This is a genomic window from Caulobacter sp. CCG-8, assembly GCF_037402475.1.
Classification (GTDB): Bacteria; Pseudomonadota; Alphaproteobacteria; order Caulobacterales; family Caulobacteraceae; genus Caulobacter.
Genome location: NZ_JBBEUD010000014.1, coordinates 57,672 through 115,342 on the forward strand (window position 1 = coordinate 57,672; position 57,671 = coordinate 115,342).

Annotated in this window: 35 protein-coding genes (2 of these 35 cut by a window edge); 21 read left to right on the forward strand and 14 right to left on the reverse strand. The window is 69.6% G+C overall.

What is annotated here, in order from left to right:
* A protein-coding gene (locus WAE60_RS14905) for a serine hydrolase domain-containing protein (protein ID WP_337687359.1) crosses the window boundary here: on the reverse strand, nt 1-1,497 show its 5' portion. 540 nt of this gene lie to the left of the window's left edge; only the first 1,497 of its 2,037 coding nucleotides appear in the window; the start codon lies at nt 1,495-1,497; its stop codon lies beyond the left edge, outside the window.
* Nucleotides 1,498-1,632: 135 nt separating this feature from the next.
* Here WAE60_RS14905 and WAE60_RS14910 point away from each other — a divergent pair, with 135 nt between their 5' ends.
* Nucleotides 1,633-2,274 carry an XRE family transcriptional regulator gene (locus WAE60_RS14910; RefSeq protein ID WP_029912794.1) on the forward strand — a complete coding sequence of 214 codons (642 nt, stop codon included), beginning with the start codon at nt 1,633-1,635 and terminating at the stop codon, nt 2,272-2,274.
* 28 nt (nt 2,275-2,302) lie between these two features.
* Here the strand turns inward: WAE60_RS14910 and WAE60_RS14915 are convergent, their stop codons facing one another.
* Complete coding sequence (locus WAE60_RS14915) at nt 2,303-3,304, reverse strand: alpha/beta hydrolase fold domain-containing protein (protein ID WP_337687361.1); 1,002 nt, start codon at nt 3,302-3,304, stop codon at nt 2,303-2,305.
* A 106-nt stretch (nt 3,305-3,410) separates the two neighbouring features.
* Between WAE60_RS14915 and WAE60_RS14920 the strand changes: the two genes are divergently transcribed.
* Nucleotides 3,411-3,800 carry a hypothetical protein gene (locus WAE60_RS14920; RefSeq protein WP_035018432.1) on the forward strand — a complete coding sequence of 130 codons (390 nt, stop codon included), beginning with the start codon at nt 3,411-3,413 and terminating at the stop codon, nt 3,798-3,800.
* Between the two features lie 58 nt (nt 3,801-3,858).
* Here the strand turns inward: WAE60_RS14920 and WAE60_RS14925 are convergent, their stop codons facing one another.
* Both WAE60_RS14925 and WAE60_RS14930 read right to left on the reverse strand, forming a co-directional pair.
* Nucleotides 3,859-10,296 carry an autotransporter domain-containing protein gene (locus tag WAE60_RS14925; protein WP_337687365.1) on the reverse strand — a complete coding sequence of 2,146 codons (6,438 nt, stop codon included), beginning with the start codon at nt 10,294-10,296 and terminating at the stop codon, nt 3,859-3,861.
* A 193-nt stretch (nt 10,297-10,489) separates the two neighbouring features.
* Entirely contained in the window at nt 10,490-10,726 is a 237-nt protein-coding gene (locus tag WAE60_RS14930; RefSeq protein ID WP_029912787.1) for a hypothetical protein, read from the reverse strand.
* 401 nt (nt 10,727-11,127) lie between these two features.
* Here WAE60_RS14930 and WAE60_RS14935 point away from each other — a divergent pair, with 401 nt between their 5' ends.
* Both WAE60_RS14935 and tpiA read left to right on the forward strand, forming a co-directional pair.
* The gene (locus tag WAE60_RS14935; protein ID WP_337687367.1) at nt 11,128-12,978 is read left to right on the forward strand and encodes a phosphoenolpyruvate carboxykinase (GTP); all 1,851 of its coding nucleotides are present in this window, start codon (nt 11,128-11,130) and stop codon (nt 12,976-12,978) included.
* 61 nt (nt 12,979-13,039) lie between these two features.
* Nucleotides 13,040-13,795 carry a triose-phosphate isomerase gene (gene tpiA, locus WAE60_RS14940; protein ID WP_197026702.1) on the forward strand — a complete coding sequence of 252 codons (756 nt, stop codon included), beginning with the start codon at nt 13,040-13,042 and terminating at the stop codon, nt 13,793-13,795.
* Between the two features lie 9 nt (nt 13,796-13,804).
* Here the strand turns inward: tpiA and WAE60_RS14945 are convergent, their stop codons facing one another.
* The 4 genes from WAE60_RS14945 to WAE60_RS14960 form a co-directional block, all read right to left on the reverse strand.
* The gene (locus tag WAE60_RS14945; protein ID WP_337687369.1) at nt 13,805-14,815 is read right to left on the reverse strand and encodes a cupin-like domain-containing protein; all 1,011 of its coding nucleotides are present in this window, start codon (nt 14,813-14,815) and stop codon (nt 13,805-13,807) included.
* Between the two features lie 31 nt (nt 14,816-14,846).
* Nucleotides 14,847-16,190, reverse strand: a complete 1,344-nt coding sequence (locus tag WAE60_RS14950; RefSeq protein WP_337687371.1) for an acetylxylan esterase — start codon at nt 16,188-16,190, stop codon at nt 14,847-14,849.
* Entirely contained in the window at nt 16,187-17,320 is a 1,134-nt protein-coding gene (locus WAE60_RS14955; RefSeq protein WP_337687372.1) for an endo-1,4-beta-xylanase, read from the reverse strand. The genes WAE60_RS14950 and WAE60_RS14955 overlap by 4 nt, the downstream gene beginning before the upstream one ends.
* A 186-nt stretch (nt 17,321-17,506) precedes the next feature.
* Nucleotides 17,507-20,749, reverse strand: coding sequence for a TonB-dependent receptor (locus WAE60_RS14960; RefSeq protein WP_029912775.1), 3,243 nt, complete (start codon nt 20,747-20,749; stop codon nt 17,507-17,509).
* A 343-nt stretch (nt 20,750-21,092) separates the two neighbouring features.
* On the opposite strand from WAE60_RS14960, the gene WAE60_RS14965 reads away from it, so the two are divergent.
* The 6 genes from WAE60_RS14965 (at nt 21,093) to WAE60_RS14990 (ending at nt 31,250) form a co-directional block, all read left to right on the forward strand.
* Nucleotides 21,093-22,610: a tryptophan halogenase family protein gene (locus WAE60_RS14965; RefSeq protein ID WP_029912772.1), complete on the forward strand. Its 1,518-nt coding sequence runs from the start codon at nt 21,093-21,095 to the stop codon at nt 22,608-22,610.
* Nucleotides 22,607-24,055 carry a tryptophan halogenase family protein gene (locus tag WAE60_RS14970; RefSeq protein WP_337687377.1) on the forward strand — a complete coding sequence of 483 codons (1,449 nt, stop codon included), beginning with the start codon at nt 22,607-22,609 and terminating at the stop codon, nt 24,053-24,055. The genes WAE60_RS14965 and WAE60_RS14970 overlap by 4 nt, the downstream gene beginning before the upstream one ends.
* Entirely contained in the window at nt 24,052-25,572 is a 1,521-nt protein-coding gene (locus tag WAE60_RS14975; protein WP_337687379.1) for a tryptophan halogenase family protein, read from the forward strand. Before WAE60_RS14970 ends, WAE60_RS14975 begins: the two co-directional genes overlap by 4 nt.
* 8 nt (nt 25,573-25,580) lie before the next feature.
* A complete protein-coding gene (locus WAE60_RS14980) occupies nt 25,581-27,086 on the forward strand; it encodes a tryptophan halogenase family protein (protein WP_337687380.1) in 1,506 nt (501 codons plus the stop codon).
* A gap of 397 nt (nt 27,087-27,483) precedes the next feature.
* Nucleotides 27,484-30,423 carry a TonB-dependent receptor gene (locus WAE60_RS14985; RefSeq protein ID WP_337687382.1) on the forward strand — a complete coding sequence of 980 codons (2,940 nt, stop codon included), beginning with the start codon at nt 27,484-27,486 and terminating at the stop codon, nt 30,421-30,423.
* Nucleotides 30,424-30,575: 152 nt separating this feature from the next.
* Nucleotides 30,576-31,250, forward strand: a complete 675-nt coding sequence (locus tag WAE60_RS14990) for a DJ-1/PfpI family protein (RefSeq protein ID WP_337687384.1) — start codon at nt 30,576-30,578, stop codon at nt 31,248-31,250.
* 19 nt (nt 31,251-31,269) lie between these two features.
* On the opposite strand, the gene WAE60_RS14995 is transcribed toward WAE60_RS14990, so the two are convergent.
* Nucleotides 31,270-33,402 carry an alpha-glucuronidase family glycosyl hydrolase gene (locus WAE60_RS14995; protein ID WP_337687387.1) on the reverse strand — a complete coding sequence of 711 codons (2,133 nt, stop codon included), beginning with the start codon at nt 33,400-33,402 and terminating at the stop codon, nt 31,270-31,272.
* Nucleotides 33,403-33,610: 208 nt separating this feature from the next.
* Here WAE60_RS14995 and manD point away from each other — a divergent pair, with 208 nt between their 5' ends.
* The 3 genes from manD (at nt 33,611) to WAE60_RS15010 (ending at nt 36,231) form a co-directional block, all read left to right on the forward strand.
* Nucleotides 33,611-34,822 carry a D-mannonate dehydratase ManD gene (manD, locus tag WAE60_RS15000; protein WP_337687388.1) on the forward strand — a complete coding sequence of 404 codons (1,212 nt, stop codon included), beginning with the start codon at nt 33,611-33,613 and terminating at the stop codon, nt 34,820-34,822.
* Between the two features lie 152 nt (nt 34,823-34,974).
* Complete coding sequence (locus WAE60_RS15005; RefSeq protein ID WP_029912751.1) at nt 34,975-35,727, forward strand: FadR/GntR family transcriptional regulator; 753 nt, start codon at nt 34,975-34,977, stop codon at nt 35,725-35,727.
* Between the two features lie 24 nt (nt 35,728-35,751).
* Nucleotides 35,752-36,231, forward strand: a complete 480-nt coding sequence (locus WAE60_RS15010) for a surface-adhesin E family protein (protein WP_337687389.1) — start codon at nt 35,752-35,754, stop codon at nt 36,229-36,231.
* Between the two features lie 6 nt (nt 36,232-36,237).
* On the opposite strand, the gene WAE60_RS15015 is transcribed toward WAE60_RS15010, so the two are convergent.
* The 4 genes from WAE60_RS15015 to WAE60_RS15030 all read right to left on the reverse strand — a co-directional run bounded on the left by WAE60_RS15015 (nt 36,238) and on the right by WAE60_RS15030 (nt 43,898).
* Nucleotides 36,238-37,926 carry a SulP family inorganic anion transporter gene (locus tag WAE60_RS15015; RefSeq protein ID WP_337687390.1) on the reverse strand — a complete coding sequence of 563 codons (1,689 nt, stop codon included), beginning with the start codon at nt 37,924-37,926 and terminating at the stop codon, nt 36,238-36,240.
* A 45-nt stretch (nt 37,927-37,971) separates the two neighbouring features.
* Complete coding sequence (locus tag WAE60_RS15020) at nt 37,972-38,445, reverse strand: hypothetical protein (protein WP_337687392.1); 474 nt, start codon at nt 38,443-38,445, stop codon at nt 37,972-37,974.
* A 56-nt stretch (nt 38,446-38,501) separates the two neighbouring features.
* On the reverse strand, nt 38,502-41,345 hold the full coding sequence (locus tag WAE60_RS15025; protein ID WP_337687394.1) for a glycosyl hydrolase 115 family protein: 2,844 nt from the start codon (nt 41,343-41,345) through the stop codon (nt 38,502-38,504).
* Nucleotides 41,346-41,483: 138 nt separating this feature from the next.
* Nucleotides 41,484-43,898: a glycoside hydrolase family 3 N-terminal domain-containing protein gene (locus tag WAE60_RS15030; RefSeq protein WP_337687396.1), complete on the reverse strand. Its 2,415-nt coding sequence runs from the start codon at nt 43,896-43,898 to the stop codon at nt 41,484-41,486.
* A gap of 191 nt (nt 43,899-44,089) precedes the next feature.
* Here WAE60_RS15030 and WAE60_RS15035 point away from each other — a divergent pair, with 191 nt between their 5' ends.
* From WAE60_RS15035 to WAE60_RS15045, 3 genes are all read left to right on the forward strand, one after another.
* A complete protein-coding gene (locus WAE60_RS15035; RefSeq protein ID WP_337687397.1) occupies nt 44,090-45,367 on the forward strand; it encodes an SGNH/GDSL hydrolase family protein in 1,278 nt (425 codons plus the stop codon).
* A 297-nt stretch (nt 45,368-45,664) separates the two neighbouring features.
* Entirely contained in the window at nt 45,665-46,825 is a 1,161-nt protein-coding gene (locus WAE60_RS15040) for an alpha/beta hydrolase (protein WP_337687398.1), read from the forward strand.
* Between the two features lie 135 nt (nt 46,826-46,960).
* Nucleotides 46,961-48,331, forward strand: a complete 1,371-nt coding sequence (locus WAE60_RS15045) for a glycosyl hydrolase family 28 protein (RefSeq protein WP_337687400.1) — start codon at nt 46,961-46,963, stop codon at nt 48,329-48,331.
* Nucleotides 48,332-48,628: 297 nt separating this feature from the next.
* Here WAE60_RS15045 and WAE60_RS15050 read toward each other — a convergent pair whose 3' ends face one another.
* Nucleotides 48,629-49,519: a LysR family transcriptional regulator gene (locus tag WAE60_RS15050; protein WP_337687401.1), complete on the reverse strand. Its 891-nt coding sequence runs from the start codon at nt 49,517-49,519 to the stop codon at nt 48,629-48,631.
* 93 nt (nt 49,520-49,612) lie between these two features.
* Between WAE60_RS15050 and WAE60_RS15055 the strand changes: the two genes are divergently transcribed.
* The 5 genes from WAE60_RS15055 to WAE60_RS15075 form a co-directional block, all read left to right on the forward strand.
* Complete coding sequence (locus tag WAE60_RS15055) at nt 49,613-50,809, forward strand: mandelate racemase/muconate lactonizing enzyme family protein (protein ID WP_337687402.1); 1,197 nt, start codon at nt 49,613-49,615, stop codon at nt 50,807-50,809.
* A gap of 80 nt (nt 50,810-50,889) precedes the next feature.
* Nucleotides 50,890-52,149, forward strand: a complete 1,260-nt coding sequence (gene dctA, locus WAE60_RS15060; RefSeq protein ID WP_156035781.1) for a C4-dicarboxylate transporter DctA — start codon at nt 50,890-50,892, stop codon at nt 52,147-52,149.
* A 71-nt stretch (nt 52,150-52,220) separates the two neighbouring features.
* Nucleotides 52,221-56,000, forward strand: a complete 3,780-nt coding sequence (locus tag WAE60_RS15065; protein ID WP_337687403.1) for a LamG-like jellyroll fold domain-containing protein — start codon at nt 52,221-52,223, stop codon at nt 55,998-56,000.
* A 51-nt stretch (nt 56,001-56,051) separates the two neighbouring features.
* Complete coding sequence (locus WAE60_RS15070) at nt 56,052-56,255, forward strand: hypothetical protein (protein ID WP_029912718.1); 204 nt, start codon at nt 56,052-56,054, stop codon at nt 56,253-56,255.
* 220 nt (nt 56,256-56,475) lie between these two features.
* Nucleotides 56,476-57,671, forward strand: partial view of a TonB-dependent receptor gene (locus WAE60_RS15075; protein WP_051695650.1) — the 5' portion only. Its footprint extends 1,594 nt past the window's final position; the window shows 1,196 of its 2,790 coding nt (coding positions 1-1,196); the start codon lies at nt 56,476-56,478; its stop codon lies beyond the right edge, outside the window.

Here is a 57,671-nt window from a genome sequence, read left to right on the forward strand (position 1 = left end):
GGCCAGGCGGTCGTGACCGCCGACCTCGCGCCAGACATACGGCGCGATCTCGACCCACTCCTTCGGGCGGCCGTTGGGGCCCAGAATGCTGGGGACGATCAGTTCACCCTTGGGGCCCACCGCGACCTTCGCCTGGCCCATCATGTAGAACAGCGACAGGAAGGTGCTGTCGGCGCGGCGGCTGACGTCCCACGTGCCGGCCATGGCCTTGGCGTGCTCGGCGGCGGTCTTGGCGTCGACCTTGCCGTCCGGCGCGCCCGCGACGGGCGGCAGGTAGCGGTCGGAGAAGTCGCGGAAGATGGCCGTGCGCAGCACGCCCGCCGCGCCCTCGCGGCCGCCGCTGTTCAGCGACAGGTACAGGCCCACGCCGTCGTTCATGTAGAGGTGCAGCGAGGAGTGGAAGCCCTCGGTGTCGCCCAGGTGGCCGATCACGGTGCGACCGTTGATCGAGGTCTGGAAGAAGCCCAGCTCCATGCGGTCCAGCGGCCCGATCAGCGAGCGCGGATTGACCTTGTCCACGGGACTGTCGTGCATCACGCGGGCGGTTTCCGCCGACAGGATGCGCTGGCCGTCCAGCTCGCCCCCCTGCAGGTGGGCGATCATGAACCGGCCCATGTCGGCGCCGGTGGACGAGGCCGAGCCGGCCGGGAACGGGCCGACGATCTCGAAGCCCTTCGACGGCTTGCCGGGCTTGTCGTAGCCCGTGGCGTCGTGACCGACCAGGTTCGCGGGCAGCGGCTGCCGGAACGTGGTGTTTTCCAGCTTCAGCGGCCCCATCACGTGGCGGTCGAGATAGTCCTGGAACTTCTCGCCCGACACCCGCTCGACGATGTAGGCGGCCAGGGCCGTGCCGTAGTTCGAATAGGCCGGCGTCTCGCCCGCGTCGAAGATGCGCTTGGGCACGTGGTTCTTCAGATAGGCGCCCAGCTCCGGCTCGGGTTTGCCGTAGAAGATCAGCTCCTTGACCACTTCCTCGAAGCCGGCCGTGTGGGTCATCAGCTGGCGGGTCGTCACGGGCTTGCCGTTGCGCGGCGGAATCTTGAAGTCGAGATAGGTGTTGATGTCGGCGTCCAGGTCGATCTTGCCGGCCTCGACCTGCTGCATCACCGCCGTCCAGGTGAACAGCTTCGAGATCGAGCCCGGACGGAACAGGGTCTTGTAGGGATCGACCGGCGTCTTCTTGTCACGATCGGCGTAACCGAAGCCCCGCGTCGTCAGGATCTGGCCGTCCTTGACCACCGTGACCACTGCGCCGGGGATGTCGCCCGTGCGCAGGGCGTAGGGCATGTAGCCGTCCAGCCAGAGGTCGACGTCGGCCTTGGTCAGCGCCGGCGCGGCGGACGGCGCGACCGCCGGGGCCGCCGCCGGATTGGCCGCCGGGACAACCGCCTTGGCGACCGGCGGCGGCGCGGTCTCCTGCCGCGTCTGGGCCTGGACGGGGCCCAACCCCGCCACCAGAGCGCACGCCGCGATCGCGGCCCCCTTGATCGTTCGCATTCCTTGGCTCCCCTCGCCTGCCGGTAGGATTGCCCCCGCTCGGCCCAGCCGATAGATTGGGAATGAACAATCCTGATCAGGACAATTGCTATCCTGATTGGAAAATCCGTCAACCGCCTTGAGGAGTCACGGCGCTTGCCTTCCAACGCCCACACGCTCGGAAAACTGCTTCGCGGCCTGCGGGACCGGGAGGGTTGGACCCTCAAACAGATGAGCGAGAAGAGCGGCATCCCCGTCTCGACGCTCTCCAAGGTCGAGCACGACCGCCTGACCCTGACCTACGACAAGCTGCAGCTGCTGGCCCAGCGCCTGGGCCTGCGCATGTCCGAACTGTTCGCCGAGGAAGAGGCCAACCAGCCCCAGACGGTCACCGCGCGCCGCAGCCTGGGCGAGGTCGAGCGCGCCGTGCGCGTCGAGACCCCGAACTACGACTACTATTACCTGTGCACCGAGCTGCGCGGGAAGCGCATGATCCCGGTGATCACCAAGATCCGCGCCAAGAGCGCCGAGCAGTTCGGCGACCTGGTCCGCCACGCGGGCGAGGAGTACATCTTCGTCCTGAAGGGGCGGATCGTCGTGAACACCGAGTTCTACGATCCGGTCGTGCTGGACCAGGGCCAGTCGATCTATCTCGACTCCAGCATGGGCCACGCCTACCTGGCGGCCGAGGGCTGCGACGAGGCCGAGGTGCTGGGCGTGATGTCCAGCGAGGACGAAGAGCTGATGAAGGTCCTGCTGGACATCCACGAGGACCAGAAGCAGGGCCGCTCCATCTAGGACCGGCCGGAGTCGGACCGGCCGGCGCCTACTGGGCGCCGACCCGCCGGTCGTCCAGGCGCCGCCGGATGAAGCCCGCCGCCAGCTCGATCGACTGCCGGGCCTTGGGCGTGTTCATCCGCTCCCAGAAATGGGTCTCGTCGGCCCAGTGGCGCAGGGTCAGGTCGCCCCCGACGTCGCGCACCTTGTCGGCCAGGCGCATCGAGTCGTCGTAGAGGATGTCGGTCCGGCTGGCGTGAACCAGCAGCGGCGGGAAGCCGTCGAAGCAGCCGAACAGCGGCGAGGCGATCGGCTCGATCGCCGAACGGCCCTGCAGGTAGAAGTGCGCGAACATCGCCAGCGACTCCATGGTGTGCGGCGAGGTCTTGGCGATCGAGGCGGCCATGACCGACCAGCTCTGCAGCGACAGGTCCAGCCAGGGCGACAGCAGCACGATGCCGGCCGGCATGGGCTCGCCGCGATCACGGATCACCTGGAAGGCGGCCATCATGATCGCCGCCCCGGCCGACTCGGCCAGGGCCACCACCGGCTCGTCGGGGCGATGGCGCAGTTGCCAGCGCCAGGCCTCGACGATGTCGTCGACCGCCGCGGGACAGGGATGCTCGGGCGCGAGACGGTAGGACGGCGCGTAGACGCTGGCCTCGGCCGCGGCGGCGAACCGGCCCACCAGCTGGCCGATCCGCGGGCTGCGCTCGGCGACGAACGAGCCGCCGTGGACATAGAAGACCGTGCCGCGCGGCGCCTTGTCGCGGGGGGCGAACCAATCGGCGCGGGTGGGCGGCGACGGCGCGGCGTAGTCGGGCGTCGCGCTCCAGGTGGCGTCGACCTCCAGGGACGGCAGGACCCCGTCGTAGCGGTCGTGCCAGGCCCGGGCCTTGCGCAGGAACTCGGCGAACTCGGCCTCGCCCCTGGAATGACTGGCCAGTCCCTTGCGCAGCACCCTCGTGATCACCCGCTGGGCGATGGTGTAGCTGAGGTTCTGGCGGAAATCGGCGAAGGGCCTGCGCGGCGTCTCCGGAGCGGCCTTCATTTCGACCAGCCCTTGACGCGGGACGGCCGCTGCAATCGACACCATTGTACGCGAACGCCCCCCAGGCCATGCTTTGCGACGAACGAGAAACAACTCGCCGCCGTTTATGACGAACAAGAAACAGCAAGACGCCCTGTTCGACAACCTGAAGCCGCTGACGCGGGTCTATCCGAGCCTGGAGGCTCGGTTGGCCAAGGCGGCCGCGGACGGCCATCCCTATGTGCTGCGGGCCATGGAGATCTTCGGGCGCGCCAAGGGTCGCTCGGAGGAACAGGCGCTGGCGTCCTACCGCGAAGACCACGGCCTGACCGAGGCCGAGGCCAAGCTGGCCTATTTCCTGGTCGAGGGCGGCACCCTGGCCGGCTACGCCCTGATCACCAACCTGTCGCGCAACACCGTGCGCTCGTACCTGAAGTCGATCTTCAGCAAGACCGGCGCGACCCGCCAGGCCGAACTGGTGCGGATGCTGGGCGAAGACCGGTCGAGGACGCGCTAGGCGGCCTCGACCGGATCCCCCCAAGGAGGCGCTCCCCCCAGAGCGCCTCCCCCCAGACCTAGAAGCGCCAGGACCCGCCGGCGCGGATCGCCTGGGCCTCGAAGCGGTCGCCGTAGGTCCCCTCGTAGGTGACCCCGAACCGCGCCCGATCGCCCGACGCCAGGTCGGCGCCCAGCTGCACGGCCAGGGCGCCGGCGTCGTACTTGGCGCCGCTGACCACGAAACGGGCCGTCCCGCCGGTGAAGGCGTTGGCGGTCTGGCCCGCCAGGTCGCCCGTGGCCATGCGCCAGGCGACAGCGACGCGCGGGCGCAGGACCGAGGCCCCGCCCACGTCGAACTGCCCCCTCACCTTGACCCCGACGTCGACCAAGCCCAGCTCGCGGGTGACGCCTTCGACCTTCAGCGCCGCGAAGCCGCCCGTTTCGCTGAAGTCGTCGCTCTTCACCCGCAGATAGCTGGCCGCCACGAAAGGCTCGACCACGGCCGCGCCCAGCGTCAGGGGCGCGGACACCTGGCCGAACACCTGGCCGACCGTGGCGTCGTACTTGCCCTTCACGCGATCCTGGTTCCCCGGGAACACTACGGCCCGCTCGGCGTCGATCGACGACCAGGCGTAGGCCGCGCCCACGTCGGCGCGCAGCGGTCCGAAGACGCTGGCGGCGTAGGCCGCGACCTGGCCGTTCTTGCTCTCGGCGCGGCTGCCGCGCGCCGAGACCGTCCCGTCGGCCTCGCCATAGGCGGCCGCCAGGCCCAGGCGGGCAGCGCCCAGCACCTTGTCGCCGCCGGCGACCAGGCCCGCGCCGCTGACCTTCAGGCCCGCCGCGCCGGCGCCGGCGTCGATCTTGCTCCAGCCCGCCAGAACGTCGCCCCAGCCGCCCGACACCTCGGCCGGAGCCGAGGTCCGCGCCTGGATCGCCTGCCGCAGCCGGCCCGCCTCGCCCGCCAGGACGGTCGAGACGTCGGCGTAGATCTGGCCGTCCAGGGCGCTGTAGGCCTGGGCGGACCCGCCCGCGTTCTGGGTGACCAGGGCGTCGTAGACCGGCGCGCCCAGGCCCAGGGCCTCGGCCGCGTCGGCCACCCGGGCTTCGTTCGAGGTCGTGGCGAAGCTGGCGAACCGGATGTCGTTGCGCAGCAGGTTCAGGCGCACGGCGTTGGCCGTGTAGGTCAGGCTGGGCGTCAGGAACGCCATGTCGCTGGTGACGCTGGAGAACCGCCCCGTGATCCCGCCCGCCGAGGTCAGGATGCCGTACTGGCTCAGCCGCGCGTATTGCGACGCCGGACCGCCGGCCAGGACGGCGACCTTGGCGCCGGTCTGGATGGTGGTGGCGCCGCCCACGACGATCAGGTCGTGCTCGCCGGTCGGCAGCACCTCGACCTGGTAGGTCGAACCCGTGGCGAAGGTGAAGTCGCCCGCCACGGTCAGGGTGCCGGGCGAATTGCCGGGAGTGACCTGGCCGCCGCCCTGCACGAAGACGTCGCCGCCGATCACGCCCGAGCCGCCCAGGGCGCCCGCCGAGCCCACGGTGACGTCGGAGGTCACCGAGCCGTTCACCTTCAGCTTGCCGGCGGTGACCGTGGTGTCGCCGGTATAGGTGTTGGCGCCGCTGAGCTCGATCACGCCGCCGCCGGTGACGGTGAACGAGCCCGACCCGGTGATCGACCCGGCGAAGGTGGTGCTGCCCGACTGGTTGACGGTCAGGGCGCCGCCGGTGATGTCGACGCCGCCGGTCGCGCCGCCGCTGAGGTTGGTGATGGTCTGGGTCAGGCCGCTGAGGTCCAGCACGCCGTTATCGACCTGCACCTGGGCGGTCTGCGGCAGATGCAGGATCCGCACCGAGCCGCCCTGGACGGTGGTCGTGCCGGTGAAGCCGTACTGGCCCGACAGGGTCAGGCGCGAGGCGCCCTTCTTGATCAGTTCGCCCGCGCCGGTGATGTCGCCGGCGTAGTCGTACTCGTCCGAGCGGTTGAAGACGGCCGTGCCGGCGATAACCAGGTCGCCCGTCAGGGCCCCGGTCGTCCCGCCGTCGCCGATCTGCAGGGTCGCCCCCGAGGCCACGGTGACGTCGCTGGTCATCGCGCCCTTCAGCAGCAGCGTCCCGGCGGACACGGTCGTCGGCCCGGCGTAGGTCGCCGCGCCCGACAGGGTCAGGGTCGCCGCGCCGGACTTGATCAGGCCGCCCGCGCCGCTCAGGTCGCCCGCATAGCTGGAGGCGTTGATCTGGGCGATCGTCAGGGTCCCGGCGCCGATGTCGAGATCGGCGTCGCCCGAGAGCCCGCCCGTCTTCTTGGCGCCGGAGCCCAGGGCGAAGGCCTCGCCCATCAGGGCCAGGCGGGAGTCGGCCGACAGGTTGGCGATCGTCACCAGGCCGCCGCCGTTGACCAGCGTCCCGGTCCGCGAATAGGCGCCCGACAGGGTCAGGTCGCCGCCGCCGGCCCAGATCACCTCGCCGCCCGCGCCCGACAGGGCGTTGGCCAGGGTGTAGTCGCCGTCCTGGCCCAGGAAGAACTGGCCGCCGTCGACCTTCAGGCCGCCCGCGAAGCTTCCCGTCGTTCCATGGCCGGCGACCTTCACCGTGCCCAGGCCCGCGTCGTCGACCGCGTAGTCGGCGCCGACCACCACGACGCCGCCGGTCTGCTCCAGGCCGCCGCCGATGTCGGTGACCACGTGCAGTTCGCCGCCGCTCACCCGGGTCGTCCCCGTATAGGTCCAGGCGCCGGACGCCAGCATGGCGCCGGACTGCAGTTCCACGTCGCCTGTCCCGCTGATCGAGAGCGTTCCGCTGTCGGCGTAGAGGTTGTCGTCGAAGCTGCGGGAGATCAGCGTGCCGTCGTTGTGGACCGACAGGCCGGCGCCCGGCGTCGTCGTCTCGAGCCAGGCGTTGGCGTCCTGGCGGTCGTCGATGCGCAGGGTCGCGCCAGAGGCGATGTCGATACTGTCGGCCTGCAGCAGGCCGGTCAGGGTCCAGTCGCCGGCCGCGACCGTGGCGGTCTCGAAGTTGAGGACCCCGCCGAACGTCTGGCCGGCGGACGGCTGATTGGAGGTCCCGTTCAGCACCAGGGCGTCCAAACCCGCCCCGCCGTCGACGGCGCCGGTGAAGCTGGCGCCGGTCAGCAGGGTCAGGGTGTCGTCCCCGTCCGCGAACCGCGCCGCCAGCGCGCCGGGCGCGCCGCCGATGTGGCCGGCCGTGGTCAGGCTGGCGCCGTAGCCCACCGCCGGCGAACCCGTCCCGCCCGGCACGGGCACGGCGCGGAATTCGACGCCGGCGCCGCTGAGGGCCGTGATCGAGGCGTCCGCCCCGACGGTCACCTCGGCCTGGTTCAGCGCGGAGACCCGCACGCCGGCCAATCCGCCCACGGTCTGGCCGGTGACGGTCAGGGCGGCGTCGTGGCTGGCGTACAGGTCGATGGCGACGCTGTTGGCGTCCTTCGCGACCGCGCGGCCCGAGGTCACCGTGAGGTCGCCGTGATCGGCCAAGACCTGGATCGCCCGGGAGCCGGTCCCGGTGATCTCGGCGTCCGCGCTGACGACCGCCACCGTGTCGCCGCGGCCGAAGACGGCCAGGGTGCCGTCGCTGCTGGCGCGGGCCTTGCCGCTGTTGATCTCGACTTCGCCGTCGATCGACTGGCCCCAGACGGCGGTCGCGAACTGGCCGACCACCGCCGAGTCGACGCTGTTGACGGTCACGTGGCCGCCACCGGTCGAGAGCGCGCCCACGCCGTCGGCCGTGAAGCCGGCGTGCAGGCCGGTGTTGGCGGTGCGGGTCACGCCGGCGTCGACGACGATGTCGCCCGTCGTGCTCTGGGCGAAGACGCCGACGTCGCCCAGGGTTCCGGCCGAGACCGTCCCCGTGGTGACGTGCACCGCGCCCTCGCGGCCGTAAACCACCACGCCGGTGCCGTCGGCCGTGACCTTGTCGGCCGAGACGTCCACGGCGCCCTGGCCATAGACGTAGAGACCGACGCCGTTGCCGACGGTGATCTCGCCGGCGTCGATGCTGATCGGACCGGCGTAGTCGGCCCAGACGCCCATGGCGCCCGCGCCGGTGGCAGAGACCTTGTCGGCGACGATGCTCAGCGTCCCCGCGCCGCCGGCCGGGACATGCGGCGTCCCGAAGACCAGCGCCCCGTCGGAATCGACCATGATCCCGTGGGCGTTGGCGCCGGTGGTGGTCACCTCGCCGCTGTGGATGTCGATGTCGCCGTTGGACCAGGCGTAGATGCCGCGCGCGGCGTCGCCCGACGTGAGGACCGAGCCGCTCCCGACCGAGACGCTGGCCCCGCGGGCGTAGATCCCGCTCGAGCCCTGGCCGGCGGTGGTCACCGAACCGCTGTCGATCGACACCGCGCCGGTCTGGCTGATCGCATAGGCGCCGAAGGCCGAACGGCCGGTCGTCTGGGCGTCGCCGCTGGTGATGCTGATGTCGCCGCTGGTCGAGATTCCGCCCACGGCGTCGGCGGTGAAGCCGGTCAGCATGTCGCCCTGGGTCTTGGTCGACTGGGCGCTGATCACGATGTCGCCGCTGGTGGTCTGGGCGAAGACGCCCACATCGCCCTGGGTCCCGGCCGAGACCGTGCCCGTGGTCAGGTTCACCGCGCCTTCGCGACCGTAGACCACCACGCCCGTGCCGGTCGCCGTGACCTTGTCGGCCGAGACGTCCACCGTGTTCTGGCCGTAGACATAGAGGCCCACACCGTTGCCGACGGTGATCTCGCCGCTGTCGATGCTGATCGGGCCCGCGTAGTCGACCCACACGCCCATCGCCCCGTTCCCGGTGGCGCTGACCTTGTCGCTGACGATGTTCACCGTCCCCACGCCGCCGGCCGGGACGTGCGGCGTGCCGAACACCAGCGCGCCGTCGGAATCGACCATGACGCCGTGGGCGTTGTTCCCCGTGGTGGTCACCTCGCCGCTGTCGATGGCGATGTCGCCGGTGGTCCAGGCGTAGATGCCGCGGGCGTTGTTCCCGGTGGTGCTGGCCGAGCCGCTGGTGATGTCGATCTTGGCCGTCTTGTTGAACGTCAGGGCCATGATGGCGTCGGCGGCGTTGGACCCGCTGGGCGCGCCCGTGGTCGAGGCCACGTCGCTGCGGATCGTCACCCCTTCGCCGCCGTTGGCGTAGATCGCCCGGCCGCCCGCTCCGGCCGCCGTGGCCGTCCCGCTGTCGATGCTGATCGCGCCGTTGCCCGCCGAGGCGTAGATCGCCCACGACTGGGCGCCCTGGGCGCTGGCCGTGTCGCTGGTGATCTCGATGTCGCCCAGGAAGCTCTGGGCGCTGATGGCGTTCGAGAACACCTGGACGCCGCCCACGGTGATCGCGCCGCCCGAGGCCGAGGCCTCGCCGCTGTCGATCCTGATCGACCCGTCGCCCCTGGCCAGGATCGCCGAGGCGCCGTCGCCCGTCGCCGTCGCGTGCTGCGAGGTCACGTCCATCAGGCCGGTCGCCTCGACACGGATGGCGTCGGTGTAGTGGGTCGTGCCGTCGTTGGTCACCGCGCCATGGGTGGTGGTGGCGCCCGCCACGACCTTGGCCGTGCCGCCGGCCCGCACATAGACGCCATAGGCGCCGTCGCTGGCCGTGGTGACGGTCCCGCTCTCGACCGTCGCGTCGCCCGCCAGGGCGGTGGCGGTCACGCCCAGGAAGCCCACGCCGCTGGTCGACAGCTCGTCGACCTTGACGTCGACGTCGCCGTTGTAGCTACGCGCGCCGATCCCCTGGCCGAACGAGGTGTGACCGGCGGGACCGACGGCCGGAGCCCCGGACGCGACGATCTGGCCGGCGGTCACGGAGACGTCGCCGAAGCCGACGGCCCCGATGACGCCGTTGGCCTGGGTGGTCGAGGCTTGGCCGACCACCACCGTCACCTTGCCCCCGCCCGTCGGCGTGGCGCTGGGACCGTCCAGCGAACGGGCCAGGACGATGCTGCCGCCCAGGCCCGAGGAGGAGATCTTGTCGATCTCGACCGTGACGTCGCCGGTCTTCGACTGGGCCGCGACGCCGGAGGTGTAGACCCCGGCCGTCGACACCTCCCCGGCCTTGACCTTGACCGCGCCACTGTCCGACAGCGCGACGATCGCGTCGTTGGTCATCTGGTTGACCATGTCGGCGCCCGAGGTGGCCGCCTTGGTCACGTTGACGTCGATCGCGCCGCTGGTGGTGGTGACGAACAGGCCGGGGGCCTCGTTTCCGCTAGTGGAGATGTCGGCCGCCACGACGCTGACCTTTCCGGCCCCGCCGACGACATCCACCGCGATCGCGCCGGTGTTGGACGTCGCGGCCGGCAGGTTCAGGATCAGGTCGTCGATCGTCGTGTAGCTGACGCCGGTGGTGATGGGCGACGGACAGGTCACCACGCCGCCGGCGGGCGCGCCGCACTCGTTGGCGGCCAGGGCGGCCGCCGGTTGGACCAGCAGCGAACATCCAAGCGCCGTTCCCGCCAGCCAAAGGGCCCGCGGATTGCGCGGACTCTTGCCGCGGCTATGTTGGATTCCCGACATATTTCACCCCATTCAGCCACTTATACGCACGCCGTTCCCCGAACAGCGACGCCCGAGCTAGCGAGGAGCGGGGATGGGAGACAACCCTCGTTTGGGGGGTGTGGGCGCAAACGCGTCGGCGCGTGACCGGTGGGACCCAGGGGGTTCGAAGGCCTCGAACCTCGGCGGCGCGAGGCCTTCCGGGGCGCGAAGCCTAGGACGTGGGGCAGAGTTGGTCGGCGATCCCCATCAGCAGCTTCAGCGCCTTGGCGACGGCCGGCCCCACGCCGGGGATCAGCGCGATGACCGGCAGCAGCGCCTTGATGCTGGGGGCGAGCGACCGATAGGTCTTGCAGAGATCGTCGCCGCCCGACGCGCCGAACGCCTCGGCGTCGGGCAGGGCCGCTTCGATCTGGTCGGCCAGCGCCAGGGCTTCCTTGTTGCTGAGCATGGAACTTCCTCCGTTCCGGGGAGACGACCGCGCCGAACCGCCGGCGGGCGAGCCCCGTCCGATGAAGATGCGGAGCGCGGCGTGCGGACGATGTGCCGACGGTCACCCGGGCGGGGTGAGTTTCCACACAAGCCGGGCCGCGACGGCGAAAAAGGCCGCCTCGATTCGCCCGGAAGGCCGCGCGGAGGCGGTCATTTCGGCGCGACAACGGCCGCGCTTCGGGATCGACTTCCTCCTAATCGGGCGCCGGACGCGAAAACATGCCGCCCTCGCGGCAACTGGCGCCCTGATTTTCAACGACAACGTTGTCATTGAAAACATTGGCCTTTTCCCCTCGATTCCTCACGCTATGGTGCGCGCAAGGCGAGCAATAGTTTCGCCAACTTGCAGCAGGACGTGAAATGCAGAACCAAGGGCTGGGCGCTAACGCGCCCCCGACGAAACACGCGCGTCTATTGGCCTGGGTCGACGAGGTCGCCGCGCTGACCAAGCCGAAGGCCATCCACTGGTGCGACGGCTCCGACGCGGAATGGGCCGCCCTGACCGACGAACTGGTCGCCCTCGGCACGCTCAAGCGCCTCAATCCCGAGCTTCGCCCCAACTCGTTCCACGCCGCCTCCGACCCGCGCGACGTCGCCCGCGTGGAGAGCCGCACCTTCATCTGCTCGGCCGACCAGGCCGACGCCGGCCCGACCAACAACTGGCGCGACCCGGACGAGATGCGCCGCACCCTGAACGGCCTGTTCGACGGCTGCATGCGGGGACGGACGATGTACGTCGTGCCCTTCTCGATGGGGCCAGTCGGTTCGCCGATCAGCGCCCTGGGCGTGGAGATCACCGATAGCGCCTATGTCGCCGTCTCGATGCGGGTGATGACCCGGATGGGCCGGGCGGCGCTGGACGCCCTGGGCGAGGACGGCTTCTTCGTGCCGGCCCTGCACACACTGGGCGCGCCCCTGGCCGAGGGCCAGGCCGACGTCGCCTGGCCGTGCAACGACGACAAGTACATCGTCCACTTCCCCGAGAGCCGCGAGATCTGGTCGTACGGCTCGGGCTACGGCGGCAACGCCCTGCTGGGCAAGAAGTGCTACGCCCTGCGGATCGCCTCGGTGATGGCCCGCGACGAGGGCTGGCTGGCCGAGCACATGCTGATCCTGAAGCTGACCTCGCCCGCCGGCAAGGTGCGCTACGTGGCCGCCGCCTTCCCCAGCGCCTGCGGCAAGACCAACATGGCCATGCTGCAGCCCACCCTCCCGGGCTGGAAGGCCGAGACCATCGGCGACGACATCTGCTGGATGCGGTTCGGGCCGGACGGCCGTCTGTACGCGATCAATCCGGAAGCCGGTTTCTTCGGCGTCGCACCGGGCACGGGGGTGAAGACCAACCGCAACGCGGTCGACACCCTGCATTCCAACTGCGTCTACACCAACGTGGCCCTGACCGCCGACGGCGACGTCTGGTGGGAAGGCCTGACCGAGACCCCGCCCGAGGGGCTGACCGACTGGAAGGGCCGCGCCTGGACGCCGGAGTCCGGCGAACCCGCCGCCCATCCGAACGCCCGCTTCGCCGTGCCCGCCGGCCAGTGCCCGGTCATCGCCGACGAGTGGGAGGACCCGGCCGGGGTGCCGATCTCGGCCATCCTGTTCGGCGGCCGCCGCGCCAGCGCCGTGCCGCTGGTCACCGAGGCCTTCGACTGGGAGCACGGGGTGTTCCTGGCCTCCAACGTCGCCTCGGAAGGCACGGCGGCGGCCGAGAACAGCATCGGCGAGCTGCGCCGCGATCCCTTCGCCATGCTGCCGTTCTGCGGCTACAACATGGGCGACTACTTCAATCACTGGCTGAAGGTCGGGGCCGGCGCCGATCCGGCCAAGCTGCCCCGCATCTACTTCGTCAACTGGTTCCGCAAGGACGAGCGCGGCAAGTTCGTCTGGCCGGGCTACGGCGAGAACAGCCGGGTGCTCAAGTGGATCGTCGACCGCCTGGAGGGCGAGGCCGAGGCCGTGGACAGCCCGATCGGCCGCCTGCCCGCCCGCGACGGCCTGGACCTGACGGGCCTGGACCTGACCGACGCCCAGTTGGACCTGCTGCTGACCGTGGACCCCGAGATCTGGCGCGCCGAGGCCGCCCTGATCCCGCCGGCCTACGAGAAGTTCGGTCCCCGCCTGCCGCCGGCCCTGTGGGAACAGCTGGCGGCGCTCGGCGCGCGGCTGGCCCGCCACGACCACCCCTCCAGAATCCTGGAACAGGCCTGACCGCCCTTCCCTCGCCCTTTCAAGACACAGGCGCCGGACAGGACCGGCGCACGGAGACCGAATGCAGCTCGCTATGGATAAGCCCGCCCGGAAGTTCGTGGTCGGAAACTGGAAGATGCACGGCGGCCGCGACGCCCTGCCCGTCCTGGACGCCATCGACGCGGCGGCGCGCCGGACGCCCGCCGTCGATGTCGGCGTGGCGGTGCCCGCCACCCTGATCACCGCCGCCTGGCAGGCCGCCGACGCCCTGCACGTGGGCGCCCAGGACATCCATGCGGCCGACAAGGGCGCGCACACCGGGTGCCTCTCGGCGCCGATGGTCAAGGACGCCGGCGCGGCCTTCACCATCGTCGGCCACAGCGAGTGCCGGGCCGGTCGCCAGGAGACCGACGCCGAGGTGCGCGAGAAGGTCGAGGCCGCGCGGCGGCACGGCCTGTCGGTGATCCTGTGCGTGGGCGAGGCGCTGGACGTCCGCGAGGCCGGCTTGGCCGAGACCGTGGTCGGCGCCCAGCTGGAGAACTGCCTGCCGGCCGACGCCGACGGCGACTGGCTGTCGGTGGCCTACGAGCCGATCTGGGCCATCGGCACGGGCCGCTCGGCCACGGACCAGGACATCGCCGCCATGCACGCGGTGCTGCGCGAGACCTGCCGCGCGGCGCTGGGCCCGGCCGGCGACCGCATCCGCCTGCTGTACGGCGGCTCGGTGACCCCGGCCAACGCGGCCGGCATCCTGGCGACGCCGAACGTCGACGGCGTGCTGGTGGGCGGCGCCAGCCTAACGGCCGAGACCTTCCTGCCGATTATCGCCCACGCCTGAGGCCAGGCGTCAGCCCAAGGACCGCTTGAGGAAGGCGCGGATGTTCTGCGCCAGGCGCGGCGTCAGCGGCCCCAACACGCCCTTGCGCGCCTCGGGCAGATGGGCGGCGGGATCGCCGTCGGCTTCGAACAGGTAGTGGTCGAAGATCGCCCGCCAGGCGTCGCGCTGCGGCTTGGGCAGGTGGCGCACCGCCAGCAGGCCGTGGACCAGCACCTCGAACGGCGACCCGGCCTCGGGCGGCAGGTCGCGCCACCAGTAGTTCACCAGCACATTGAAGCGGTCGAGCGACTGGACGTGGTGCCACCAGGCCGTGGGGATGTAGATGGCGTCGCCGGGGCCCAGCTCGGCCGAGCGGCCGTGCTCGATCGCCCTGGCGAAGCGCGGATAGCGCTCGAGGTCGGGAGCCTCCAGCTCGACCATGCTGATCGGCTGGCCGGCCAGGGTGAAGTCCAGCGGCCCGACATAGAGATTGGCCGTCTGCTCGGGCGGGAACAGGGTGAAGCGCCGGCGGCCGGCGGCCACCACGGCGATGTTGTCGGCCATGTCGTAGTGGGTCTGCACCCGGACGGCGTTGCCGAACCAGATGCGCGGCTCGACCGGCACGGCCAGCAGGTCGTGATGGTTGGCCTCGGCGAAGCCGGGCAACACCCGCTCCGTCGGGGCCGAGCCGACATAGACCGACGGCGGGTTCGCCTCGGCGCCCAGCGCCAGGATGTCGTCGACGATGGCCGAGATCGCGCCCTGCCGCCGCTCGAAGTTCAGCGCCCGCTCGGCGTCGCCATAGAAGAAGCGGCCGCCGATCTCCGGCGCGCCGACGAAGGCCTCGACGGCCGCGCCCTTGTCGAAGCCCTTGATATAGGCGGCGGCCGCCTCCGGGCCCTCGAGACCGGCCTGGGCCGCCGGCCAGTCCGCCGCGAAGCCCCGCAGCACCACGGGCCGGTAGGCCGGGACGATCTCGGCGCGCAGGACCTCGCGCGTGACGTTCCAACGCTCTTCCAGGGGCGGAAAGGACAGGCTCATGCGACGCTCTTACAGGACTTGGCGACAGAACTCAGGGGCGCTCAAGATAGCGCGAAGCGAAGTCCAGGAAGTAGGGCCAGTTCGGGCCGGGCGTGTGGCCGCCCTCGTGCTGCCGGAACGCCAGCTCGCCGTCGGCCACCAGGGTCAGAGGCTCGGGAAACGTCGTGACGCCCAGGTCGCGCGCGCCCAGCAGCCGATAGACCGGACCGGCGGCGACGGCGGCCATGAACATGCCGCGCGAATCCACCCAGCCGTCGGCCTGGTCGTTGCCGACGCTGATGAACAGCGGCCGAGGCGCGCACAGGGCGATCAGCTCGTGGGCGTCGACCGGCAGGTCGTCGACGGTCAGCGGCCCGGCGTAGCGCAGGAAATTGCCAGCCATCCAGTGGTACTCGCCGCTGGCCGCCAGGTTCTCCAGCTGCTCGCCGCGCTTGCGCCGGTGCAGCTTGGCCCCGCCCTCGCCCGACGAGGCGATCAAGCCGGCGGCGAAGCGCTGGTCGTAAGCCATGGCGACCAGGGCCGCCTTGCCGTAGCGCGACAGGCCCTCGATCGCCACGCGGCGGTCATCGACAGCGGGGTCGGTCGCCAGGAAGTCCAGCACCCGGCTGGCGCCCCAGGCCCAGGCGCGCAGGGCGCCCCAGTCGTCGGGGGCGCGCGGACGGCCGTGATTGACCAGGCCGATGACGCCTCGGGAGAGGCCCGCGCCGTTGTCGGGCTGGACGCTGGTCGGGTCGAGGATCGCATAGCCCCAGCCCCGGGCCAGGACCAGGTCGCGCCAATCCGGTCCGGGCGGCGCGGGACGCCCCTTCAGCCACGGCGCGCCGTCGGGGAAGCCGAACTCCAGCACCAGGGGCCGCCTGCCCCGCCCTTCCGGCGTGACCAGCAGCAGGTCCAGGCTGACCGAGACGGCGGGCCAGGCGCGGTTGTCCAGGTCGCCGGCCAGGCGTCGCTCGCGCACCGCCACGCCGTTGCGGACCTCGTGCTTCTCGCTGACCACCCGCCAGCGGACCGCCGGCATGTGCTTCGGCACACGGCCGTGCTCCTCGCGCGAGAACAGCTCGACCAGCTGCGGACGGCGGCGTTTCCACCAGTCGTCGGGCGTCGCCACCGGACGGCCGTCCGGGAAGACCAGCGGGTCCGGCAGCGGGCTGAACGGCCCGGCCTTGGCCTCGTCCTGGTTGACGAAGTTGGGGGCGGCGGCGTTGTAGCCGTCGACGCCCGGCCGCAGGGTCTTGATCCCCAAGCGGTCCAGCATCAGCCGATGGTCCTGCTCGGCGGTCAGGCCGCCGGCGGGCGGCGGGGTCTGGGCGCGCGACGCGGAACCACCGGCGAAAGCCGCGAGCGCGGCGCCGAGCAGCGCCGCTCGGCGGTTCACGCCCGCACCGGTGCGGCCCGGAACGCCGCCGCCACCGCCTCGCGCATCGGCTTGGGCCTGTAGGCGTCGTCATAGAGCGTCGCGCGCTTGGGCAGGCCGTCCCTGCGGGGCGTGAAGCCCTGCAGCCACGAATATTTGTCGACCATGCCCCAGGCCAGGACCTCCTTGGTCTGGCGGTAGTCCAGCATCAGGTCGAGATAGGCCTTCGCGAGCGCGGCGCCCGCCGCGTCGCGACCGGCGACGTCGCCCGGCAGGTTCTGGTCGTTGACGTCGAATTCGGTGATCAGCAGGTCGTAGCCCATGCCGGTGACCTCATCGAGGAAGGCGCGCCAGGCCTTTTCCTGCGGCTGCCCGAGGATGGCCGAGGCGGCGGGGTCCTGGGTGCCCAGGTGGCTTTGGACGCCCAGGGCGTCGACCGGCGTCCCGCGCTTGCGGAAGCCTTCCAGCAGCTTCAGCACGCCCGTGCGGTGCGCCTCGTTGCCGGCCTCCCAGCCCATGTAGTCGTTGTAGACCAGCCGGGCCTTGGGCGCGAAGGCGCGGGCCGTCTGGAAGGCGACGTCCAGGGTCGCCTCCGGCCCCATGGCGTCGGAGAAGACCGTGCGGCGGATCGCGCCGTCCTTAGGGTCGACGGTCTCGTTGACCACGTCCCAGGAGTCGATCTGCGGATAGTGCTTGATGACCGTGGCGATGTGAGCGGTCAGCATCGCCTGGGCCTTGGCCTTGCCGGCCGCTCCCGTCCCGAAATCGTAGCTGTTGAGCCAGGCCGGGAACCACTTGGGGTGATGCCACAGCAGGGTGTGACCGCGCAGGGCGATGTCGTGGGCCTTGGCGAAGGCGGCGATGCGGTCGGCGCGCTCGAAGGCGAAGGTCTTCGCATCGGGTCGCAGGACGTACCACTTCAGCTCGTTTTCGGGCACCAGCACGCCGCACTCGTCGATCAGCACCTGGCGATAGCCGGGATCGTCCAGCGTGCCGGTCAGGGAGCCGGGCTTGCCCGCGCCCACCGCGCTGCCGAACCGCACGCCCTTGGCCTTGGCCAGGTCGGCCAGCGAGCCCCCGGGGGGACGTTCGGCGGCCCGGACCAGACCCGGAACCGCGCAGGCCGCGCCGGCGGCGGCCCCAAACGCCATAAGACCACGCCTCGAAAAAACAGACCGGCGGAACGTCACGCTGAAGCCCTCTCAAGAACACCGCGCAACGTCGGGGACGTTGCGCGGTGAGTTTGGGGTAGAAGAATCCCTCGTCCGCGGAAGGCCGAAGGGTACGCGCCGAGACGATCCCGGCCGGACGACGTCCGACCGGTCCCGCCTCGGGATCTAGAAGCTGGCGCGAAGCACGAAGGTGTAGCGCCGGTCGTTCATGAACCAGGACCGCCCGGCCTTGAGCAGTTGGTCGTTCAGGACCTGGGTGGTCTTGGTGACCTCGTTCGTCAGGTTCACGCCCTGCACGCCGATCTTCACCTTGTCGTTGACGGTGTAGAACAGCGAACCGTCCAGCTGGCCGGTGGCCTCGTTCATGATCGGCGCGTAGGGCACGATCACGTCGCGGACCGTCAGCAGGAAGTCCGAACGCCAGTTGTAGGCCAGGCGAGCCGAGATCTTGCCCTTCTCGTAGATGGCCGCGAGGTTGGCGTTGTGCTTGGACAGGCCCTGCAGCGGCAGCAGGCTGGTGTCGACCGTCGAGACGCGGCCGGCGCCGACGTCGGGGTCGGTGGCCGACAGCGTGCTCTGCGGCACGCCCTTGCTGTCGATGTAGCTGTAGTTGGCGTTGATGCCGAAGCCGTCCAGCGGCTTGGGCAGGAAGTCGTAGAACTGCTGGTAGGCGATTTCGAAGCCCTTGATGTGGGCCTTGACGTCGGAGTTGCCCGGCGTGGTCACCAGCACATTGAACGTCGAGCCGTTGTTCGTGAACGGAACGCGCGCCGTGGTGTTGGTCGCCACATCGGTCAGCTCCTTCCAGAACAGGGCCAGCGTCACCGACCCGACCGGAGCGAAGTACCATTCCGCCGAGCCGTCGATGTTGATCGATTGCGTGGGCTTCAAGTACGGGTTGCCGACCGTTGTGTTGCCGCCGACCACGCCGTTGATGATGCCGGTCGCGTTGGTGTCGAGCTTGACGTCGTAGTAGTTGCGGGTCAGGCCCACTTCCGGCGGCGTGATGGTCTTCGACGCGCCGAAGCGCAGCTGCCAACCGTCCTGCAGGGCCACCTTCACGTTCAGGCTGGGCAGCCAGTAGTCGAACTTGGCGTGGGCGCTCTGCGGGATCGTGGCCCCGTTGGTGAAGTTCCGCACCTGCTGGCGGGTGGCCGGCGTGAGCCCGCAGAAGGCCGTCGGCGTGAAAGGCGCCTTCGGATCCGGCAGGGCCTGCCAGTTGGTGAACGCCAGGTCGCACGACGCATCCGTCGCCTGGATCGCGTTCGGGAAGGTCAGGAAGCCCGTCGCGTCGCGGGTCGTGCTGGTGTAGCGCAGGCCGACATTGCCCGTGACCCGCACGTCGCCGTCGAAGTCATGCTTGAAGCGCAGCATGGCGTAGGCCGACTTGGTCTTCTCGTTGATCGGATTGATCTCGCCCGGCAGGAAGGGCGTTCCGGCGACCGTGTTGCAGCGTTGGGCCAGCGGGACCCAGTTCTGCGGGCATCCGTTGACCAGTCGCGCGCGCCACTCGTCGCCGACGGCCAGGCCGAAGGCCGACATCGCCGCGTAGTCCTTGGCCGCGTTGCCGTTGTAGAACGGACGCGCGTCCAGACCGGTCGGGACCGGGACCTCACCGCGCATGAAGTCGGTGAACGGATAGAGCTCGGTGTGGGCGACGCTGTTCGAACCGCCCGGCGTGGCCGGGTTGCCGTTGACCTGGTCGTCGAACCAGACCGGACCGCCGCCGCCCCAGATTTCGCTCAGCACCCCCCAGTTATAGGTCGAGAAGCGCGTGGTCTGGTCGCGCTCGGCCCAGCGGACGCCGACCCGGGCCGAGTCCAGCCAGCTGTTCTCGGCGAAGCGGTAGTCAACGTCGATCTTGGCGGCGTCTTCCTTGCCCTCGCTCTGCTCGATGTGGTCCATCGCCGAGCGCCAGAAGCTGTTGTACGGGTCCTGGAAGCTGTTGTGGGCGCCGCGGAAATAGGTCGGGCAGTTGCCGCTGGGCGGCGCGCAGGTCGGCACCCCCGCGCCGCTGGACGGCGGCAGGAAGGTGAAGACCGGCATGTCGGAGCCGTTCAGCTTCAGGTCCAGGTTCTGGAAGGTCGAGGCCCAGACGCCGACGTCCAGGTTGTCGACCGTCGAGTCGACGTGCTGGTAGTCGAAGGACACGCCCCAGCGCTCGTTCGGCGTCCACTTGAAATTGAAGCCGTAATCGGACGTGACGTACTTCTGCTCGACGCTGCGGCTGATGTTGTTGCTTTGCAGGCCGAAGTTGGGCGTCCGCGGATCGGCGCCGTTCTGGTCGTCGCGCCAGCCCTGCGGGCCGGTGATGATCCCGTTGGTGAAGATGCCGTTGCTGTCGACGCCGAAGGTGGTGCCGTCGATCGGGCGCGAGTCGCCGGCCGCCTGGACGTTGTCCGTGGCGATCTCCATCGCGTGCTCGGTCCAGGACTGCGTCGATTCCGAGCGCAGATACTGGAAGGTGGCCAGCATCGTGTCGTCGGTGCTGCGCCATTGGCCGGCCGCGGCGTAGCCCGTGCGCTCGCGCTCGGTCTCGGTGCTGCGGAAGGCCGCGCCGCGCGGGAACCACACGCCCTTGCCGCCCTGCGGGCAGTTCACGGCTTGCGGATTGGCCGTCTGGGCGCTGGTGAAGTCGGTGCGGCAGCCGAAGTTCGACACCTGGGTGCCGTCGGCGCGCGTGAACAGCTTGGAATCCACGGCGCTGAGCAGCAGGCCGAACGTGCCGGCCTCGGTGTCCCACTGGTCGCTGTACAGCGCCGTATAGGTGGGCGCCCAACGCTTGACGAAGTCGCCGTAGCTGGCTTCGGCCGACAACGAGAGCAGCCGCTTGGTGCTGTCGAACGGCAGGCGGGTGCGCAGGTTGACGGTGCCCGAGATGCCGCCCTCGATCATGTCGGCCGAGGGGCTCTTGAACACGTCGACGCCGCCCATCAGCTCGGACGGCACGTCCGCGAAGCTGAGCGCGCGACCGTTGTTGGCCGAGAAGGTGTCGCGGCCGTTCAGCTCCGAACGCACGAAGTTCAGGCCGCGCACGACGACGCCGCTACCCTCGGTCGAGAAGTGGTCGGGATCGACGCCCGCGGCGAAGCGGTTGATGGCCACGCCCGGGATGCGCTGCAGTGCTTCGGTGACCGAACGGTCCGGCAGGGCGCCGATGTCCTCGGCGGTGATGGAGTCGCCGATGATCTCGGAGCTCTGCTTGAGCTGCTGCGAGCTCTTCAGGCTCTGGCGGATGCTGGTGACGACCACCTCGTCGACCGTCGCCGCGTCATCGGCCGGTTTGGTCTGCGCCAGGGCCGGGCCGGCGATCAGCACCACCCCCAACGCCAGGGCGGAAACGCCGTACTTGAGTTTTGAAATCGAATTGCCGCTCGCGCATGCGGGCGCGCCTTGGACGTAGTCCATTTCGTCTGCCTCCCCAGTTATTCTTCATGGTGGCGGGTTACCGCTACCATTGGCCTATTGAATCGACCATTATGGTCAGATGATATGGCAAAGCCCGCCGACGTCAAGGTACCGGTAACTTGACTGGTGAAAAGAAGATTGTTTTCGATCAGTCTTCTGTTTTATCAGGATAATTTGGTTGCTCCCACGTGTTGCAACCAGGAAAAACGGACGACAGACGGCGTTTCTTCCCGAGACGGAACGAACGTCGTCTGACCAATCCGCGTGGACCTCGACGTCCATTCGGGGCCAGACGGGATGACCGCCCATAGAAGGCGGGGTACGCTCGCGAGAGGGGGAACGCATGACGGATCGAGCCGTCCGGAACATTCTAATCGTCGGCGGCGGCACCGCCGGCTGGATGACGGCCGCGGCCCTGTCGGCCAAGCTGGCCGGCCTGCCGATCGCCCTGCGCCTGGTGGAGTCCGCCGAGATCGGCACCGTCGGCGTCGGCGAGGCGACCGTGCCGCACATCCGCCACTTCAACGCCGCCCTGGGCCTCGACGAGGCCGACTTCATGCGCAAGACCCAGGCGACCTACAAGCTGGGCATCGAGTTCCGCGGCTGGGGCAAGCCGGGCGACAGCTACATCCACCCGTTCGGCGCCTATGGCGCGGCGATCGGCGGGGTGGGCTTCCACCATCACTGGCTGCGGGCCCGCCAGGGCGGCGATCCGACGCCGCTGGAGGCCTATTCCCTGCCGGTGATGGCCGCGCGCCAGAACCGGTTCGCCCCGCCCTCCTCCGACCTGCGCTCCGTGGCCTCGACCTACAACTACGCCTACCAGTTCGACGCCGGGCTCTATGCGGCCTACCTGCGCGCCTATGCCGAGGCGCGCGGCGTGGTGCGCACCGAGGGCAAGGTGGCCGACGTGGCCCTGCGCGGCGCGGACGGCTTCATCGAGGCGATCACGATGGAGAACGGCGAGCGCATCGAGGCCGACCTGTTCATCGACTGCTCCGGCTTCCGCGGCCTGCTGATCGAACAGGCCCTGAAGGCCGGCTACGAGGACTGGACGCGCTGGCTGCCCTGCGACCGGGCCGCCGCCGTGCCGTGCGAGACGGTGGAGGCCTCGACGCCCTACACCCGCTGCACCGCCGACGAGGCCGGCTGGCGCTGGCGCATCCCGCTGCAGCACCGGGTGGGTAACGGCTACGTCTATTCCAGCGCCCACATCAGCGACGACGACGCCGCCGACGCCCTGCTGGCGGGTCTGGAGGGCAAGGCCCAGGCCGATCCGCGCTTCCTGCGGTTCGTCGCCGGCCATCGCCGCAAGCAGTGGAGCAGGAACTGCGTGGCCGTGGGCCTGGCCAGCGGCTTCCTGGAGCCGCTGGAAAGCACCAGCATCCACCTGATCCAGGTGGCGATCACCACCCTGCTGGAGCTGTTCCCCGACCGCGACTGCGCCCAGGCCGACCAGGACGAGTACAACCGGGTCATGACCCTGGAGTTCGAGCGGATCCGCGACTTCCTGGTGCTGCACTATCACGCCAACCAGCGGGTCGGTTCACCGTTCTGGGACGACCGCCGCAACCTGCCCATCCCCGACAGCCTGGCCTACAAGATGGACCTGTTCCGCGACCGGGGCGTGGTCGTGAAGTACAAGGACGGCTTCTTCCTCGAGCCCAGCTGGCTGGCCGTCTATCTGGGTCAGAACGTCGTGCCCCGGATGTACGACCCGGTCAGCGACAGCGTGCCCGACGCGGCTCTGGCCCAGCGCCTGAAGGCGATCCGCGAGTCGGTCGCCGACACGGTGCGGGCCATGCCCGCCCACGACGACTGGATCGCCCGCTCCTGCGCCGCCTCGGGAGCCGCCGCATGAGCCGCCCGTCCCTGAACAGCGTCGCCGTCCTGGGCGGCGGCGGCGCCGGCTGGATGACGGCCTGCGCCCTGGCCCGGGTCCTACCCGGGGATGGGACCCTGCGCCTGGTCGAGACCGCGGCCTCGGCGCCCCGGGGAGCCTTATCCACCCTGCCCGCCCTGCGGACCTTCCACGGCCTGCTCGGCCTGGACGAAGCGGCCCTGATGCGGAGCGCGCGCGGGACCTTCAAGCTGGGCGCGCGCTACAGCGGCTGGACCGATCCCGGCCACGACCATGTGGAAGGCTTCAGCGACGCCGGCGCCGGCTTCGACGGCGTGGCCTTCCATCATCACTGGCTGCGCGCCCGCGAGCGGGGCGACGCCGGCCGCTACGAGGACTACAGCCTGGCCGCCGTGGCCGGACGGCTGGGCCGGTTCGCCCCGCCCAGCGAGGACCCTCGCTCGGTGCTGTCGACCCTGTCCTACGGCCTGCACCTGGACGCCGCCGCCTATGTCGCGGCGCTGCGGGCGACGGCGGGCCGCGTCGAGGCCCGCGCGGGCGAGATCGCCGACGTCGTCCTGGCGGAGGACGGCCGGATCGCCGCCGTGGTCCTGGCCGACGGCGAGCGGATCGTCGCCGACCTGTTCATCGACGCCACGCCCGACGGCCGGCTGATCGGCGCGACACAAGACGCCGGCTGGGTCGACGAGCCCGCCCTGCCCTGCGACCGCCTGGCCCTGCGCGAGGTCACGCCCCGCGCCGCCCCGCCGCCCCTAAGCGAGTTCGAGGCGATCGCCGAGGGCTGGCTGCGGCGCGTCCCGCTGCGCGGCGGCGACGCCGTGGCCCTGGCCTACGCCGGGGGCCTGACCTCCGACGACGAGGCGCGCGACATCCTGGGCGGCGAGGCGACGATCGTACCCCTGCGCAACGGCCGCCGCCGGCAGGTCTGGTCGGGCAATTGCGTGGCGGTCGGCCCGGCCGCGAGCCAGCTGGAGCCGCTGAACGGGGACGACGCCCAGGCCATTCAAAGCGGCGTCGGCCGCCTGATCGCCCTGCTGCCCGCCGCCGACGGCTCGCCCCTGGCGGCGATGGAGTACAACCGGCTGATGGCCGAGGAGCAGGACCGGGCCCGCGACCTGGCCGTGTTCCGCTACGCGGCCGCCACGCGGACCGATCCGCCGTGGATCCAGGCTCGGCGCGCCGCGCCCTCCCCGGCCCTGGCGTACAAGCAGGCCCAGTTCGAGAGCCGGGGCCGCGTGGTGCTGTACGACGAGGAGACCTTCGTGGAAGGCGCCTGGGTCGGGGCGTTTCTCGGCCACGGGATCACACCGCGCCGCCACGACCGGCTGGCCGACCGCATCCCTCCCGCCCAGGCCGACGCCGCCCTGGCCCGGCTGCGCGGGATGATCCGCCAGGCCGCCCAGGCCATGCCGCCGCACGCCGACGCCCTGAAGGACCGCGCATGACTCCCGCCCCTATCCGTAAGGTCCTGGTCCTGGGCGGCGGCACGGCCGGCTGGATGACCGCCGCCGCGCTGTCCAAGGTGCTCAACGGCCAGGTCGAGGTCGTGCTGGTCGAATCCGAGCAGATCGGCACGGTCGGCGTCGGCGAGGCCACCATCCCGCCCATCCTGACCTTCAACGCCATGCTCGGCATCGACGAGCGCGAGTTCATGCGGGCTACCCGCGCGACCTTCAAGCTGGGCATCGAGTTCCGCGACTGGACGCGCCTGGGCGACCGCTACATCCACCCGTTCGGGACCTTCGGCCTGGATATCGAGGCCATCAAGTTCCACCAGATCTGGCGCAAGGTGCGCGACCGGGTCGGGCCGATCGAGGACTTCAACCTGGCGGCGGTCGCCGCGCGCCAGAACCGCTTCGCCATGCCCGATCCCGATCCGGCCAAGGTGCTGTCGAGCCTGAAATACGCCTTCCACTTCGACGCCGGCCTCTATGCCCGCTTCCTGCGCGGCTTCGCCGAGAAGCGCGGCGCGATCCGGATCGAGGGCAAGGTCGCCGACGTGGCCCTGCGCGGCGAGGACGGCTTCATCCAGTCGGTCGCCCTGGAGGACGGCCGCACGATCGAGGCCGACCTGTTCATCGACTGCACGGGCTTCCGCGCCCTGCTGATCGGCCAGACCCTGGGCGGGCGCTATCTGGACTGGAGTCGCTGGCTGCCCAACGACCGCGCCGTGGCCCTGCCCTGCGCCACCGGCGGCGACGGCCTGACGCCCTATACCCGCGCCACCGCCGACAAGGCCGGCTGGCGCTGGCGCATCCCGCTGCAGCACCGCACCGGCAACGGCTATGTCTATTCCAGCGCCCATATCGGCGACGACGAGGCTCTGGCCGCCCTGACGACCGGGCTGGACGGCCCGGCCCAGGCCGATCCCAACTTCCTGCGCTTCCAGGCCGGTCGCCGGGACCAGGCCTGGATCAAGAACTGCGTCGCCATCGGCCTGTCGTCTGGCTTCCTGGAGCCGCTGGAGAGCACCAGCATCCACCTGATCCAGGCGGGGATCACCAAGCTGCTGGCCCTGTTCCCGGACAAGGGCTTCGATCCGCTGGAGATCGACGAGTACAACCGCCTGACCGCCCAGCAGGTCGAGCTGGTCCGCGACTTCATCATCCTGCACTTCAAGGCCACCGAGCGCTCGGACACGCCCTATTGGGACCATGTCCGGACGATGGAGATCCCCGACAGCCTGGCGCGCAAGATCGAGCTGTTCGCCGGCCGGGGCCGCATCTTCCAGTCCGACTACGACCTGTTCGCCGAGCCCAGCTGGATCGCCGTGCTGCTGGGCCAGGGGATCGTGCCGCGCCAGTACGACGCCCTGGTCGACACCCTGCCCGAGGCCGCCCTGGTCCATCGCCTCAAGCGGATGGCGGACCTGATCGGCCAGACGGCCCAGGCCATGCCGGACCACCAGGCGTTCATCGCCCGCTACTGCGCCGCCGACGCGGCCGCCAACATCCCAGCATGAGTTCCCGCATGACCAATCAACGCCTGCGCAAGGTCGTCATCGCCGGCGGCGGCACGGCCGGCTGGATGACGGCGGCGGCGCTGGGTCGTTTCCTGAAGGACGGCTACACCCAGGTGACCCTGGTGGAGTCCGAGGAGATCGGCACGGTGGGCGTCGGCGAGTCCACGATCCCGCAGATCAAGATCTTCAACCGCATGCTGGGCCTGGACGAGCTGGAGTTCGTCCGCCGCACCAAGGCGACCTTCAAGCTGGGCATCGACTTCGTCGACTGGAAGACGATCGGCCACCGGTACCACCACCCGTTCGGCCCCTACGGCGTCGACATGGAGGGGGTGTCGTTCCACGCCTATTGGCTGCGGCAGAAGGCGATGGGCGAAGCCGCCGACCTCGGCGACTACTCGCTGCAGGCCGTGGCGTCGGCCCAGGGCAAGTTCATGCGGGCCAACAACCAGCCCAATTCGCCGCTGGGCAAGATCGACCACGCCTATCACATCGACGCCGGCCTCTACGCCCGGTTCCTGCGCGGCTACGCCGAGGAGCGCGGGGTGCGCCGCCAGGAAGGCCGGATCGTCGACGTCCACCAGCGCGCCGAGGACGGCTTCATCGAGGCCGTGACCCTGCAGGGCGGCGAGCGGGTCGAGGGCGACCTGTTCATCGACTGCTCGGGGTTCCGGGGCCTGCTGATCGAACAGACCCTGAAGACCGGCTTCGAGGACTGGTCCCATTGGCTGCTCAACGACCGCGCCGTGGCCGTGCCCTGCGCCCTCGGCGGCTCGACCAATCCCGTGACCCGCGCCACCGCCCGACCGGCCGGCTGGCAGTGGCGCATCCCGCTGCAGCATCGCCTGGGCAACGGCTACGCCTATTCCAGCGCGCACATCAGCGAGGACGAGGCGACCGCCTACCTGCTGGCCAATCTGGACGGCGAGCCGCTTCGCGATCCCTTCACGCTGCGCTTCACGGCCGGGCGGCGCAAGAAGAGCTGGAACAAGAACGTCGTGGCCATCGGCCTGTCGGCCGGCTTCATGGAGCCGCTGGAAAGCCAGAGCATCCACCTGATCCAGGTCGGCATCTCGCGCCTGCTGGCCATGTTCCCCGACAGGCGTTTCGAGCAGCCCGACATCGACCGCTACAACCGCGTGATGCAGTTCGACTACGAGACGATCCGCGACTTCCTCATCCTGCATTTCCACGCCACCCGGCGGAATGACACGCCCTATTGGGACTATCTGCGGGAGATGCCGATCCCGGACTATCTGGCCGACAAGATGGCCGTGTTCAAAAGCTACGGCCGGGTGTTCCGCGAGAACGAGGAGCTGTTCACCGACACCAGCTGGTTCGCGGTGATGATCGGCCAGGGGATCGAGCCGCGCGGCCACGACCCGATGGCCGATGTGATGTCCGACCACCAACTTCGCGCCAACATGGACAACATTCGCGGCGTCATCGCCAAGTCCGCCCAGGTCATGCCCGACCACATGACCTTCATCGCCGAAAACTGCGCGGCGGTCTAAATCGCCCAGGACTCTTCTGTCTGACATCTCGAGTCGACGCGGCCGCGTCGACTCGAACCGATTGCCTGCGCGCTCGACCGAATTCCGTGCACCTTCACCGATCGAACGTCATTGGTAAGACCATACCCGTCTTCTCATTTGTCAGACATTTGACCTTTTATCCTCGATGTTCACGTTCCCTTGGGTGTTCGGCCGGCAACACCGGGCGGCAAATGGTCGGACATTGGTTTTTCTAGAGGTATGACCTCGTTGACTTGCGAGGCCTTACCTCGTAACGATCATGTTGTGACCGCTACCATGACCATTCGATCGACGCCGTGCGCGGACGATCGAAGGCGGGATTGGGAAGGGGCAGAACGACAGGTGCGCAGAGCACCGAGACGTCAAGGGGAGAAACATGGTCCACTCATTCCACTCGCGCGCGTTGCGTCTGGCGCTCGTCGGCGCCAGCTGCCTGACCGGCCTGGCCGCCGCGCCGGCCTTCGCTCAACAGACGGCGCCCGCCGCCACCAGCTCCGACACGGTCGAGGAAGTGGTCGTCACCGGCTTCCGCAAGAGCCTCGCCGACGCCACGAACGCCAAGCGCGAGAGCATCACCTTCCAGGACTCGGTCTTCGCCGAAGACATCGGCAAGTTCCCCGACCTCAACATCGCCGAGTCGCTGAACCGCATCCCGGGCATCCAGCTGACCCGTGAAATCAACGGCGACGGCCTGAACATCGCCGTGCGCGGCCTGGGCACCAACTTCACCAAGATCCTGCTGAACGGTTCGCAGATCGCCGTGGCCTCGTCGGGCCGCACCGACGCTCAGAACCAGAACCGCGAAGTCGACCTGAACCTGTTCCCGACGGAACTGTTCACCCGCCTGGACGTCGCCAAGACCCCGACGGCCAGCCAGGTCGAAGGCGGCGTCGCCGGCGTGGTCAACATGCGCAACGCCCGTCCGCTGGACCGGCCCGGCCGCCACTTCACCTATTCGACCCAGGCCAGCTACCAGGAGAGCGCCGGCAAGTGGAGCCCGCGCGGCGCCATCCTGGCCAGCGACTCCTGGGACACCAGCCACGGCGAATTCGGCCTGCTGCTGGGCTATGCTGGCGTCCGCACCAAGAGCCGCACCGACGGCTTCGAGACCATCGGCTGGACCAACGCCAACCTGACCTACGCCCAGTGCGGCACCACGCCCACCGGCACGGCGACCCCGACCTCGGCCGACCCGACCTGCAACAGCGCCATCGGCGGCAACGGCTTCAAGTTCGCCGACACCGTGCCGGCCAACGCCGGCAACGGCCTGATCGCCGGCACGCCGGTCACCAAGGCCTATCTGGAAGGCCTGAACCCCGGCACCACCGCCCAGCAGCTGGGCGACGGTCTGCTGCCGCGCCTGGGCCGCCAGTCCTACAGCGAAGGCAAGCGCAACCGCGACTCGTTGCTGATCTCGGGCGAATGGCGTCCGAACGACGACCTGGCCTTCTACATCGACCTGCTGGGCGGCAAGACCCACAACAACTTCAACCGCCTCGACATGGACTGGATCGTCCGCAACTCGAGCGGCATGATCCCGCTGAACGTCAAGGTCGACAGCAACAACGTCGTCACCAAGGGCACCTTCGCCAACTCCCAGTTCTTCCTGGAAGCGCGGCCCTATGACGAGAAGACCGAGTTCTACAACATCAACCCGGGCGGCTCCTGGCAGATCAATCCGTGGCTGCTGCTGGACGGCCAGTTCAACCTGAGCCGCAGCGTGTTCTTCCGCGAAGCGCCGACCATCCTGGTCAACTCGCCCAACGGCCTGACCGTCGACTTCGACAACACCGGCGGCGACATGCCGCTGATCAAGACCGCCGCCAACCTGAACGACCCGAACCTGGGTTGGACCTTCGCCGGCGGCCGTCTGAACATCCAGAACGAGAAGCGCGTCACCTCCAACAAGGGCACGCACTGGAACCTGAAGATCGGCGAAAGCAGCGAGAACTACATCAAGGTCGGCGTCGCCTACGACGACATCAGCCGCTCGATCCAGGCCCTGGACAACAGCGCCGCCTGGCAGACCTTCACCTGCGGCGGCGGTCTGGTGAACAACGCCGTTCCCACGCCGACCCCGGCCTGTAACGGCCAGGCCGGCTCGGCCATCACCCAGGCCCAGCTCGCCTCGTACCTGCGTCCGGGCCCGCTGGGCTTCATCACGGTCGACTACGACTCGTTCAAGAAGGCCAGCCAGTTCGACCGCTTCAACGACACGGCCCCGGCCGTGGCCACCGCGGCCACCGCCGCCGCGTCGGGCTTCATCGAGGAAGAGACGACCGGCGCCTACATCGAAGGCAACGCCGTCACCCAGATCCTGGAGCGCGACCTGGCCTTCAACTTCGGCGGCCGCTACGTGAGCACCGACCAGACGATCCGCGGCCCGCAGACCGTCAACGGCGTGACCACCCTCCTCGAACGCCAGACCCGCTACGACGCGTTCCTGCCGGCCTTCAACGCCGTCTACAAGGTGCGCGACAACATCAACCTGCGCATGGCCGCCTCGCGCACCATCACCCGGGCCAACCCCAGCGCCATGCTGCCGGGCACGACGTTCAGCGACCCGTCGGCCCAGTCGGCCAACCAGGGCAACCCGGCGCTCAACCCCTACACCTCGAACAACTTCGACATGGGCGGCGAGTGGTACACCGGCGGCGCCGGCTACTTCGGCGTGGCCCTGTTCCAGAAGGTGATCAACGGCTTCACCGTCCAGGGCACGAACACCATCCCGTTCAGCCAGCTGGGCGTGGCCTACGCCAACCTGACCCAGCAGCAGCAGGCGGCCATCGACCTGCGCGGCGGCCCGAACGTCGCGACGGTCACCGTCAGCCAGCAGGTCAACGCCGGCGGCACCCTGACCATCCGCGGCTACGAACTGAACTGGGTCCAGCCGCTGGACTTCCTGATCCCGGGCACCGGCTTCACGGCCAACTACACCCGCATCAACCAGAGCGCCAACGGCAGCGGCGCCCCGGCCGTGGCGGTGGGCGTGTCGCCCTACACCTACAACATCACCGGCTACTACGAAGGCCACGGGGCCACGGTCCGGCTGTCGTACAACTACAACGACGCCCAGATCAGCTCGGACCCGAACCAGAACAGCGTGCCGGTCGCCCGTCTGAAGACCGACGCCTACAAGCAGGTCGACCTGTCGGCCAGCTACCAGCTGCCCTGGAAGTACGCGCCGCAGATCACGTTCAACGCGATCAACATCACCAAGGAAAAGCAGCGTCAGACCTTCCAGTACGACAACGCCGCCTTCACCCTCTACGACCCGGGCGCGACCTATCTGATCGGTATCCGCGGCCAGTTCTAGGAACCTTAAACGCGACACCTTCCTTCCTCGCGTTTCCCCAGCGGCGTGTCTTCGGACACGCCGTTTTTTTATGTCCCGCGCCGCCGCGAGTTGACCGTTCCAGGAAGAACGCGCGAAGGTTGTCCATGTCGCAAAGACACGGGAGGGACGAAATGAAGCTGGGCATACCCGTCTACGAGGGCGTCGACCTGCTGGACGTCATGGGGCCGCTGGAGATGTTCCACTGGGCCGGCAAGGACCAGCCCCTGGAGACCGTGATCGTCTCGCTGGACGGCGGGCCGGTGACCGCCCTGAGCGGCGTCCGCTTCGAGGCCCAGGCCAGTTTCGACGAGGTCCCGGAGCTGGACATCCTGTGGACGCCCGGCGGCGATCCGGACGTGCTGGGCCGGATCATGAGCGATCCGGACTCGCCTTACCTGGCCTATCTGCGCCAGACGGCCCGGAACGCGACCTGGGTGTGCTCGGTGTGCGAGGGCGCGCTTCTGCTGGCCCAGGCGGGCCTGCTGGACGGCTACAGGGCCACCACGCACTGGGCGTTCATCGCCTGCCTGCAGAGCTTCTGCGAAATCGACGTCGACACCAGCAATCCGCGCTTCGTGGTGTCGGGCAACCGGCTGACCGGCGGCGGCATCTCGTCAGGGCTCGACGAGTCCCTGCAGCTGATCATGATGCTGTTCGGCCAGGCGGTGGCCGAGAACGTTCAGGTCACCACCCAGTACTTCCCCCAGCCGCCGGTGATGGGGACCATTCCCCCCACCCCGGCGTGCCCGGTGACCTGGTCATCGCAGCCCAGCTATTTCGAGCAGAACGAAAGCCGGCTCGTCTGAAGGCGCGCGGGATCAGGCCTCAGCCGCCACCCGGCGCGTACGGGAAGTTCAGGCCCTCGTAGTAGTCCAGCGAATGGGCCGGGGGCGCTTCGCCGGCCGGCAGGGGCAGGCCCGAGAAGGTCTGGAAATAGGCGATCGAGGCGTCGCGCCACCACTGGGCCTCGTTGCGCTGGATGGCCAGGAAGTCGGCGACCTGGGCGTGCCGTTCGGGATCGACATAGGGCGAGAGGGTCGCCCAGGTCTTGCCCATGCCGTCCACCGTGGCCACGCCGTGCGAGTAGTGGGTGACCAGGCCGTCCCACAGGGTCTGGCCCGACTTGAGCTTGTAGGTCCACGGCAGGTGGTGGAACCACAGCAGGTCCTTCTCGTCGATCGCCTTCAGGTCCGAGAAGCGCTTGGCGACGACGGGCGCGTACTGGGCCGTGGCGTTGCTGCCCGTGGCGGTGCGGTCGAAGCCGATCCCGTCCTTGCCGGCCTTGGCGTAGTAGACGCTGGTCCAGTCGGCGCGCGGGCCGCCCGTCACCCAGGGGCCGGGGCCGTAGTGGTGGCTGCGGCCCATCTGGTGATGCAGGCCCAGCGGGGTCATGTAGTCCACGGCCGCCTCGCGCGAGCCCATCATCATCGCCACGGTCGGAGCGACGAAGCGCGGGTCGGTCGAGAAGGTCATCTTCGCCCAGTCGGCGGCGATGTCCTGCGTCGAGGCCTCCGGATTCCAGGCCAGGCGGCCGAAGACGTACCAGTTGGCCTGGTCGAACTGCGAGCCCGTCCAGTTGCGGTCGCGACCGATGTTGGAGACCCCGGCCATCAGGGTCAGGGGGCGGCTGTCCAGCGTCCCGTCGACCACCCTGGCCACGGTCGAACCCTTGCCCTCGGCATAGGTGTCCGACTTCAGGGTCTCTTCGAACAGCGGGCCCAGATAGACCAGGTGGGTGGCGAAGCCGAGGTATTCCTTGGTGATCTGGAACTCCATGCCCAGGTTGGTCTTGGGCATGGCGCCGAACAGCGGGTGGAACGGCTCGCGCGGCTGGAAGTCGATCGCCCCGTTCTTCACCTGGACGATCACGTTGTCGCGGAACTGGCCGTCGAACGGCTTGAACTCGCTGTAGCCCTGCTTGGCGCGGTCATCGGGCTGCTCGTGCGAATAGACGAAGGCCCGCCACATCACGATCCCGCCGTGCGGCCCAACGGCGTCGGCCAGCATGTTGGCCCCGTCGACGTGGGTGCGGCCGTAGTCCTGCGGACCGGGCTGACCTTCGGAATTGGCCTTCACCAGGAAACCGCCGAAGTCGGGGATGACCTTGTAGATCGCGTCGGCCTTGGCCTTCCAGAAGGCGCGCACGGCCGGATCCAGCGGGTCGGCGGTCTTCAGGCCGCCGATCTCGATCGGGGCCGAGAACCGGGCCGACAGATAGACCTTGATGCCGTACGGCCGGAACACGTCGGCCAGGGCCGCGGCCTTGGCGATATACGGCGCGGTCAGGCTGTCAGCCTTGGCGTTGACGTTGTTCAGCACCGTGCCGTTGATCCCGATCGAGGCGTTGGCGCGGGCGTAGTCGACGTAGCGCGGATCCTTGTAGTCGGGCAGCTTCCACCAGTCCCACAGCGAGGCGCCGGCGTAGCCGCGCTCCACATGGCCGTCCAGGTTGTCCCAGTGGTTCAGCAGGCGATGATTGACCTTGGGGGCCGACAGGACGTCCAGCGTGTCGACGCCCTGGCCCGTCTGGACTAGGCGCAGATAGGCGAAGACGCCGTACAGCACACCGACGTCGCTGTTGGCGGCGATCACGGTGGTCTTCCCGACCGTACGGATCAGGTAGCCCTCGTCGCCCGCGCCCTTCAGCGGCAGGTTCAGGGCCGCCACGGCGGGCGAGCCGGCGGGGGTGCCGATCAGGATCGAGGGCGCGTCCGAGGCAGGGGCGCCGCCCACCAGGCCGTCCAGCCCGCGCTGCAGCTCGGCGCGCGCGACCTTCAGAGTGGGCGTGTCGGCGCTGGGCGCGATCAGGCGGGCCGCGGGCCGCTGGGCCGCCGGCAGTGGCCGGTAGCGCAGCCACAGGTCATAGCCGTCCTCGGCGCGGGCCGCCGACGCCGCCAGCGACGCCGAAAGCAGGCCGGCCGCCAGGCAGAGCCCCCGTACGAAAGACACAAGACGCATGTTTTCTCCCTGACGACAGCATGCCGTGCGACGCGAGGGGGCGCGACGGTCTTGATCTTGTGATACCGCTACCTTTAGCAAAGGTCGAGACACCATGAAGCCAGTGGTCAGACCAATAGGTTGACAACTGCCCCGTCTGATTTAGACCGATACCGCTACCATCCGACTTTTGCCAATTGCGTCAACGTCGGGTCAACGAAAGCGTCCCATGCCGAAGATCACCGCCGCTCGCGTCATCGTCACCTGTCCGGGGCGCAATTTCGTCACCCTGAAGATCGAGACCAGCGACGGCGTGCACGGCGTCGGCGACGCCACGCTGAACGGCCGCGAACTGGCCGTGGCCAGCTATCTGGCCGATCACGTGATTCCCTGCCTGATCGGGCGCGACGCCCATCAGATCGAGGACATCTGGCAGTACCTCTACAAGGGCGCCTACTGGCGTCGCGGCCCGGTGACCATGGCCGCCATCGCGGCGGTCGACATGGCCCTGTGGGACATCAAGGCCAAGATCGCCGGCCTGCCCCTGTACCAGCTGCTAGGCGGCGCCTGCCGCACCGGCGTGATGGTCTACGGCCACGCCAACGGCGCGACGGTCGAGGAGACCCTCGAGAACGCCCAGGCCTACGCCGAGAAGGGCTACAAGGCCATCCGCCTGCAGTCCGGCGTGCCGGGCCTGAAGGGCGTCTACGGCGTCTCCAAGGACAAGTTCTTCTACGAGCCGGCCGACGGCGACCTGCCGACCGAAAGCCTGTGGTCGACCGAGAAGTACCTGCGCAGCGCCCCCGCCCTGTTCGAGGCGGCCCGCGACAAGCTGGGCTGGGACCTGCACCTGCTGCACGACGTCCATCACCGCCTCACGCCCATCGAGGCCGGGCGCCTGGGCAAGGACCTGGAGCCCTACCGGCCGTTCTGGATGGAGGACGCCGTCCCCGCCGAGAACCAGGCCAGCTTCCGCCTGATCCGCCAGCACACCACCACCCCGCTGGCCGTGGGCGAGATCTTCAACTCGATCTGGGACTGCAAGCAGCTGATCGAGGAACAGCTGATCGACTACATCCGCGCCACGGTGGTCCATGCGGGGGGCATCACCCACCTGCGCAAGATCGCCAGCTTCGCCGACCTGCACCACGTGCGCACCGGCTGCCACGGCGCCACCGACCTGTCGCCGGTGTGCATGGCCGCGGCCCTGCACTTCGACCTGTCGATCCCCAATTTCGGCATCCAGGAATACATGCGCCACACCGAGGCGACCGACGCGGTGTTCCCGCACGCCTACAGCTTCGCCGACGGCATGCTGCATCCGGGCGAGGCGATCGGCCTGGGCGTGGACATCGACGAGGCCGAAGCGGCCAAGCACCCCTACAAGCGCGCCTACCTGCCCATCGCCCGTCGCGAGGACGGCTCCATGCACGACTGGTGAGGTTGTCCCGACATCGTTTTTCGCCAAGGCCTTAGGACGAAAGTCGGACTTTGGGGACCGGTGTCAAAAATAGCCCGCGCGGGTCAGGTCGGTTATGCTATCGCGAGTCTGAGGGGCCCTCGGGTCCGCCGCCAAGAAACTGACGAAGACACATGGCCGAGAACGTCAAGCTCTACCGCCGCATCGCCGACTCGATCGCCGAGGCCATCGAGGGCGGCCAGTACAAGCTTGGCGACCGCCTGCCCACGGAACGCGAGCTGGCCGAGCAGTTCGGCGTCAGCCGCCCCACCCTGCGCGAAGCCATGATCGCCCTGGAAATGCTGGGCATGATCGAGGCCCGCCACGGTCTGGGCATCTATGTCACCGGCGACGTGCGCCCGGTCACCCCGGCCAGCGCCGAGCCGGCCTTCGAGATCGGGGCGTTCGAGCTGATCGAGGCCCGCCGCCTGTTCGAGGGCGAGGCCGCCGCCCTGGCCGCCACCGCCATCACCGACGACCAGATCCAGGAACTCGAGGCGCTGATGGAGCGCATGGCCCGCGAGGAGGAGATCCTCGGCGAGGACGCCGACCGCGAGTTCCACATGGTCATCGCCCGCGCCTCCGGGAACGGCGCGATCATCGCCACGATCGAGAACCTGTGGGACTGGCGTAACCGCTCGCCCCTGGCCCGCAACATCCTGACCCGCGCCCGCGGCATGGGGCTGGAGCCGCGCATCGTCGAGCACCGCCGGGTGTTCGAGGCCCTGAAGGCCCGCGATCCGGCCGCCGCCCGCCAGGCCATGCGCGACCACCTGGAACGCGTCATCGACCACCTGCTGCACGCCACCGAGACGGAAGCCGTCGAACGGGCCAAGCAGGAGACCGGCGCCCGGCGCAGCGCCATCGCCAAGCGCGTCGCCATCTGACAGCGCTATCCCCGGGAGGCGGTCATGCTCGGTCTGATCCTGATGCTGCAGACGGCTCCCCTCCAGGAGGCCCCCACGGCCGTCGCCCCGGTGACCGTCTCGCCCGAGAAGCAGGCGACCCGTCCCATCCCGCTGTGGGCCGACAAGGTCCAGCCGCGCGACTGGCCGTTCATCGGCGGCGTCCAGGACCGCTCGATCCTGGTCTTCGCCAAGACCGCCGCCAATCCGCCGGGCTCGCCCTACCAGGAGGTCTGGATCCGCCACGAGTACCAGGCCGTCCAGACCGACGCCGCCGACGGCGTCGCCCTGGCGCCCTACCGCTCGGAAAAGCTGGTCGAGGAGGTCGACTGCTCCAGGCAGAAGTTCCGCCGACTGAAGGCCTATCGCCACGCCGACAACAACCTGGAGGGCCCAGCCCAGGCCCTGGGCTTCACCGAGGCCGCCTGGACCGCCCCCGAGCCCGACACCTTCGACGCCACCATCGTCCGGGACGCCTGCCTCTAGGCGCCTTCAGGCGACCCGATGGCCCAGGGCGGCGGTCACCCCGTCGGTCAGGCGATCATAGAACGCCCCCTCGCCCACGGCGTCGACGATCCCGGCGCGCTGCAGCCGGTCCTTGATCGGGTCGCGCACGCGGGCGAAGGCGACCAAGACGCCGTCGTCCTTCAGGCCACGGATCACGCGTAGGAGGACGTCGCACGCGCTGGTGTCGACCAGGCTGATCGCGCTGGCGTCGATCAGCACGTGTCCTATCGGCGGCGACGCCTTGGCCACGGCCGCCTTCAGCTCGCGCTCGAAATGGCCGGCGCTGGCGAAGAACAGGTCCCCGCCCGGATTGAAGATCAGCAGCCCCGGGAAGGTCCGGGCGTCGGGGTGCAGGCGGATGTCGCGATAGGCCTGCTCCTTGGGCAGCTTGCCCAGCACCGCGCTCTTCGGATGGCTGGCCTTGTAGATCAGCATCAGGAGCGAGAGCAGCACGCCAAGAGCGATCCCCTGCATCACGCCCAGGACCAGCTCGCCGGCGATCACCACGACCATCATGGCGAATTCCCCGGGCGCCTCGACCGCCAGCCGGCGCAGGTAGGCGGGCTTGGACAAGTGGAGCATGGCGGCGATGACGATCGCGGCCAGGGTCGGGTGCGGCAGTCCGTGGAACAGGGGCGTCAGGAAGATCAGGGTCAGGAAGCACAGCAGGGCCGCGACCAGGTTGGCGACCTGGGTCCGGGCGCCGGCGCCGATGGCGACCGAGGTCTTGGACAGGCTGCCGACCGCCAGGAAGCCGCCGAGGACGCCGCTCAGGAGGTTGGCGAAGCCGTGGGCGATCAGCTCCTGGTTCGGATCGACGTCGTCGCCGTCCGCGTCGGCCCGGGCGGCGCCCAGCGCCTCGGCGTAGCCCACCAGCACGATGGACAGCGCCCCGGGGGTCAGGGCCAACAGCAGGTCCGGCGACACGCGCGGCGGGGTCAGGTGCGGCAGGCCCGACGGCAGCGGCCCGACCACGCTGACCCCCGCCGCCGTCGCCCCCAGCAGCGCCACCAGCGCCGCGCCGGCCACGGCGACGATCAGGGCGGCGGGCAGCCGGGGCGAAAGGCGGCGCAGCGCCAGCATCGCCGCCAGGCTCAGGAGGCCGGTCAGGGCCGCCGCGGGCGCGACTTGGTCCAGGCTCCGCGCGATGAACCGCAGCTTCTCGAAGACGTCGCCCTGGACGCCGTGCAGGCCCAGCAGCGGCGCGACCTGGCCGAGGATGGTGACGCAGATCAGCCCCTCGATGAAACCGCGCATCACCGGCGTGGCGATGAAGGCGGCGATCCATCCCTGCCGCAGGAGGCCGAACAGCAGGAAGAACACGCCGATCAGCACGGCCAGCGTGCCGGTCAGGGCCCCGAAGTCCGCCGAGCCCCGCGCCGCCAGCGCCCCCACGGTCAGGGCCGAGATCACGCCGGTGGCGGTGTCGGGCCCCACCACCAGCGTGCGCGAGGTCCCGAACAGGGCGTAGGCGATCAGGGGCGGGGCCAGGGTGTAGAGACCCATGATCGCCGGCACGCCGACGATCCCGGCATAGGCCATGCCCTCGGGGACCATGACGGCCCATAGCGCCAGCCCCGCCAGGATGTCCGTGGAGAGCCAGCTGCGGCGATAGGCCGGAAGCCAGCGCCCGATCGGGACGAACCGCGTCCAGGATCCGGCGACGTCGAACATGCCCAGCTCCTCCTCGCCGCCGGCGGCGCCTGGGGACCTGGAGCCCTACAGCCCCTGCCCCTTCAGCACGTCCGGATCGATCGCCAGACCGTAGAGGTAGCGATGCCGCGAGGTCGAGCCGCGCTTCAGCTGCTTCAGTTGGGCGTCCTGCACGTCGGTCAGCTTGAACGGCCGGTAGCCCCGGCCCCGCAGGCAGGTCTCCAGCGCCGGTTCCAGCTGGTCGGCGACGTTGTTGAAGGTGCGGTACTGGCTGCGCTTGGCGCTCTCGATCACCTCGAAGATGTCCTGGCCGTCCATCGCGAACACCTGATCGACCGTGGGCACGGAGACCGGCGTGGCGCTGCCCGCCAGCCAGGCGCATTCGACGGCGTCGGTGCGGTACTGCAGGAACGAGATCCCGGGCTTGCCCCAGCTCCGCCCGCCCGGCGCGGGCTGGGCCTGGACGGCCCCGGCCAGCAGGCCCCCAGCACCTGTAACGGCGAGGGCCAGGATCGCGAGCCTCAACGGGAAAGGACGCATCTTCAGCCTCCTCGTCTCGCCCCGACTATCGCAGGGCCCGGGATCGAAACAAAGCCCTAGCGCCGCACGCCTTCCACCGGTCCCAGATAGCTCGCCGGCAGCTCGCCGCGCGAGATCACCAGCCGCTCGAACACCACGCCGGGATCGACGCGCCACAGCCGGATGCGGTGGGCGCCGGCCTTGGCCGCGGTCAGCCGGATCGTCTGGACGCGGGTGTTGTCGGCCACGGCCTTCTCCCAGCTCTTCTGGCCCTCGCCCGTGCGGGTCTCGCCCTCGTGCAGGTTGGCGATCACCGGCGGGGCGTCGTCCAGCGAAACAGCGTAGCGCAGACCGCTTCCGCCCCGGAAGTCGAGGCTGGGGGCGGTGAAGACCCGCAGGTCGAAGTCGCCCGCCTGCTCCAGGTCGACGGCGTAGTCGAGGAAAGCCCCCTGCCCCGGCGCGCTGGACGGCGCGGTCGAGGGCGAACTGGTCACGCCCGAAAGGGTCCGGCCCAGGCCCGGGATGGTCGTCCAGGAGACGCCGCCCGCGCTTGCAGCCGCCGCATGGTGCTCGGCCTCGATGGCCAGCGGTCCGCCGGCCTCGACGAAGGCGCCCTTGGCGGTCTTGCGCGGCGCGCCGTCGACCACCGCCGTGACCGTCACCGTCTTGCCGTCGGCGCCGGTCAGGACGATCGGGACCCGGCGCGCCGAGGCCGGGGCGGCCTTCCAGTCGACCGAAACCTCCAGCCGCGTGTCGCCATTGGCGGCGGCCGGGCCGGACGCGACCTTCAGCCAGGGCTCGCCGGCCTTGGCGCTGAAGGCCAGGGGCGCGGCGCCCCGGTTGAACACGTCGATCCAGCGGCCGGCGGCGCCGTCGCGGGCCAGGGGCGGCAGGTCGGCGGCGTCGGCCACCACTTCGGCCCGGCCCTCGACCGCCACGCCCCAGCCGGGCGCGGCTTTCACCGGCGTCGTCGCGGGGATGACATTGCTCGGCGGCTGCTGCCAGTAGGTGTAGCCGATGTGGGTCTGGCTCATCATCTTGCGCCACTTGCCGCCGGCCAGGTCCTCGTCCCACTGGCGCACCAGCTCGGCGTCGCGGGCGAACAGGGCCTGGACCTTGCCCGCCTCGGCGTTGGCCGCCATCCGCCCCTGCTTGGCGTACAGCGCATTGCGGCCGGCGGCGATGTAGAGCCGGGTGTGGTTGGCGCTGGCCTGGATCGGGAACCAGACCAGCTGGAAGAAGGCGTCGTCCTGGTCCTTCGGCAACACGCGGCGCAGGGCGTCGGCGCGGCGCTCCAGGTCGGCCCACTCGGCCTCGACCCGCTCGGCCTCGCGGAAATTGACCAGGCTGAAGGTCGAGCCGTCGATCAGCTCGGGCTTACGGCGGGCGTTCAGGCGCGTGTAGCCGTCCAGCAGGGCGGCGATCTCGTCGGCGTGGTCGGGGCCGAACTGGGCGGCGGCCCAGTCGCGGGTGAAGCCGGCCATCTTGCCCACCGTCATGGCGTCCGGGTCCCAGGCCATGTCGAGGAAGAACTCGGTCGGCAGCTCCATGGGCTTGAGATCGCCCACATTGACGATCCACAGCCGGTCGGCGCCGTAGTCGCGGGCCAGCTTCATCTGCTCCCAGGTGCGCGAGACCTGGTTGGTGTTGAGCCACTTGTAGTTCCGCGGCCCGCCCACATAGTCGAAGTGGTAGTAGACGCCGTAGCCGCCCGGCCGGGTCTTGCCCGGTTCCGGCAGCCGCCGGATGTCGCCCCAGTTGTCGTCCGAGAACAGCAGGGTCACGTCGTCGGGCACGCGCATGCCGGCGTCGTAATAGTCCTGCACCTCCTTGTAGAGCGCCCAGACCTGCGGGCTGCTTTCCGGCGGTTTTCCCGTCACTTCGCCGATGATCTTGCGCTGGTCGGCGACGATGGTCTCCAGGAGCTTGGTCGCCGTGCCCTGGGTCATCGGCTCGTCGCCGTCGCCGCGCATGCCCACGGTCAGGACGCTCTCGTTCGCCCCCATCCGCTTGACGCCCTCGCGCCAGAAGTCGCGCAGCTTGTCGGGGTTCTTGCCGTAGTCCCACGGGCCCTGGCCGTAGCGCTCCCACTCGACGTGGGCGCGGCCCAGCGGCTCGTGGTGCGAGGTGCCCAGCACCACGCCGTATTCGTCGGCCAGGGGCGCGCTCAGCGGGTCGTCGTCATAGATCGACTTGCCCCACATGGCCGGCCACAGGAAGTTGCCCTTCAGGCGCAGGGTCAGCTCGAAGACCTTGGCGTAGAACTCGTGGTTCACCCCGCCGAACCGCTGCTGGGCCCAGCCCGACAGCGCCGGGTCCTCGTCGTTGAGGAAGATGCCGCGATACTTGACCCCCGGCTTCTGCACACGCCGGCCCGCGGCGACATAGGCCTGGTCCTTCACCGGGATCGGCGCGTCGGCCCACCAGCTCCAGGGCGAGACGCCGGCCCGCTCGATCAGGTCATAAGCGCCGAAGATCGTGCCGCGCTTGTCGGCGCCGGCGATGACCAGGGCCCGGGCCACGCCCGGACGCGGGTTCTCGACCACCTGCTGGACGAAGGCCTCCCACTGGCCCTTGACCCCGGTGACGTCGAGCTTGCCGGAAGCGATCAGGGCGTCGATGGCGGCGCTCTTGCCGATCGTGCCGATGATCACCACCGGCGCGTCCTGCGCCGGCCGGGCGTCGGCCGACAGCTTGGAGAGGTCGCCGCGGACGTCGTTGACCGCGCGCAGCACGCCCGGCCAGTCGGTGACGTCGGTCTCGATCCGCGCCGAGCGCCCGGCGGCGATCAGCGGGAAGGCGCCGGCCGCCGGGGTGGCGGAAACCGCCGCCGGCTCGCCGGCCCGGGCCGGCGCTGCGACGGCCACGCCCACGGCGAGGGCCGCCGCCAGGGCCAGGGCGGACACGGCGGTGCGGATCATGGGTCTACTCCCAAAACTTCACTTCGCGCGCCCCCTCCGGCCCTTCGGGCCACCTCCCCCCCCGAGGGGGAGGATCTGCGCCGAACAGATACCCCCTCGGGGGGAGCTGTCGCGGAGCGACTGAGGGGGTCCCGCGCCCTAGGCGACCGTCAGCGTCGCCGGCTTCAGCTGGGCCGAGTTCGGGCCCGACAGCAGGGTGAACTTGCCCGGCTCGACCACGCGCTTCATGTCCAGGTTCCACAGCGACAGGTCCAGCGGCGAGACCTCGAAGGTCACCGTCTGCTTGGCGCCGGGGGCCAGGGTCACGCGCTTGAAGTGCTTCAGCTCCAGCAGCGGACGGGTCACCGAGGCGGCCTCGTCGTGGATGTAGAGCTGGACCACCTCGTCGCCGGCGACCTTGCCGGTGTTGGTCACGTCGATCTCGACCTTGACGCTCTCGTTGGTCCCGATCTGGTCCTTGGCCGGACGCGGGGCCGAGATGTCAAACGTCGTGTACGACAGGCCGAAACCGAACGGATAGAGCGGTGTCGTCTCGTCGAACAGGTAGCCGCGGCGGGCCGTGGGCTTGCGGTTGTAGTAGATCGGCAGCTGGCCCACGTCGCGGGCGATGCTGACCGGCAGCTTGCCGCCGGGATTGGCGCGGCCGAACAGGATGTCGGCGGCGGCGTTGCCGGTCTCCTGGCCCAGGTACCAGCCCTCGACCAGGGCGTCGGCCCGCTCGGCCAGCAGGTTCACCGACAGCGGACGGCCGTTCAGCAGGAACACCACGGTGGGCTTGCCCAGGTCGAAGATCGCCTTGGCCAGGTCGTTCTGCTGGCCAATCAGGTCCAGGCTATCGCGGTCGCCCAGGTGGTTGTCGGCCCAGGCCTCGCGGCTGGTCTGCTCGTTGTCGCCCAGCACCATGACGACGATGTCGGCCTTCTTGGCCACCTCGACGGCCTCGGCGATCAGCTTGGCGTTGACGGCCGGGTCGACCAGCTTGACTTCGTCCTGGGCCCAGACGCGGCTCTCGGTGATCCGCACCGCCTCGGCGTAGTCCAGGGCGAAGCCGCTCTTCTTGGCCTCGGCCTGCAGACCGTCCAGGATCGACACCACGTGGCGCGGGATGTCGCTGTAGCCGCCGATCGGGGTGTCCTTGGCGTGGGTGCCCAACAGGGCCATGCGCTTGAACTTGGAGGGGTCCAGCGGCAGCAGGCCCTTGTCGTTCTTCAGCAGCACGACGGCCTTGCGGGCGGCCTCGCGGGCCAGGGCGATCGCGTCGGGCGCGGCGGTCTTGGCGTCGGCCGTCTTCTCGTCGGCGTAGGGGTTCTCGAACAGGCCGCCTTCGAACTTCATGGCCAGGACGCGCTCGACGGCCTGGTCGACGGCGGCCTGGGGGATGCGGCCCGACTTCACCAGCTCGGGCAGCAGGGCGTAGGCCTCGCCGTCCGGCAGCTCGACGTCGACGCCGGCGTTCATGGCCATCACGGCCGTGTCCGCCAGATTGTCGGTCATCTTGTGGCGGGCCATCAGTTCCTTGATGGCGAAGTAGTCGCTCTGGACCGAGCCCTTGTAGCCCCACTCCTCACGCAGGATGTGGGTCAGCAGCCAGCGGTTGGCGTGCGAGGGCACGCCGTCGATCTCGTTGTACGACGGCATGACCGAGCGGACCGGCAGCTCCTTCACCGCCCGTTCGAACGGCGGGAAGAAGTTCTCGCGCAGGGTGCGCTCGGCGATCTGGGCGGGGCCGACATTGGTGCCGTTCTCGGGCTGGCCGTGGCCGGTCATGTGCTTGAGGGTGACGAACACCTTGTCGGGGGCCAGCGGCAGGGTCTTGCCCTGGAAGCCGCGGATCGCCGCCAGGCCGATCTCGGCGCACAGGTGCGGGTCCTCGCCGTAGGTCTCCTCGATGCGGCCCCAGCGCGGATCGCGGGCCACGTCGACCACCGGGGCCAGGGCGATGTTCGAGCCGCGTGCGCGCATCTCGCGGGCGGCGACGGCGAAGACCTTCTCGGTCATCTCGGTGTCGAAGGTCGAGGCCAGGGCGATGGCCTGCGGGAAGCTGGTGGCGTCGCGCGCCACATAGCCGTGCAGGGCCTCGTCGTGCATCAGCAGCGGGACGCCCAGGCGGGTCTTCTCCATCGCCCACTTCTGGGCGGCGTTGATGTAGCGGGCGGTTTCCTTGGCGTTGCGGTTGACCGAGCCGTCGTCGGCGCCGGCGGCGGCGTCGACCACCGTGGCGGGCTTGAGGCCCTTGCGGTCGGTCGGGCGCGAGATCTGGCCCAGGCCGTTGGGGAAATTCTTGCTGGCCGCCTCCGGCGAGAACTCGCCGGCGTCGGTCTGGATCTTGTTCTTGGTCAGCCAGATCCCGACCAGTTGGGCGGCCTTCTCCTCCAGGGTCATGCGCGAGAGCAGGTCGCGGACGCGCAGCTCCACCGACTGGGTCGGGTCCTTGTAGAGGGGCTTGTCGCCCTTCCCGCCCTTGGGCGCGGCGGCGCGGGCGAGGGTCGAGGTGGCGGCGGCCAGGGCGGCCAGGCTGACGCCGAGCGTGCGGCGGGTGACGGTCTGGCTCATGATCTCTTTCGTTTCCCCACGATGGAACGGACCGTCGAACGGACGGTGGCGGCGTTGCTCGCCGACGTTGGTCCACAGTATGGAAGGAGAGGTCTGACCACTCAAGTTTTTTATGGTACCGGTCTCATTCCATCCCCCAGAGTCGGGGGCGAGCAGACAAAGACCCTTCGTCGGACGGGCTTGGAGGAAGCATGGATATCGGTAAACGCGCCCTGGTCGGGCTGGCGATCGCGCTTTCGATCGGCGCCGGCCCTATCTCGATCGCGCCCACGGTCGCTTGGGCCGCGCCCGCCAAGCCGGCGCAGAGCGAGCGCTGGGTCGCCTCGTGGGCCACGGCCCAGATGATTCCCGCCGCCAAGGACGCCCTGCCCGCCGCCGACGTCGCCGACGGCACGCTGCGCCAGACGCTGCGGCTCAGCACCGGCGGCGGCAAGATTCGCATCAAGCTGTCCAACGCCTTCGGGACCGAGCCGCTGAAGCTGGCCGGCGTCCACGTGGCCCTGGCCGCCGCCCCCGGCTCGGCCCGCATCGACCCGGCCAGCGACCGCGCCCTGACCTTCTCCGTCCGCCCGGAGACGACGATCCCGGCCGGGGCCGAATACCTGTCCGACCCCATCGACTTCCCGGCCGCGCCCCTGGCCAACCTGGCGATCACGATCCGCTTCGACGGCGCGCCGCCCGCCCAGCAGACCAGCCACCCCGGCTCGCGCACCACCTCGTGGTTCGCCTCCGGCGACCAGCTGACCGCCGCCGAGCTGACGAACGCCAAGTCGCTGGACCGCTGGTTCGTGATCGCGGCCGTTGATGTCCAGCGCCCGGCGGGCGCCAGCCTGGTGACCTTCGGCGACTCGATCACCGACGGCTACGGCGTCACCACCAACGGCAACAACCGCTGGCCCGACATCCTGGCCGCCCGCCTGCAGGCCGACCCGCGCACGAAAGGCGTGGGCGTGCTGAACGCCGGCATCGGCGGCAACCGCCTGCTGCTGGACGGTCTGGGCCCCAACGCCCTGGCCCGCTTCGACCGCGACGTGATCAACCAGGCCGGGGTGAAGTACGTGATCCTGCTGGAGGGCGTGAACGACCTGGGCACCCTGACCCGCGACCAGCCCGCCACGCCCGAGGCCCACGCCGCCCTGGTGGCCCGGATGATCGCCTCGTACGACCAGATGATCCGCCGGGCCCGCGAGCGGGGCATCAAGGTCTACGGCGCCACCGTCATGCCGTTCGGCGGCTCGGGCTACTACCACCCCGACGCGGCCAACGAGCAGGACCGCCAGGCGATCAACGCCTGGATCCGCACGCCCGGCCGCTTCGACGCGGTGATCGACTTCGACAAGCTGACGGCCGACCCGGCCAACCCCAGCAAGCTGTCGCCGGCCTTCGACTCCGGCGACGGCCTGCACCCCTCGCTGGCCGGCTACAAGGCCATGGCCGACGCGGTGCCGCTGGCGCTGTTCGCGCACTGAATTCGTTCCCAGGGCGCAGAAGCTTCGAATTTCAGTTGTCATCCCGGAAAGCGCGCAGCGCTTGTCCGGGACCCAGGTGAACCGCAAAGCGCTGGCCCAGTCCCCTGGGTCCCGGACAGCCCCTGCGGGGCTTCCGGGATGACAACTGTTTTGTCGTTGATTTTGCTAAGGTATTCTGTCGCCAAGATTGCGCCTCAAGTGTCGCGCCATGCCGAACGGACATGGCGCGAGATCGGTTCGGCATTGGCCATCGCCCCCTGCCCGGCCCAGGCTGCGCGAAAATGGGAGGCTGTGAGGATGGCGAGCATTCGAGGCTGGCGCGGCTTGGCGATGGCGGCGGCGCTGGGCCTGTCGATGGCGGCGCCCGTACAGGCCGCCGCGCCCTCCCCCGCGATCGCCGATGTCGGGACCTTCTTCGTCGGCGGCCACTACGCCGAGGGCGGCAAGGTCATGACCGGCCAGGCCCACGTGCTGTACCTGACGCCCGCCAAGCGGCGGCACAAGACGGCCCTGGTGTTCATCCCCGGCGCCGGCCAGACCATCACCAACTTCCTGTCGACGCCGGACGGCCGCCCCGGCTGGGCCAAGCAGTTCGTCGACCAGGGCTGGGCGGTCTATCTGATGGACCAGCCGGGGCGCGGCGCCTCGGGTTACGACGAGAAGGCCTACGGCCCGGCCAACCGCCAGCCGCCGGACTTCGTCGCCAAGCGCTTCACCGCCCCGCAGGACTTCCCGCCCCAGGACGGCCAGCCCCAGGGCTGGCCCCAGGCCCGGCTGCACGACCAGTGGCCCGGGACCACCGGCAGGCCGGGCGACCCGATCTTCGACCAGTTCTACGCCTCGCAGGTCTCGAGCACGGGCGGCGGCGTCTCGGCCAAGCTGGTGGCCGACGCGGGCGCGGCCCTGCTCGACAGGATCGGCCCGGCCGTGATCGTCACCCACTCGCAGTCCGGCGCGTTCGGCTGGGCGATCGGCGAGGCGCGGCCGGACCTGGTCAAGGCCATCGTCGCGGTCGAGCCCAGCGGCCCGCCGTTCTTCGGCGCCCCGCCGCCGTGGGGCGACAGCGATCCGGACAAGCTCTCGCGTCCCTGGGGCCTGACGACCACGCCCCTGACCTACGATCCGCCCCTGGCCGACCCCGCCGACCTGGCCAGGGTCCAGGAGGCCGCGCCTGAGCACCCCGACCTGGTCCGCTGCTGGCGGCAGGCCGAGCCGGCGCGGAGGCTGGCGAACCTGTCGCGCTTCCCGGTCATGATCCTGATGTCGGAGGCCTCGTACCACGCCGGCTACGATCACTGCACGGCGCGCTACCTGACCCAGGCCGGTGTGAAGACCGACCTCGTCCGCATGGCCGACCACGGCCTGCACGGCGACGGCCACATGCTGATGCTGGAGAAGCACAGCGCCGAGGCGGCCAAGCTGATCGAGACCTGGCTGGACGGCCGCAAGCTGGATTGAAGCCCCGGCCGGGCCATGCCCGTTCGGCATGACCTCGACCGTCATCGGCATGGGCGCTGAACCGCGACGCGCCCTAGACTGCGCCGCCGCCAGCGACGCGCAGCCGTCGCGACGAACCTTAGGGATGACCGACCGATGAAGACCTCGACCGCGCGCCGCCTGATGCTCGCCTCCGCCGCGCTCGCCGCCCTGGCCGGGACCGCCGCCCACGCCCAATCGGTCAACCGCTTCCCCGACAAGGTCTGCGACGTGCGCGAGCACGGGGCCGGCGGCACGCGCATCTGGTTCGACACCGAGGCCTTCCAGTCCGCCATCGACGATTGCGCCAAGGCCGGCGGCGGCACGGTGCGGGTGGTGCGCGGCGAATATCTGATCGGCCCGATCTGGCTGAAGTCCAACATCCGGCTCGAGATCCAGAAGGGCGCCGAGGTGCTGGCCGCCACCGACCCGGCCCTGTTCCCGCAGGGCGAACGGGCCGGGCTGATCAACGTCAAGGACGCCGACAACGTCGCCGTGGTCGGCGAGGGCCTGATCGACGGCCAAGGCGCGGTCTGGTGGGAGCGCATCCGGGCGATCTGGCGCTCCAGCCCCAACTTCGCCACCGACGGCCAGGCACGCCAGCAGCAGAAGGACGACCGTCCGCGCCTGATCCTGGTCAGCCACAGCACCAATGTCCGCTTCGAGGGCGTGCGGATCGAGAACTCGCCGTCGTTCCACCTGGTGCTGAACGACAGCGACCACGTGACGATCGACCGTGTACGGATCACCGCCCCGTCCAGCGCTCCGAACACCGACGCCATCGACCCGATCAACAGCCGCCACGTGGTGATCACCAACAACGTCATCAGCGTCGGCGACGACATCGTGGCGGTGAAGTCGAACGGGCCGGACGCCCGCTATCCGGACGCGGTGTCGTCCGACATCCTGATCTCGGGCAACACCATCCTGGCGGGCCGCGGCATCTGCATCGGCAGCGGCACCAGCGGCGGCGTGGCCCGCGTGCGGGTCGAGAACAACAGCTTCGACGGCTCGATGTACGGCCTGCGGATCAAAACCATGCGCGGCAAGGGCGGCAAGGTCCGCGACGTGGTGTTCAAGGACAACCGCATGACCGACGTCGAGACCCCGCTGGTCTTCACCAGCTACTACGAGTACCGCCCGCTCGACATCAAGGCCGCCAGCGCCCAGCTGAAGCCCGGCGGCTTCATGCTGGGCAACCAGATCTGGCCGGGGCCGGACGACGCGGCCCAGCCGGTGGTCGTCGACAAGACGCCGGACATGGACGGGATCGTGGTCGACGGCCTGACCGCCACCGGCGCCGACCTGGCCGGCATCGCCGTGGGCCTGCCCGAGCGCCCGATCGCGGGCCTGACCCTGCGCAATGTCCGCATCGAGGCCAAGCGCGGCCTGCTGGTCCGCAACGCCGCCGTCACGACGGCCAGGACCGTGGTGGCCGCGACGGACGGAACGCCGTTCAAGATCGAGGCCGGCGGATCGGTGAAGTAATCCCCCCAACTCCGCTCATCCCGGCGAAAGCCGGGACCCAGATGGAAAAGCTTTGAAGCTGACGCCACGAGCGTTGAGCCTCTCCAATCAGCCACACCGCTTTGGGACCTGGGTCCCGGCATTCGCCGCGATGAGCGGTTGAAGAACTATGCCGATCAGGCATGGCGCTAGGCCGTTTCGGCATTGGCGGCCATCGCATCGAAACCCTAAGTTGCACATGTCGCCGTCAGGGGCGACCCACGTCCATCACTGTGACACCAGGGCGCCGATAGTCCCCCCCATCGGCGCCCTTTCTTTTTACCGCCCCGCCAGCTCGCTCCAGAACGCCTCGGCGGCCGGGCTCTGGCGGGTGATCGGACGGAAGACCCGGATGTCGACCGGGATTTCCAGATCGACCCCGCCGGCCCGCACCAGCCGTCCCAGGGCGACCTCGGTCTCGACCAGGCTGACCGGCAGCCAGGCCACGCCCCTGCCCTCGCGCGCCATGGTCATCAGGCTGGCCGCCAGCCGTGCCGAGAACACCGTGCGCAGCCCCTGGATGCGGTCGGCGAAGCGCTGGGCCTCGACGATCCGCCCCAGGCCCGACTCGTCGCTATAGGCCAGGTACGGGACCTCCTCGGCGCCGTCGATCAGGCTCCAGCGCGGCTTGCCGTCGGCGTCCGGCGCCGAGAACGGCGCCAGGGCGTCCTGACCGACCACCGCCGAGCGGAACTGAGCCCCGAACCGGCTGGGCGCGGCGGCGTGGTGATGGCACAGCAGGAACTGCGCCTCGCCGTGCATCATCAGTTCCTCGCAGGCCTGCATGCTGTCGGAGATCAGCCGGATCGGACCCATGTTGGTCCCGGCCTCCAGGTCGCGCATCCATTGCGGGAAGAAGGTGAAGGACAGGGCGTGGGTGGCGGCGAAGCGCAGGGTGGCCGCCTCCTGCCCGCCCGCCTCGCGGCTCTCGCGACGCAGCTGGATGATCCGGCGGATCAGCTCGTCGGCGCCCGTGCGGAACTGCTGGCCGGCGGCGGTCAGGGTGACGCCCGGGGTGGCCCGATCGAACAGCGGCGCGCCCACCCAGTCCTCCAGGGCCCGCACCCGGCGGCTGAAGGCGGGCTGGGTCACGTGCCGGTTCTCGGCCGCCCGCGAGAAGTTCCCCGTCTCGGCCAGGGCGACGAAATCTTCGAGCCAGATCAATTCCATAGATGATGCCTGTTGCGCATAGCGATCGCCGAGAACGGCATTGGCTCGCGGTTTTCCGCTTGCCTAGGGTCCAGTCACCAACTGGAGAACACCGTGCGTATCCTCGACATCCGCGAGAAGACCGTTTCCATCGCCTCGCCGATCGCCAATGCCTATATCGACTTCTCGAAGATGACTTGCTCGGTCGTCGCCGTCATCACCGATGTGGTGCGCGATGGCAAGCCGGTGATCGGCTACGGCTTCAATTCCAACGGCCGGTACGGCCAGGGCGCCCTGATGCGCGAGCGCTTCCTGCCGCGCCTGGCCGAGGCCGCGCCGGACAGCCTGATCGACCAGGACAACGACAACCTCGACCCGTTCGCCATCTGGAAGACCCTGATGACGAACGAGAAGCCCGGCGGGCACGGCGAGCGCTCGGTCGCCGTCGGCACGCTGGACATGGCCGTCTGGGACGCCGTGGCCAAGATCGCCGGCAAGCCCCTCTACCGCCTGCTGGCCGACCGCTATCGGGACGGCCAGGCCGACGACAAGGTCTGGGTCTACGCCGCCGGCGGCTACTACTATCCGGGCAAGGACGACGCCCAGCTGCAGGCCGAGATGCGCAGCTATCGCGACCGCGGCTACAAGGTCGTGAAGATGAAGATCGGCGGCGCGTCGCTGGACGTCGACCTGCGCCGCATCGAGTCGGTGCTGGAGATCGTCGGCGACGGCCAGAACCTGGCGGTCGACGCCAACGGCCGCTTCGACCTGGAGACCGGCCTGGCCTACGCCGAGGCCCTGAAGCCCTACAACCTGTTCTGGTACGAGGAAGTGGGCGACCCGCTGGACTACGCCCTGCAGGCCGAGCTCTCGAAGCACTACGAGCTGCCCATGGCCACCGGCGAGAACCTGTTCTCGCACCAGGACGCCCGCAACCTGCTGCGCCACGGCGGCATGCGCCCCGACCGCGACTACCTGCAGTTCGACTGCGCGCTGTCATACGGCCTTGTCGAATATCTGCGAACGCTCGAGGTCCTCGACCAGAACGGCTGGTCGTCGCGTCGGATCGTGCCGCACGGGGGGCACCAGATGTCGCTGAACATCGCCGCCGGCCTGCACCTGGGCGGCAACGAGTCCTATCCGGACGTCTTCAAGCCGTTCGGCGGCTTCGCGGACGGCATCGCGGTCGAGAACGGCTATGTCGGCCTGCCCGACGTGCCGGGCGTCGGCTTCGAGGCCAAGTCGGAGCTGATCGCCCTGATGCGGACCCTGACCGAGGACGTGACCCTGGCCAGCATCAAGGCCGCCTAGAACACCGCACGACCAGAAGACCCGGCGGTCCAACGCCGGGCTTCCTTCAAGGGGAAACGACCATTCCGACGCTCAAGAGACTGCTCTCCCAGATCTACGTCCAGGTGCTGATCGCCATCGTGATCGGCGCTCTCGTCGGTCTGTGGTTCCCCCACGTCGGGACGGCGCTGAAACCCCTGGCCGACGGCTTCATCAAGCTGATCAAGATGCTGCTGGCGCCGATCATCTTCGGCACCGTGGTGGTCGGCATGGCCAAGATGGGCGATCTCAAGGAGGTGGGCCGCATCGGCGTCAAGGCGCTGGTCTATTTCGAGGTGCTGTCGACCATCGCCCTGATCATCGGGCTGATCGTCGTCAACCTGCTCAAGCCCGGCGCGGGCATGAACATCGACGCGTCCAACCTCGACGGCCACGCCCTGGCCAGCTTCACCGAGGCGGCCAAGGAACAGGGCGTCGTGCCGTTCCTGATGGACATCATCCCCACCACCCTGGTCGACGCCTTCGCCAAGGGCGCGATGCTGCAGGTCATCCTGCTGTCGGTCCTGATCGGGGCCGGGATCAGCCAGATGGGCGCGCGCGCCAAGCCGCTGGTCGAGATGCTGGACCTGTTCCTGGAGGCGATCTTCAAGGTCGTGGGCATGGTCATGCGCCTGGCCCCGCTGGGCGCCGGCGCGGGCGTGGCCTTCACGATCGGCAAGTACGGGATCGGCACCCTGTGGTCGCTGGCCCACCTGCTGGTCGCCCTCTACGTCACCAGCCTGTTCTTCGTGGTGGTGGTGCTGGGCGGGGTAATGCGGGCCGCCGGCCTGCCGTTCTGGGCCTTCCTGCGCTTCATCCGCGAGGAGATCTTCGTGGTGCTGGGCACCTGCTCGACCGAGGCCGTGCTGCCCCGGCTGATGCAGAAGCTGGAGGACCTGGGCTGCGCCAAGCCGGTGGTCGGGCTGGTCCTGCCGACCGGCTACACCTTCAACGCCGACGGCACCTGCATCTATCTGACCCTGGCCACGGTGTTCGTCGCCCAGGCCACCAACACCCACCTGGGCCTGATGGACCAGCTGGTGATCCTGGCCGTGCTGCTGCTGACCTCCAAGGGTTCGGCCGGCGTGGCCGGCGCGGGCTTCATCACCCTGGCCGCCACCCTGTCGACCCTGCACGCCGTGCCGGTCAGCGGCCTGGTCCTGCTGCTGGGCGTCGACCGCTTCCTGAACGAAGCCCGCGCCGTGACCAACCTGATCGGCAACAGCGTCGCCACCGTGGCCATCGCCAAGTGGGACGGCGCCCTGGACATGGACAAGGCCCGCGAAACCCTCGCCGGCCGAAACAAACCTGCAACGTCTTGAAATTAGCGTGGCCCTGAATGACACCGGTTTCCAAAACAAGACTCGATACGAGCGTTTCTAGGGAGGGGCGAGTGGCCCGCGTAAACCAGACCCTCCGGGCCGCCCTGTTGCTGTCGGCCGCGCTAACGGCCGTTCCGGCCTTCGCCCACGCCGCTGACTCCCAGCAGAGCGATGGGGGCCTGCTGTTCCACCTGACCGGCGACAAGGGCCTGACCGCCGACGTCGCGGGCGGGGTGGCGGTTCCCAACTTCGCCGACAAGGTCAAGATCCAGAAGGACCCGGTCCACGGCCCCTATATCGAGGCGTCCGGCGACGAGACGCTCAGCTGGATGGCCCCGGGCAACATCTACGCCCAGCGCGGCACGCTCAGCTTCTACTGGCGGGCCCGCGAGCCGGTCGGGACCACGCCCTTCCCGCTGTTCCGCGTCGGCTACGCCGACCACACCAGCTGGGACATGGCCTGGCTGCGCATCGACTGGAACGGCAAGGGCTTCGACGCCTTCGTCACCGACGACAACCTCTCGCGAGTGCGGGTCAGCACGACGGCCGAGGCGCCCAAGCCCGACCAATGGATCCTGGTCACCTTCACCTGGGACGAGACCAAGGGCATCGCCCTCTACATCGACGGCAAGCCGGTGGCCTCCAAGGCCCAGGCCGCCGCCCTGGACGCGGGGCTGGACCAGTTCGGCCCGCACAGCCGGGTGATCTCGCCCCACCAGGTGCAGAGCGCCTACCAGTTCATCCGCGGCGGCGACGTCGACGACATCCGTGTCTACGACCACGTCCTGGACGACGCCGCCGTCGCCGGCCTGGCCGCCGGCAAGGACCCCGCCCCGGCCGCGCCGGTCGTCGCCGACGCCAAGACCTGGGCCTATCGCTACGGCTGGAACCGCCCGGCCGATCCGCCGCCGTACCTGGCCGACGCCAGGACGACGATCCGCAAGGTCGAGTTCACCGACCAGTACGACATCAAGGAGCGCATGAGCCTGGGCTCGGACGGCATCCCCGAGACCACCTGGCCCGGCGTCTACAACCGCTCGAAGCTGCCCGGCCGCCACGACTATTTCGAGCTGCCGGACTGGAACGTCTATGTGGAGGGCGGCAAGGCCGTCACCTTCACCCTGCCGGACGAGCCCTATAACCGCCTGGAGTTCCAGGGCGCGGCCTACGGCGCCCTGACCACCATCGACGCGGCCGGCAAGGAGACCCCGCTGGCCAAGCGGCCCAAGGGCGAACTGCGCACCTTCAACCAGTTCGCGGCCCTGAGGGGCGGCAAGTTGCGGTTCGACAACGTGGTGCAGGAAACCCCGATCCAGGAGCTGGGGGCCTACAACGTCAGCGCCGCCGCCGAGCCGGACGAGTTCACCCTGAGCTACGTCGTGCGCCCGGGCGCCGACCCGGCCACCTACCCGACGCTGGACGAGCTCTCGACCTTCGTGAAGGGCCGTTACGCGGCCGGCGAGCGGACCACCGTGGCCGCCCTGCCCGCCGGCGCCCCGCTCAAGGCGCGCGCCGACGTCGCCGGCCCCAGCCAGCCGATCGTCCACATCCTGATCCCCGCCGATTTCCGCCTGGGCCGCCCCGGCGGTCCGGTGGGCAAGTTCGAGTACGGCTGGCAAGGCGCCGACCTTGGCCTGGACGGCGTGGCGATCGACATCCCCGCCCTTAACGTCAAGGCCACCCACGGCGGCCTGTTCCCGCTGAACATCAAGGTCAAGGACCCGCTGTGGCCGGGCCGCGACCTGCTGGACGTCAACGTCTCGGTCAAGCCGGGCGAGGCCCGCACGGTGTTCCTCGACACCCGCGACCGCATCCTGCCCGCCGGCAAGAGCCTGTATCTGAGCATCGCCGGCGCGGGTTCGGACTTCGACGCCAAGTCGCTGGACGGCATGGCCGTGCGCCTGAAGTTCAAGCCGGCCGACGACGCCAAGGCCGAGCACGTCGCCGACCGTCTGGCCCAGGCCCGCGACAACCTGGCCTTCCTGGTCGAGGAGCACGACGTCTCCAAGCGCCTGGCCCGCTACGCCCGCCTGGACCTGGAGCTGTCCGACCTGCTGAAGGTCGACCCCAAGAACCAGCACGGCCGCGAGATGTGGTTCGAGCTCAATCCCGAGCAGCCGGGTCCGGCCGTCGCCCTGCCGAACGCCCCGCCCGGCGTGCCCAAGTGGGCGTTCCTGCAGGTCGAGGACCTCAAGCGGGTCCGCAAGTTCATCGAGTGGTGGATCGACAACCGCCAGTCGCCCTACGGCGACTTCGGCGGCGGCATCTCGGACGACAACGACCTGACCCACCAGTGGCCGCCCCTGGCCCTGATGGGCGACATCCCGGACAAGGCCACGGCCTCGCTGAACGCCCTGCTCGACGCGGCCTACAAGAACGACATGATGCCGCTGGGCCTGGGCAAGATCAAAACCGACGAGCTGCACTCGTACGAGGAGGCGATCAACCTCAAGGCCGAGGCCATGTACACCAGCTTCGGCGATCCCAAGATCGTCGAGCGGCTGATGGAGACGGCCCGCGCCTATCCCACCGTGATGCACAAGGCCGAGGATGGCCACGTGCACGCCGTCAGCCGGTTCTTCTCGGCAACCGATGTGTCGCGCGACGGCCCCTGGGGCTGGTCGCACCCCTACTCGTATCTGATCCTGCACCCCGGCATCGTGCTGGCCGACTTCAACGGCGATCCGACCATCAAGACGCTGATCGTCGACCTGGCCGACGGCCACCTGGCGCACGGCAAGCAGGACCCGGACGGGACCTGGCGCTTCCCCGAGGACATCCACGCCGCCACCGGCCAGTCGCGCGGCGAACTGGTCGGCAAGGGCCGCGGCAACGTCTCGGCCATGCAGCTGTTCTGGGCCGCCTGGCGCTGGACCGGCGACGACAAGTACCTGCGTCCGCTGCAGGGCGAAATGGCGCGCACCGGCCTGAAGGGCGTCGACGAGCTCAACAGCGACGTGATCGACATGCTGGGCCTGCGCGACGCCCAGACCCCGGGCCTGAAGGCGGCGATCGCCAAGGGCGCCGACGATCCGTTCCTACTGTACGAGGCCTGGCGCTCGACCGGCGACACCGCCTATCTCGAAAAGGCCTATGGCGACGAGATCGTCACCGCCGAACGGCGGATGTGGATGGTCACCGAGGCCCACTGGTGGTCGGACCGCGTGGAGCTGTCCAGCGCCGTCCTGCAGCGCTCGCGCCTGGGCGCCATGGCCCTGGCCCGCAACCAGATGTTCCCCGGCGCCCTGGTCAGCTGGCGGTTCGACACTCCGACCGCGGCCGAGGACGTCGGCATCCTGGTCACCGGCGGACAGAAAAGCTTCAAGGTCACCGGCTACAACCTGACCACCCAGCCGATTCACGCGGTGATGACCGGATGGGACGTCGCCGCCGGCCGGTGGTCGGTGACGCGGGCCGTGGAAGGCGCGAGCGATCCGGCCGCTTCGGTGGCCCTCGAGCGCACCGTCGGCCTCGACATGACCTTCGCACCGGGCAAGACCACGACCTGGGAGTTCGCCCTGCAGACCCCCGCCGCCACGCCCGTCACCGACCGTCCCGACCTCGGGATCGGCCGCGACGACGTCAAGGCCGGCAAGTCGGGCCTGACCATCACCGTGCACAGCCTGGGCGCCAAGCCGGCTCCGGCCTCGGTGGTCGTGGTGGAGGACGCCTCGGGCAAGGAGCTGGCCCGGACCACCACCCCGGTCCTGCCCGCCCCGCTCGACCTGAAGCCCAAGACTGTTCAGGTCTCGCTCAAGGCCGGCTGGAAGACCGGCTACCGGGTCCGCATCCTCACCCCGGCCGACGCACCGGAAATCACCCAGCTCAACAACACCGTCATCGCCCCTTGATCCAACTTGGAGACCCCGGAGCGGACGCGCTCCGGGGGCGTTACCCTGCCCATGGCCGAAACCCTCACCGTACCCCGCGACATCGTCCAACGCCTGCGCGCCCGGCTGCCCGCCGTGACGCGCGAGCATCTGTTCGACTGCTATGCGATCAGCGAAACCACCTGGACCAAGCTGCGCGACGGCAAGCCGATCAAGCGTTCGACGCTAGAGCGCATCCTCCAGCGCTACGAACGGTTGATGTCGCTCGCGGCGTGATGCCGGACCGGCATCGCGACGTTCCGGAACGGCATTGGCGGCGCGCCGCCGGGAGCTCCTAGTCTCCTGGCGGGACGAGGTTCCGCCGCCGCTCCGAATGACCGGACCGAGCGCCGCCCCTTCCCGAAAACAGGACCGAACAGGGTCCGGACTAAAGTCCCGTCGGGAGGGAAGATACATGTCTACAGTTCAACGCCGCGTCTGGTTGGCGAGCGCGTCCATGGCCGCTGTCTGCTTCGGCCTCGCCGCCACCCCCGCCGCCGCGCGGCAGGCCGCGCCGGCCGCCGCCGATGATCAGACCTCGGTGGAAGAAGTGGTCGTCACCGGCTTCCGCTCCAGCCTGGCCAAGGCGCTGAACGTCAAGCGCGAGGAGTCGGCCGCCGTCGACTCCATCCTGGCCGAGGACATCGGCAAGTTCCCCGACCTGAACCTCTCGGAATCCATCCAGCGCATCCCCGGCGTCGCCCTGGCGCGCGACGGCGGCGAGGGCCGCCAGATCTCGGTGCGGGGCCTGGGTCCCCAGTTCACCCGCGTGCGCATCAACGGCATGGAAGCCCTGACCACCGCGGGCGGCTCGGACGCCGGCGGCGGCACCAACCGCGGCCGCTCGTTCGACTTCAACGTCTTCGCCTCGGACCTGTTCAGCGCCATCACCGTGCGCAAGACCGCCGAGGCGGCCATCGAGGAAGGCTCGCTGGGCGCCACGGTCGACCTGCGCACCGCCCGCCCCTTCGACTATCACGGCTTCAAGATGGCCGGCTCGGTGCAGGGCAGCTACAACGACCTGGCCAAGTCGACCAATCCGCGCGGCGCCTTCATGATCTCCAACACGTGGAAGGACGACACCTTCGGCGCGTTGCTGTCGGTCGCCTACACCAAGCGCCAGCTGGACGACAACGGCTCCTCGACCGTGCGCTGGGCCACCGGCAACGCCTTCAGCCCGGGCTTCGACGCCCTGCCCAACGGCGCGGGCCTGCCGACCACGGTCAACCCGGCCGCCGCCGCCAACAACGCCGCCTTCCACCCGCGCTTCCCGCGATACGACAACTACACCGACGACCAGAAGCGCCTGGGCGGCACCCTGTCGCTGCAGTGGCGGCCCACTGACAAGACCCTGCTGAGCTTCGACGCCCTCTACGCCGACTTCAAGGGCACGCGCGAGGAGCAGTACCTGGAGGCGCCGTCGTTCAGCGTCGGCGGGGCCTGCACGGCCGCCAACGTCGCCACCTCGTGCGGCATCGCCCAGACCCACGTGGTCTCGTCGACGATCGACAGCAACAACACCATGATCGCCGGCAAGTTCGACAACGTCGACCTGCGGGTCGAGAACCGCTTCGACGAGCTGGACACCAAGTTCACCCAGTTCGGCGTGAACCTCGAGCAGAACATCACCGACGACATCAAGATCACCGGCCT

Excerpts from the sequence above, each read along its gene's own strand:
- WAE60_RS14925 (WP_337687365.1), bottom strand. The coding sequence starts at position 10,296 with ATGTCGGGAATCCAACATAGCCGCGGCAAGAGTCCGCGCAATCCGCGG.
- WAE60_RS15040 (WP_337687398.1), top strand. The coding sequence starts at position 45,665 with ATGGCGAGCATTCGAGGCTGGCGCGGCTTGGCGATGGCGGCGGCGCTG.
- WAE60_RS15070 (WP_029912718.1), top strand. The coding sequence starts at position 56,052 with ATGGCCGAAACCCTCACCGTACCCCGCGACATCGTCCAACGCCTGCGC.
- WAE60_RS14980 (WP_337687380.1), top strand. The coding sequence starts at position 25,581 with ATGACCAATCAACGCCTGCGCAAGGTCGTCATCGCCGGCGGCGGCACG.
- WAE60_RS14970 (WP_337687377.1), top strand. The coding sequence starts at position 22,607 with ATGAGCCGCCCGTCCCTGAACAGCGTCGCCGTCCTGGGCGGCGGCGGC.
- WAE60_RS14990 (WP_337687384.1), top strand. The coding sequence starts at position 30,576 with ATGAAGCTGGGCATACCCGTCTACGAGGGCGTCGACCTGCTGGACGTC.
- WAE60_RS14965 (WP_029912772.1), top strand. The coding sequence starts at position 21,093 with ATGACGGATCGAGCCGTCCGGAACATTCTAATCGTCGGCGGCGGCACC.
- WAE60_RS15010 (WP_337687389.1), top strand. The coding sequence starts at position 35,752 with ATGCTCGGTCTGATCCTGATGCTGCAGACGGCTCCCCTCCAGGAGGCC.
- WAE60_RS15025 (WP_337687394.1), bottom strand. The coding sequence starts at position 41,345 with ATGATCCGCACCGCCGTGTCCGCCCTGGCCCTGGCGGCGGCCCTCGCC.
- WAE60_RS15050 (WP_337687401.1), bottom strand. The coding sequence starts at position 49,519 with ATGGAATTGATCTGGCTCGAAGATTTCGTCGCCCTGGCCGAGACGGGG.
- WAE60_RS14975 (WP_337687379.1), top strand. The coding sequence starts at position 24,052 with ATGACTCCCGCCCCTATCCGTAAGGTCCTGGTCCTGGGCGGCGGCACG.
- WAE60_RS15035 (WP_337687397.1), top strand. The coding sequence starts at position 44,090 with ATGGATATCGGTAAACGCGCCCTGGTCGGGCTGGCGATCGCGCTTTCG.
- WAE60_RS14915 (WP_337687361.1), bottom strand. The coding sequence starts at position 3,304 with ATGAAGGCCGCTCCGGAGACGCCGCGCAGGCCCTTCGCCGATTTCCGC.
- WAE60_RS14995 (WP_337687387.1), bottom strand. The coding sequence starts at position 33,402 with ATGCGTCTTGTGTCTTTCGTACGGGGGCTCTGCCTGGCGGCCGGCCTG.
- WAE60_RS15020 (WP_337687392.1), bottom strand. The coding sequence starts at position 38,445 with ATGCGTCCTTTCCCGTTGAGGCTCGCGATCCTGGCCCTCGCCGTTACA.
- WAE60_RS15030 (WP_337687396.1), bottom strand. The coding sequence starts at position 43,898 with ATGAGCCAGACCGTCACCCGCCGCACGCTCGGCGTCAGCCTGGCCGCC.
- WAE60_RS14935 (WP_337687367.1), top strand. The coding sequence starts at position 11,128 with ATGCAGAACCAAGGGCTGGGCGCTAACGCGCCCCCGACGAAACACGCG.
- WAE60_RS15045 (WP_337687400.1), top strand. The coding sequence starts at position 46,961 with ATGAAGACCTCGACCGCGCGCCGCCTGATGCTCGCCTCCGCCGCGCTC.
- manD (WP_337687388.1), top strand. The coding sequence starts at position 33,611 with ATGCCGAAGATCACCGCCGCTCGCGTCATCGTCACCTGTCCGGGGCGC.
- WAE60_RS14930 (WP_029912787.1), bottom strand. The coding sequence starts at position 10,726 with ATGCTCAGCAACAAGGAAGCCCTGGCGCTGGCCGACCAGATCGAAGCG.
- WAE60_RS14920 (WP_035018432.1), top strand. The coding sequence starts at position 3,411 with ATGACGAACAAGAAACAGCAAGACGCCCTGTTCGACAACCTGAAGCCG.
- WAE60_RS14985 (WP_337687382.1), top strand. The coding sequence starts at position 27,484 with ATGGTCCACTCATTCCACTCGCGCGCGTTGCGTCTGGCGCTCGTCGGC.
- WAE60_RS15015 (WP_337687390.1), bottom strand. The coding sequence starts at position 37,926 with ATGTTCGACGTCGCCGGATCCTGGACGCGGTTCGTCCCGATCGGGCGC.
- WAE60_RS14955 (WP_337687372.1), bottom strand. The coding sequence starts at position 17,320 with ATGGCGTTTGGGGCCGCCGCCGGCGCGGCCTGCGCGGTTCCGGGTCTG.
- WAE60_RS14960 (WP_029912775.1), bottom strand. The coding sequence starts at position 20,749 with ATGGACTACGTCCAAGGCGCGCCCGCATGCGCGAGCGGCAATTCGATT.
- WAE60_RS15005 (WP_029912751.1), top strand. The coding sequence starts at position 34,975 with ATGGCCGAGAACGTCAAGCTCTACCGCCGCATCGCCGACTCGATCGCC.
- tpiA (WP_197026702.1), top strand. The coding sequence starts at position 13,040 with ATGCAGCTCGCTATGGATAAGCCCGCCCGGAAGTTCGTGGTCGGAAAC.
- WAE60_RS14945 (WP_337687369.1), bottom strand. The coding sequence starts at position 14,815 with ATGAGCCTGTCCTTTCCGCCCCTGGAAGAGCGTTGGAACGTCACGCGC.